The 57,671-nt window shown below is 57.2% G+C and carries 51 protein-coding genes (2 of these 51 only partly in view); 36 read left to right on the forward strand and 15 right to left on the reverse strand.

Going from position 1 to position 57,671, the window contains the following annotated elements; all coding sequences use genetic code 11:
- The 3 genes in view from AWM69_RS02575 to AWM69_RS02585 are tightly spaced (each overlapping or abutting the next) and all read left to right on the forward strand, a layout consistent with a single transcriptional unit that may run on beyond the window.
- Nucleotides 1-290, forward strand: the end of a protein-coding gene (locus AWM69_RS02575) for an efflux RND transporter periplasmic adaptor subunit (protein ID WP_218725694.1). Its footprint begins 802 nt before the window's first position; the window shows 290 of its 1,092 coding nt (coding positions 803-1,092); its start codon lies off the left edge, out of view; its stop codon occupies nucleotides 288-290.
- Entirely contained in the window at nucleotides 287-1,354 is a 1,068-nt protein-coding gene (locus AWM69_RS02580) for an efflux RND transporter periplasmic adaptor subunit (RefSeq protein WP_218725695.1), read from the forward strand. The genes AWM69_RS02575 and AWM69_RS02580 overlap by 4 nt, the downstream gene beginning before the upstream one ends.
- On the forward strand, nucleotides 1,351-4,455 hold the full coding sequence (locus AWM69_RS02585; protein ID WP_218725696.1) for an efflux RND transporter permease subunit: 3,105 nt from the start codon (nucleotides 1,351-1,353) through the stop codon (nucleotides 4,453-4,455). Before AWM69_RS02580 ends, AWM69_RS02585 begins: the two co-directional genes overlap by 4 nt.
- A 116-nt stretch (nucleotides 4,456-4,571) precedes the next feature.
- On the opposite strand, the gene betT is transcribed toward AWM69_RS02585, so the two are convergent.
- The 3 genes from betT to AWM69_RS02600 form a co-directional block, all read right to left on the reverse strand.
- On the reverse strand, nucleotides 4,572-6,569 hold the full coding sequence (gene betT, locus AWM69_RS02590) for a choline transporter BetT (protein ID WP_048381474.1): 1,998 nt from the start codon (nucleotides 6,567-6,569) through the stop codon (nucleotides 4,572-4,574).
- Nucleotides 6,570-6,969: 400 nt separating this feature from the next.
- Entirely contained in the window at nucleotides 6,970-7,296 is a 327-nt protein-coding gene (locus tag AWM69_RS02595; RefSeq protein ID WP_048381476.1) for a DOPA 4,5-dioxygenase family protein, read from the reverse strand.
- 63 nt (nucleotides 7,297-7,359) lie between these two features.
- On the reverse strand, nucleotides 7,360-8,277 hold the full coding sequence (locus tag AWM69_RS02600) for a LysR substrate-binding domain-containing protein (RefSeq protein WP_218725697.1): 918 nt from the start codon (nucleotides 8,275-8,277) through the stop codon (nucleotides 7,360-7,362).
- A gap of 113 nt (nucleotides 8,278-8,390) precedes the next feature.
- On the opposite strand from AWM69_RS02600, the gene betC reads away from it, so the two are divergent.
- Nucleotides 8,391-9,917, forward strand: a complete 1,527-nt coding sequence (betC, locus tag AWM69_RS02605; RefSeq protein ID WP_218725698.1) for a choline-sulfatase — start codon at nucleotides 8,391-8,393, stop codon at nucleotides 9,915-9,917.
- A gap of 41 nt (nucleotides 9,918-9,958) precedes the next feature.
- Nucleotides 9,959-11,527: a SulP family inorganic anion transporter gene (locus AWM69_RS02610; RefSeq protein ID WP_218725699.1), complete on the forward strand. Its 1,569-nt coding sequence runs from the start codon at nucleotides 9,959-9,961 to the stop codon at nucleotides 11,525-11,527.
- Between the two features lie 41 nt (nucleotides 11,528-11,568).
- Here the strand turns inward: AWM69_RS02610 and aroE are convergent, their stop codons facing one another.
- Complete coding sequence (gene aroE / locus AWM69_RS02615; RefSeq protein ID WP_218725700.1) at nucleotides 11,569-12,390, reverse strand: shikimate dehydrogenase; 822 nt, start codon at nucleotides 12,388-12,390, stop codon at nucleotides 11,569-11,571.
- A 22-nt stretch (nucleotides 12,391-12,412) separates the two neighbouring features.
- Nucleotides 12,413-13,327 carry an oxygen-dependent coproporphyrinogen oxidase gene (gene hemF / locus AWM69_RS02620; RefSeq protein ID WP_131654234.1) on the reverse strand — a complete coding sequence of 305 codons (915 nt, stop codon included), beginning with the start codon at nucleotides 13,325-13,327 and terminating at the stop codon, nucleotides 12,413-12,415.
- Nucleotides 13,328-13,488: 161 nt separating this feature from the next.
- On the opposite strand from hemF, the gene AWM69_RS02625 reads away from it, so the two are divergent.
- Nucleotides 13,489-14,466, forward strand: a complete 978-nt coding sequence (locus AWM69_RS02625; RefSeq protein WP_048381492.1) for an NADPH:quinone reductase — start codon at nucleotides 13,489-13,491, stop codon at nucleotides 14,464-14,466.
- A 124-nt stretch (nucleotides 14,467-14,590) separates the two neighbouring features.
- Here AWM69_RS02625 and AWM69_RS02630 read toward each other — a convergent pair whose 3' ends face one another.
- Nucleotides 14,591-15,148 (reverse strand): L-threonylcarbamoyladenylate synthase, encoded by a 558-nt coding sequence (locus tag AWM69_RS02630; RefSeq protein ID WP_048381494.1) that lies wholly within the window; start codon nucleotides 15,146-15,148, stop codon nucleotides 14,591-14,593.
- A 35-nt stretch (nucleotides 15,149-15,183) separates the two neighbouring features.
- Nucleotides 15,184-16,281: a DNA-processing protein DprA gene (dprA, locus tag AWM69_RS02635; RefSeq protein WP_131654232.1), complete on the reverse strand. Its 1,098-nt coding sequence runs from the start codon at nucleotides 16,279-16,281 to the stop codon at nucleotides 15,184-15,186.
- 397 nt (nucleotides 16,282-16,678) lie between these two features.
- On the opposite strand from dprA, the gene def reads away from it, so the two are divergent.
- From def to AWM69_RS02660, 5 genes are all read left to right on the forward strand, one after another.
- Entirely contained in the window at nucleotides 16,679-17,185 is a 507-nt protein-coding gene (gene def / locus AWM69_RS02640; protein WP_131654231.1) for a peptide deformylase, read from the forward strand.
- Between the two features lie 122 nt (nucleotides 17,186-17,307).
- A complete protein-coding gene (gene fmt, locus AWM69_RS02645; RefSeq protein ID WP_218725701.1) occupies nucleotides 17,308-18,267 on the forward strand; it encodes a methionyl-tRNA formyltransferase in 960 nt (319 codons plus the stop codon).
- Entirely contained in the window at nucleotides 18,264-19,574 is a 1,311-nt protein-coding gene (gene rsmB, locus AWM69_RS02650; protein WP_218725702.1) for a 16S rRNA (cytosine(967)-C(5))-methyltransferase RsmB, read from the forward strand. The genes fmt and rsmB overlap by 4 nt, the downstream gene beginning before the upstream one ends.
- Before the next feature lie 29 nt (nucleotides 19,575-19,603).
- Nucleotides 19,604-20,980 carry a Trk system potassium transporter TrkA gene (gene trkA, locus AWM69_RS02655; protein ID WP_048381503.1) on the forward strand — a complete coding sequence of 459 codons (1,377 nt, stop codon included), beginning with the start codon at nucleotides 19,604-19,606 and terminating at the stop codon, nucleotides 20,978-20,980.
- Between the two features lie 19 nt (nucleotides 20,981-20,999).
- Nucleotides 21,000-21,311: a tetratricopeptide repeat protein gene (locus tag AWM69_RS02660; RefSeq protein ID WP_218725703.1), complete on the forward strand. Its 312-nt coding sequence runs from the start codon at nucleotides 21,000-21,002 to the stop codon at nucleotides 21,309-21,311.
- A gap of 100 nt (nucleotides 21,312-21,411) precedes the next feature.
- Here the strand turns inward: AWM69_RS02660 and AWM69_RS02665 are convergent, their stop codons facing one another.
- Entirely contained in the window at nucleotides 21,412-22,299 is an 888-nt protein-coding gene (locus tag AWM69_RS02665; RefSeq protein WP_131654228.1) for a lysophospholipid acyltransferase, read from the reverse strand.
- A 153-nt stretch (nucleotides 22,300-22,452) separates the two neighbouring features.
- Complete coding sequence (locus AWM69_RS02670; protein ID WP_048381509.1) at nucleotides 22,453-23,010, reverse strand: DNA-3-methyladenine glycosylase I; 558 nt, start codon at nucleotides 23,008-23,010, stop codon at nucleotides 22,453-22,455.
- A gap of 81 nt (nucleotides 23,011-23,091) precedes the next feature.
- Here AWM69_RS02670 and glyQ point away from each other — a divergent pair, with 81 nt between their 5' ends.
- From glyQ to AWM69_RS02690, 4 genes are all read left to right on the forward strand, one after another.
- Entirely contained in the window at nucleotides 23,092-24,045 is a 954-nt protein-coding gene (glyQ, locus tag AWM69_RS02675; protein WP_003437964.1) for a glycine--tRNA ligase subunit alpha, read from the forward strand.
- Complete coding sequence (gene glyS, locus AWM69_RS02680; RefSeq protein ID WP_218725704.1) at nucleotides 24,042-26,096, forward strand: glycine--tRNA ligase subunit beta; 2,055 nt, start codon at nucleotides 24,042-24,044, stop codon at nucleotides 26,094-26,096. The genes glyQ and glyS overlap by 4 nt, the downstream gene beginning before the upstream one ends.
- A 4-nt stretch (nucleotides 26,097-26,100) precedes the next feature.
- A complete protein-coding gene (gmhB, locus tag AWM69_RS02685; RefSeq protein WP_218725744.1) occupies nucleotides 26,101-26,640 on the forward strand; it encodes a D-glycero-beta-D-manno-heptose 1,7-bisphosphate 7-phosphatase in 540 nt (179 codons plus the stop codon).
- 78 nt (nucleotides 26,641-26,718) lie between these two features.
- Nucleotides 26,719-27,489: a 1-acyl-sn-glycerol-3-phosphate acyltransferase gene (locus AWM69_RS02690; protein WP_131654225.1), complete on the forward strand. Its 771-nt coding sequence runs from the start codon at nucleotides 26,719-26,721 to the stop codon at nucleotides 27,487-27,489.
- A 200-nt stretch (nucleotides 27,490-27,689) separates the two neighbouring features.
- Here the strand turns inward: AWM69_RS02690 and AWM69_RS02695 are convergent, their stop codons facing one another.
- Both AWM69_RS02695 and AWM69_RS02700 read right to left on the reverse strand, forming a co-directional pair.
- Entirely contained in the window at nucleotides 27,690-29,309 is a 1,620-nt protein-coding gene (locus AWM69_RS02695) for an MFS transporter (protein ID WP_218725705.1), read from the reverse strand.
- A gap of 90 nt (nucleotides 29,310-29,399) precedes the next feature.
- Entirely contained in the window at nucleotides 29,400-31,061 is a 1,662-nt protein-coding gene (locus tag AWM69_RS02700; protein ID WP_218725706.1) for a GMC family oxidoreductase, read from the reverse strand.
- A 139-nt stretch (nucleotides 31,062-31,200) separates the two neighbouring features.
- Here AWM69_RS02700 and AWM69_RS02705 point away from each other — a divergent pair, with 139 nt between their 5' ends.
- A complete protein-coding gene (locus tag AWM69_RS02705; protein ID WP_048381525.1) occupies nucleotides 31,201-32,088 on the forward strand; it encodes a LysR family transcriptional regulator in 888 nt (295 codons plus the stop codon).
- A gap of 90 nt (nucleotides 32,089-32,178) precedes the next feature.
- Here AWM69_RS02705 and gyrB read toward each other — a convergent pair whose 3' ends face one another.
- From gyrB to dnaA, 4 genes are read right to left on the reverse strand one after another with little or no spacing between them, the layout of a single operon-like run.
- Entirely contained in the window at nucleotides 32,179-34,596 is a 2,418-nt protein-coding gene (gene gyrB, locus AWM69_RS02710; protein ID WP_131654221.1) for a DNA topoisomerase (ATP-hydrolyzing) subunit B, read from the reverse strand.
- 5 nt (nucleotides 34,597-34,601) lie between these two features.
- Nucleotides 34,602-35,705: a DNA replication/repair protein RecF gene (recF, locus tag AWM69_RS02715; protein WP_048381530.1), complete on the reverse strand. Its 1,104-nt coding sequence runs from the start codon at nucleotides 35,703-35,705 to the stop codon at nucleotides 34,602-34,604.
- Nucleotides 35,706-35,726: 21 nt separating this feature from the next.
- On the reverse strand, nucleotides 35,727-36,830 hold the full coding sequence (dnaN, locus tag AWM69_RS02720) for a DNA polymerase III subunit beta (protein WP_047278985.1): 1,104 nt from the start codon (nucleotides 36,828-36,830) through the stop codon (nucleotides 35,727-35,729).
- Nucleotides 36,831-36,868: 38 nt separating this feature from the next.
- Nucleotides 36,869-38,377, reverse strand: coding sequence for a chromosomal replication initiator protein DnaA (dnaA, locus tag AWM69_RS02725; protein WP_131654218.1), 1,509 nt, complete (start codon nucleotides 38,375-38,377; stop codon nucleotides 36,869-36,871).
- Nucleotides 38,378-38,941: 564 nt separating this feature from the next.
- Here dnaA and rpmH point away from each other — a divergent pair.
- The 20 genes from rpmH to glmU form a co-directional block, all read left to right on the forward strand.
- The gene (gene rpmH, locus AWM69_RS02730) at nucleotides 38,942-39,076 is read left to right on the forward strand and encodes a 50S ribosomal protein L34 (protein ID WP_003213577.1); all 135 of its coding nucleotides are present in this window, start codon (nucleotides 38,942-38,944) and stop codon (nucleotides 39,074-39,076) included.
- Nucleotides 39,077-39,092: 16 nt separating this feature from the next.
- Nucleotides 39,093-39,494: a ribonuclease P protein component gene (rnpA, locus tag AWM69_RS02735; protein ID WP_197714168.1), complete on the forward strand. Its 402-nt coding sequence runs from the start codon at nucleotides 39,093-39,095 to the stop codon at nucleotides 39,492-39,494.
- Complete coding sequence (gene yidD, locus AWM69_RS02740; RefSeq protein ID WP_019828647.1) at nucleotides 39,487-39,720, forward strand: membrane protein insertion efficiency factor YidD; 234 nt, start codon at nucleotides 39,487-39,489, stop codon at nucleotides 39,718-39,720. Before rnpA ends, yidD begins: the two co-directional genes overlap by 8 nt.
- A gap of 13 nt (nucleotides 39,721-39,733) precedes the next feature.
- Nucleotides 39,734-41,419 carry a membrane protein insertase YidC gene (gene yidC, locus AWM69_RS02745; protein WP_131654217.1) on the forward strand — a complete coding sequence of 562 codons (1,686 nt, stop codon included), beginning with the start codon at nucleotides 39,734-39,736 and terminating at the stop codon, nucleotides 41,417-41,419.
- A gap of 80 nt (nucleotides 41,420-41,499) precedes the next feature.
- Nucleotides 41,500-42,876, forward strand: coding sequence for a tRNA uridine-5-carboxymethylaminomethyl(34) synthesis GTPase MnmE (mnmE, locus tag AWM69_RS02750; protein ID WP_131654216.1), 1,377 nt, complete (start codon nucleotides 41,500-41,502; stop codon nucleotides 42,874-42,876).
- A 230-nt stretch (nucleotides 42,877-43,106) separates the two neighbouring features.
- Nucleotides 43,107-44,753 carry an ABC-F family ATP-binding cassette domain-containing protein gene (locus AWM69_RS02755; protein ID WP_218725707.1) on the forward strand — a complete coding sequence of 549 codons (1,647 nt, stop codon included), beginning with the start codon at nucleotides 43,107-43,109 and terminating at the stop codon, nucleotides 44,751-44,753.
- Between the two features lie 472 nt (nucleotides 44,754-45,225).
- On the forward strand, nucleotides 45,226-47,118 hold the full coding sequence (gene mnmG, locus AWM69_RS02760; RefSeq protein WP_048381541.1) for a tRNA uridine-5-carboxymethylaminomethyl(34) synthesis enzyme MnmG: 1,893 nt from the start codon (nucleotides 45,226-45,228) through the stop codon (nucleotides 47,116-47,118).
- Nucleotides 47,115-47,759 (forward strand): 16S rRNA (guanine(527)-N(7))-methyltransferase RsmG, encoded by a 645-nt coding sequence (rsmG, locus tag AWM69_RS02765; protein ID WP_218725708.1) that lies wholly within the window; start codon nucleotides 47,115-47,117, stop codon nucleotides 47,757-47,759. The genes mnmG and rsmG overlap by 4 nt, the downstream gene beginning before the upstream one ends.
- Before the next feature lie 18 nt (nucleotides 47,760-47,777).
- Complete coding sequence (locus AWM69_RS02770) at nucleotides 47,778-48,569, forward strand: ParA family protein (protein ID WP_048381545.1); 792 nt, start codon at nucleotides 47,778-47,780, stop codon at nucleotides 48,567-48,569.
- Nucleotides 48,570-48,578: 9 nt separating this feature from the next.
- The gene (locus AWM69_RS02775; RefSeq protein WP_048381547.1) at nucleotides 48,579-49,451 is read left to right on the forward strand and encodes a ParB/RepB/Spo0J family partition protein; all 873 of its coding nucleotides are present in this window, start codon (nucleotides 48,579-48,581) and stop codon (nucleotides 49,449-49,451) included.
- A gap of 148 nt (nucleotides 49,452-49,599) precedes the next feature.
- Complete coding sequence (locus AWM69_RS02780) at nucleotides 49,600-50,007, forward strand: F0F1 ATP synthase subunit I (RefSeq protein WP_048381549.1); 408 nt, start codon at nucleotides 49,600-49,602, stop codon at nucleotides 50,005-50,007.
- Between the two features lie 16 nt (nucleotides 50,008-50,023).
- The gene (atpB, locus tag AWM69_RS02785) at nucleotides 50,024-50,893 is read left to right on the forward strand and encodes a F0F1 ATP synthase subunit A (protein WP_048381551.1); all 870 of its coding nucleotides are present in this window, start codon (nucleotides 50,024-50,026) and stop codon (nucleotides 50,891-50,893) included.
- 122 nt (nucleotides 50,894-51,015) lie between these two features.
- A complete protein-coding gene (atpE, locus tag AWM69_RS02790) occupies nucleotides 51,016-51,273 on the forward strand; it encodes a F0F1 ATP synthase subunit C (protein ID WP_002555987.1) in 258 nt (85 codons plus the stop codon).
- 57 nt (nucleotides 51,274-51,330) lie between these two features.
- Entirely contained in the window at nucleotides 51,331-51,801 is a 471-nt protein-coding gene (locus AWM69_RS02795) for a F0F1 ATP synthase subunit B (RefSeq protein WP_131654213.1), read from the forward strand.
- Nucleotides 51,802-51,813: 12 nt separating this feature from the next.
- Nucleotides 51,814-52,350 carry a F0F1 ATP synthase subunit delta gene (locus tag AWM69_RS02800; RefSeq protein WP_048381555.1) on the forward strand — a complete coding sequence of 179 codons (537 nt, stop codon included), beginning with the start codon at nucleotides 51,814-51,816 and terminating at the stop codon, nucleotides 52,348-52,350.
- Nucleotides 52,351-52,371: 21 nt separating this feature from the next.
- Nucleotides 52,372-53,916 carry a F0F1 ATP synthase subunit alpha gene (atpA, locus tag AWM69_RS02805; protein ID WP_017848933.1) on the forward strand — a complete coding sequence of 515 codons (1,545 nt, stop codon included), beginning with the start codon at nucleotides 52,372-52,374 and terminating at the stop codon, nucleotides 53,914-53,916.
- A gap of 50 nt (nucleotides 53,917-53,966) precedes the next feature.
- Nucleotides 53,967-54,827 carry a F0F1 ATP synthase subunit gamma gene (gene atpG, locus AWM69_RS02810; protein WP_048381556.1) on the forward strand — a complete coding sequence of 287 codons (861 nt, stop codon included), beginning with the start codon at nucleotides 53,967-53,969 and terminating at the stop codon, nucleotides 54,825-54,827.
- A 27-nt stretch (nucleotides 54,828-54,854) separates the two neighbouring features.
- On the forward strand, nucleotides 54,855-56,231 hold the full coding sequence (gene atpD, locus AWM69_RS02815; protein ID WP_048381557.1) for a F0F1 ATP synthase subunit beta: 1,377 nt from the start codon (nucleotides 54,855-54,857) through the stop codon (nucleotides 56,229-56,231).
- 44 nt (nucleotides 56,232-56,275) lie between these two features.
- Nucleotides 56,276-56,701, forward strand: coding sequence for a F0F1 ATP synthase subunit epsilon (locus AWM69_RS02820; RefSeq protein ID WP_048381559.1), 426 nt, complete (start codon nucleotides 56,276-56,278; stop codon nucleotides 56,699-56,701).
- Between the two features lie 115 nt (nucleotides 56,702-56,816).
- Nucleotides 56,817-57,671: the 5' portion of a bifunctional UDP-N-acetylglucosamine diphosphorylase/glucosamine-1-phosphate N-acetyltransferase GlmU gene (gene glmU / locus AWM69_RS02825; RefSeq protein ID WP_218725709.1), read on the forward strand. It continues 513 nt past the right edge of the window; only the first 855 of its 1,368 coding nucleotides appear in the window; its start codon is at nucleotides 56,817-56,819; the stop codon falls past the right edge of the window.

Consider the following 57,671-nt stretch of genomic DNA (forward strand, 5'->3'; position numbering starts at 1 on the left):
AACTGGGCGCGGTGGTCAGCGTTATTCTGAATTCTGTGCCGACTCGCAGCATGGAGCTGCCATGGTCGGCGCTGACCAAAGAGGTCAGCGAACCGGCTGTGTGGGTGGCCGACGAACACAACAACGTACGCTTGCAGCGGGTCAGGGTCGGGCGTTACCTGACCGGCAGCGTCATCATCAGTGAAGGGCTCAAGGACGGAGACAAGGTGGTGATCGCAGGCGGGCAACTGTTAAACCCCGGCATGCATGTCGAAATCGCGCCCCTGCCGGCCGAGGGGGCACCGCTATGAGACGGATCTGGATCATGCCCCTAGCGGCCGCGCTGTTGATCGGCTGCTCTGAAGAGAAAATCCCTGAGCCCGCTCGCCCGGCATTGTATGTCGTGGCACAACCCGAACTGGCGCAACACCTCGGGCGCTTTGCCGGCACGATTGAAGCCCGGTATGAAAGCACCTTGGGTTTTCGTGTACCGGGACGGATTGTGCGCCGCTATTACGACGTGGGCGCCGTGGTGAAACAGGGCGATATCCTGGCCAGTCTCGACCCCACCGATCAGCAAAACAACCTGCGTGCCGCCCGGGGTGACCTGGCTAAAGTGCAGGCACAACTGATTAACGCCAAGGCCAATGCCCGGCGCCAGCAGGAGCTGTTCGACCGGGGCGTGGGCGCTCAGGCCCAGCTCGACATTGCCCAGACCGACCTGAAAACCACCCAGGCCTCAATGCAACAAGCCTTGGCGGCGGTCAATCAGGCTCAGGACCAACTCAGCTACTGCACGCTGCGGGCTGACCATGATGCGGTCATCACCGATTGGCAGGCCGAGGCCGGCCAAGTGGTGAGTGTCGGGGAAGAGGTGGTCACGCTGGCCCGCCCCGACATCAAGGAAGCCGTCATCGATTTGCCGGGGCCGCTGGCCGACGCATTGCCCACGGGGATCGAGTTCCGGGTTGCCGGCCAGCTCGACCCGAACGTCAACACCACCGCGCATGTGCGCGAAATCGCGCCCCAGGCCGACAGCGCCACCCGCACTCATCGCACTCGCCTGACACTGAGCCAGACACCCGCAGCATTCCGGCTCGGCAGCTCCGTCAGCGTGACGGTCAGCAGCCCGATTGCCGAGCACTTCAAAATTCCGCTGAGCGCGCTGCAAGAAACCGGCAACCACCGCCAGGTGTGGGTCATCGACCCGACCACCCATGCCGTTAATCCCCGTGACGTGACAGTACTGCGGCGTGATGCACACAACGTGTTGCTCTCGGGTGGCGTGAAAAGTGGCGACAAAATTGTCAGCGCCGGCGTTCACAGCCTAAGCCCCGGACAGAAAGTCAGACTCGATAAGGAAAGCTCACAATGAATGGGAAATTCAACCTGTCCGAGTGGGCCCTGAAACATCAGTCGTTCGTCTGGTATTTGATGTTTATGGCGGTGGTCGCCGGAATTTTTTCGTACATAAATCTGGGACGCGAAGAGGACCCGTCCTTTGCCATTAAAACCATGGTGATCCAGACCCGATGGCCTGGCGCAACCGTCGATGAAACACTGCTGCAAGTCACCGACCGGATTGAGAAAAAGCTGGAAGAGCTCGATTCACTCGACTACGTGCAAAGCTACACCCGACCCGGTGAGTCCACGGTGTTTGTGTTCCTGAAGGACACCACCAACGCCAAGGCCATTCCGGAAATCTGGTACCAGGTTCGCAAGAAAATCGACGATATTCGCGGCGACTTCCCCCAAGGCATCCAAGGCCCGGGTTTCGACGATGAATTCGGGGATGTGTACGGCACCATCTATGCCTTTACCGGTGACGGCTTCAGCATGCGTCAACTGCGCGATTACGTGGAGCAGGTGCGCACCGGCATTCGCGACATTCCTAACCGCGGCAAAATGCTGACCATTGGCGAGCAGGACGAAACCTTCTACCTGAGCTTTTCGACTCGCAAACTGGCGGCATTGGGCCTCGACCAACAGCATGTGCTGCAAAGCCTGCAAGCACAAAATGCGGTTACCCCGGCCGGGGTCATTGAAGCCGGGCCCGAGCGTATGTCTGTGCGCACGTCGGGGCAGTTCGAAAACGTTGCAGACCTGGAAGCCGTGAACCTGCGGGTCAACGATCGGTTCTACCGGCTGGCCGACATTGCCGACATCACACGCGGCTATGTCGATCCGGCCGCGCCGATGTTCCACTACAACGGCAAGCCGGCGGTCGGCCTGGCAATTGCGATGATCCCCGGCGGCAATATCCAGGAATTCGGCAAGCAACTGAGCCAACGCATCGCAGAACTGACTGCCGAACTGCCGGTCGGGGTCGGCGTCCACATGGTCTCTGACCAGGCCCAGGTGGTTGAAGTCGCCGTAGGCGGTTTCACCAGCGCGTTGTTTGAAGCGGTGATCATCGTGTTGGCCGTGAGCTTTATCAGCCTCGGCTTACGCGCCGGCCTGGTGGTGGCCATCTCGATTCCCTTGGTGCTCGCACTGGTCTTCGTCTTTATGGAGTTCACCGGCATCGCCATGCAGCGGGTGTCGCTGGGCGCGCTGATCATTGCGCTAGGTCTGCTGGTGGACGACGCGATGATCACGGTGGAGATCATGATTACGCGCCTCGAACTGGGAGAAACCAAAGAACAGGCGGCAACGTTTGCCTATCACTCCACGGCTTTCCCGATGCTCACCGGGACTCTGGTCACGGTGGCGGGCTTCGTGCCCATTGGCCTCAACAACAGCTCAGCGGGGGAGTACACCTTCACCCTGTTTGCCGTGATCGCCGTAGCGATGCTGGTGTCATGGGTGGTGGCGGTGCTGTTTGCGCCCGTTCTGGGGGTGCATATCCTCAGCGCCAAAGTGAAGCCCAAGCCTGAGAAACCAGGCCGCCTGGCGCAGACATTCGACTCGGCGCTGCTGTGGTGCATGCGTCATCGATGGCTAACCATCGGCGGCACGGTGCTGATGTTTGTACTGTCGATTTTCGGCATGGGCCTGGTGCAAAACCAGTTCTTCCCGTCATCAGACCGCCCCGAAATCCTGGTTGATTTGAACCTGCCGCAAAACGCCTCCATTGCCGAAACCCTGAAAGTCACGCAGCGCTTTGAAGCAACGCTCAAGGACGACCCGGACATCGTGCGCTGGAGCACCTACGTGGGCGAGGGCGCGATCCGTTTCTACCTGCCGCTCGACCAGCAACTGCAGAACCCGTTCTACTCGCAGCTGGTGATCGTCAGCACCGGCCTTGAAGCCCGTGGCCCCTTGATGGAACGCCTGGAAAAACGCCTGCGCGAAGACTTCGTCGGGGTCGGTGGCTTCGTCCATACGCTAGAGCTGGGCCCACCGGTGGGCCGACCGCTGCAATACCGTGTCAGTGGCAAAAACATTGATGAGGTGCGTAAACATGCATTGAATCTGGCCACTGTGCTCGACGCCAATCCCAACGTCGGCGAAACCATCTTCAACTGGAACGAACCGGGCAAGGTACTGCGCATCGATATCGCCCAGGACAAAGCCCGCCAGTTCGGCCTGTCGTCTGAAGACGTGGCACAGGTGATGAACAGCATCGTCAGCGGTGCTGCCATCAGTCAGGTTAAAGATGATATCTACCTGATCAACATCGTAGGCCGCGCCATCGGCAGCGAACGTGGCACACCCGAAACCTTGCTCAATTTACAAATCACCACCCCGAGCGGCACCTCGATTCCGTTGCTGGCCTTTGCTTCAGTGCGCTACGCCCTGGAACAACCGTTGATCTGGAGCCGCGACCGCATCCCGACGGTCACCCTCAAGGCTTCGGTACGTGGCGACATGCAACCGGTCAATCTGGTGGATGAACTCAAACCGGCCATCGATAAATTCGCCGCGGACCTGCCTCAGGGCTACACCGTGAAAACCGGCGGCACGGTCGAGGAGAGCGCCAAAGCCCAAGGCCCGATTGCTCAGGTAGTGCCGTTGATGCTGTTTTTGATGGCCACGTTCCTGATGATCCAGCTGCAAAGCGTCCAGAAGATGTTCCTGGTGGCGAGCGTCGCACCGCTGGGCCTGATCGGCGTGGTGCTGGCGCTGGTTCCGACAGGAACGCCCATGGGCTTTGTCGCGATATTGGGGATTCTGGCGCTGGTGGGGATCATCATTCGCAACTCGGTGATCCTGGTGACGCAGATCGACCAGTATGAACGTGACGGTTACGACCCGTGGCATGCGGTGGTCCAAGCCACCGAGCATCGTCGCCGGCCGATCCTGCTGACCGCTGCGGCGGCCAGCCTGGGGATGATCCCGATTGCACGTGAAGTGTTCTGGGGCCCCATGGCCTACGCCATGATTGGCGGCATCATCTCCGCGACCTTGCTCACGCTCCTGTTCCTGCCCGCGCTGTATGTGGCCTGGTACAAGATCAAAGAGAACAAGGACGGATCGAGCACCCGACAGGCCAACCCGACTGAAGACAGTGCCAGCAGGCCGAGTCCGGGTTGATTCCATCGCGAGCCAGCTCGCTCCTGCAGAGGGTCTGTGGCGTTCACAGACCTGTAGGAACGAGCTGGCTCGCGATGGCCTCTGCACGGTGATTCAGGCCAACCGCGCTGCCTGAATCAACGCACCAAGTGCAAGAACTGCATGTGGCGTTCGTACTGGTCGAGGATGTCGTTGATGATCTGCTCTTTGGTGTAGCCAGTCAGGTCATAGTCCTGGCTGCCTTCCGCCAAATGCACCTCGGCACGGTAGTAACGGCGATTACGCAGTTGCTCTTTTTTGCCGAAACCACCACGGGCGAAGGAGGGCGTGAAGTAACCCCGCATCTGCACCTGGTAGATGAACGGATGCTCTTCGCCGTGGCCGATTTCAAGGCTCACGTTGTCATTGGCCGGGTCCGGCTGGGTGACGACGTTAAGGCCTTTTTCGACAAACACGGCGCTCACTTCTTCAATCGCCGGGCGCACGGTGGTGTCCATGAAGCGGTACACCTCGTCACGCGACGGGAAGTGCACGGCCTGGCTCAAGCGCTGGCGCCAACCGCCACGACGCGAGTGCGAAACCGGTGCCAGAGAGTGCATCTGCGCAATCTGCTTCTGCGACTCGAGGTAGAACGCCTTGTGCAGCCCCCACATCATCAGCAACAGAATCAGCGAGAACGGCAAGGAGGTCAGAACCACCGCCGATTTGAGCGCATCGATGCTGCCCGAGAACAGCAGGGCACTGGTGACCAGCGCAGTCATCGCCCCCCAGAACACACGCAACCATTTAGGCCCGTCTTCATCGGCGTTGTTACCTCGCGCCGAGAGGGTGGACAGCACCACGGTGCCGGAGTCGGCCGAGGTCACGAAGAACACAAAACTGATGAACACCGTCACGGCGATCACGGTTTTGCTCCACGGGTAGGTTTCGAGCAGCAGGTACAGCGTGCGCGACGGATCGTCGATGGCCGACTGGCCAAGGGCGACCATGCCGTGGTTGAGCACCTGATCGATGGCGCTGTTGCCGAAGATCGACATCCACGCCAGGGTGAAACCCAGCGGAATCAGCAACACGCCAAACACGAACTCACGGATGGTCCGGCCACGGGAGATACGCGCAATAAACAGGCCTACGAACGGCGACCATGCAATCCACCAGGCCCAATAAAACACCGTCCAGCCGCCCAGCCAGTCGCTTGGCTTGTCGTAGGCGTAGACATCAAAACTTTTGGTGGGCAGTGCGCCCAGATAGTCGCCGATGTTCTGCACCAGGGTATTGAGCAAATGCTGGGTAGGGCCGGCAAACAACACGAATAGCAGCAGCGCACAGGCCAGCAGCATGTTGATATCGGACATCACCCGCACGCCTTTATCGACGCCCGCGATGGCCACCAGGATCGCGGCCCCCATCATCAAGGTGATCAATCCCACCTGCACCCACTGGGTGTGCGGCAGGCCGAACAGGTAGTCGAGCCCGGAGTTAAGGTGCAGCACCCCAAAGCCCATGTCAGCGCCCAGGCCAAACACGGTGGCGATGATGCCGAAGCCATCCACCGCATAGCCGATGGGACCGTTGATGCGCTTGCCGATCAGCGGGTAGAGCGCTGAACGCAATGCCAGCGGCAGATTATGGCGATAGGCAAAGTACGCCAGCGCCATACCGACAAAAGCAAATACCCCCCAACCATGCAAACCCCAGTGCAAGAACAGCAACTGCATACCCTGGCGCGCAGCCTCGGACGTACCGGCCGGGCCTTGAGGCGGGGCGAGCATGTGGGTCAGGGGTTCGGAAACACAGAAGAAAAATAGCGTGATGCTGATCCCGGCGGCGAAAAGCATGCCCGCCCAGGACAGGTAACTGAACTCAGGTTCGTCGTGGTCGGCACCGAGCTTGATCTTGCCGTAGCCGGACAAGGCGGTGACGACCACGAAGATCAGATACAGGGTCATCGCTAGCATGTAGTACCAGCCGACCGTATTGGCTGCCCAATTCTGCGCAGCTAACAGCCATTCACCAGCGGCCTGTGGCAGGGTGATTACGACCAGGCCAAACGCCAGAATAAAGGCGGCGGCAAAGTAGAAAACGGGCGGGTTCATACGGATCTGAGACGTCTGCGACGTCATGGGTACACTCATTGGATGTGCACCTTATAGAGAAAAAACATGAGCAAAAAGAGCGGGTTCGGCAAAGGTAAGCCTCCTGTTGTGAGCGGGCAGCGGACCACTGATTTAAGTTGAACGAGCATTCAAGTTAAACATGAATGACCCTTCAGCACTAATCGCCACCCTCGGCTTCACGTGTCATACGTTAGCTCATGACCAGCTATGACACATGGCCATGATCAACGTTCAGCCGTTATAGCTTGGGGCTATCAGCGATGTGCTGGCGTCTGGCTTTAAAGGGTATTCATGGACGTGAAAAAAAATTATCCACAGGCCAAAAATCTCCGAAAAACCAAACCCAATCTTGGGTATTGCGCGATCCCGGCTCACCCACCGCTCGTTTCAGGCTCATGCCAACCAGGTGTGCCGTTGTTCAAAAAACAGACACATTCAACGGCCGTATCGCGCCCATCCAGATCGCATGCTCTGTGTGGTCCAACAGGTCATTGCCGGTCTCGGGGTGCAGAAACACCACCAGTCCTTGGCGATGGAGCGCCAACCACGGCACGAGCCTGCCAAACAGTTCGGGGCCAAAGGCCAGTTGGCAGCTCCAGTCCGGGTGCGGGCCAACAGGACGCTCATGAACGCGTCCCATCTTGACGCCAAACAGTTGCGCCGCCTCTTCGCACAAGGCCCGGGCCTGATCAATTGTCGTCGCGTCGAAATAGACGTGGGCGTGGTAGCCCTTGATACGCTGCATGAAAGGTCCTCGAGAAAAAGGGAATCAGGCCCCGCTCACGCCGCCGTTGCCGAGGGCAGCGGCTTAAGCTCCTGTATGGGCATTTTGCTCCGCCAGCATCCAGTCGACAAATACCCGGGCCAGTTGGTTGCGGCGTTTGCGGGGGGGCTGGACGACGTAATAACCGAACGCCGACGCCGCCGATTCGGCAAACGGGCGGCACAACACGCCTTGATCCAGCAAGTTATCCACAAGGTGCTTCCAGCCAATGGCCATGCCTTGGCCCGCAATGGCGGCTTGTATGAGCAAAGTGTAGTTGTCGAAGCGCAGCGGGCCGGGCGCAGGCGGCGGGCCCAGTTTCAGTGCATCGAACAGCCGATACCAGTCAAACCACTGACGGGCATGTTCGCCACGCAATTGCAGCAGCGGAAAATCGCCCAACACCCGGGCTGATAACGGCAGCGCCTGGTCAGCCAGCAGACGCGGGCTGCACACGGGAAAGACTTCTTCATTGAACAGCCATTGGGCATCGCCCTGAATGAATCGCCCCTGACCAAACAACACCGCCACATCACTGTCGCCGTGCAAGGTGTCCTGGCTGCGTTCGCGAGTGACCAGGCTGACATCAATCTGCGGATAGGCCGCATGGAATCGCGCCAGACGTGGCATCAACCAATAGGCCGCAAAGGCAAAGTCGGTGGCGACCTGCAGCACCTCACGGGCCGGTTGCTCGATCAGCGCTTGCAGCCCGGTATTGATCTGCTGCAAGCCCGACTGAACGTGCAAGAACAAACCCAGGCCGGCTTCGGTCAGGGCAATGCCGCGATAAATACGGTCAAACAGGCGAATGCCCAAGTGCAATTCCAGCCGCTTGAGTTGCTGGCTGATCGCCGGCTGTGTCGTACCCAGCTCCAGTGCTGCGGCCGTGAAACTGCGATGGCGCGCCGCCGCTTCAAAGGTGCGCAGCAGGTCGAGGGACACGTCACCCAGGGCTTCATACATTAGCTGTGCTTATCCTAGTCATTGCGGTACATGGGTTTTACCACGCCAGAGGTGAGATCCATGCTGAGCGTCAGCACTTTCGCATAAATTTTCACTCTGAAAGGCCACTGCTCATGTCGCGCAAAAACATTTTATTCATCATGGCCGACCAAATGGCCGCTCCGCTGCTGCCGATCTACGGACCGTCCCCGATCAAACTGCCGCACCTCAGTCGTTTAGCCGCCCGGAGCGTGGTATTTGAGGCCGCCTATTGCAACAGCCCACTGTGCGCACCCTCGCGCTTTACCCTGATGAGCGGGCAGCTCCCGAGCAAAATCGGCGCCTACGACAACGCGGCTGATTTTCCGGGTGATGTGCCCACCTATGCCCATTACTTGCGGCGCTTGGGGTATCGCACGGCGCTGGCGGGCAAAATGCATTTTTGCGGGCCGGACCAGTTGCATGGTTTCGAAGAGCGCCTGACCAGTGACATTTACCCCGCGGATTACGGCTGGTCGGTCAATTGGGATGAGCCGGATGCCCGGCCCAGCTGGTATCACAACATGGCCTCCGTGCTGCAAGCCGGGCCGTGCGTGCGCACCAACCAACTGGATTTCGATGAAGAGGTGGTGTTCAAGGCCCAACAATATTTGTTCGATCATATTCGCCAGGACGGCGATCAACCGTTTTGCCTGACCGTCTCAATGACGCACCCTCACGACCCGTACACCATCCCCAAACCGTTCTGGGACATGTACGACGAGGACGACATTCCTCTGCCCGACACGCCACCACAAGCCACCCTCGACCCACACTCCCAGCGCCTGCTCCATGTGTACGACCTGTGGGACAAACCGCTGCCTGTGGATAAAATTCGCGATGCGCGCCGGGCCTATTTCGGCGCCTGCAGCTACATTGATCAGAATGTCGGCAAACTCCTGCAAACCCTTGAAGACACCGGGCTGGCCAAAGACACGGTGATCGTATTTTCCGGCGATCATGGCGACATGCTCGGCGAACGCGGGCTATGGTACAAAATGCACTGGTTCGACATGGCTGCGCGAGTGCCCTTGCTGGTGTATGCACCGGATCAGTTTGGCCCTGCCCGTGTGGGAGAAGCCGTTTCGACCGCCGACCTGTTGCCGACGTTTGTGGAACTGGCGGGCGGTACGCTGGAAGCTGGTCTTGCGCTGGATGGCCGTTCGCTGGTGCCGCACTTGCGCGGCGAAGGCGGGCACGACGAGGTGTTTGGCGAGTACATGGCTGAAGGCACCCTCAGCCCGCTGATGATGATCCGCCGCGGCGCCTATAAATTCATCTACAGCGAAGACGACCCGTGCCTGCTGTTTGACCTGCACAACGACCCGCACGAACGCGAAGAACTCAGCCAGTCGCCAGACCATCAGCCTGTGTTTGCAGCATTTCTGGCCGAGGCACGGAGCAAATGGGATATTGCACAGATTCACCAACAGGTCCTCGCCAGCCAGCGACGCCGGCGGCTGGTGGCTCAAGCACTGGCTATCGGCAAACTGACCAGTTGGGATCATCAACCCTGGGTCGACGCCAGCCAGCAATACATGCGCAACCACATCGACCTCGATGATCTGGAACGCAAGGCCCGTTATCCACAGCCTGCTTCAGCCTTGCACCCTGAGACCTAAAACGACACTCTGCCCACACACCGATACCTGATGAGGGATACATGGCTCGGCCCAAAAGCCAACGCTGGCTGCCTTTTTTAACCTGGCTGCCCAAACAGACGCGTTTCAGCATCAGTCGCGATGCGCTGGTGGGCCTCAGTGGCGCCGTACTGGCGCTGCCACAGTCCATCGCGTATGCACTGATCGCCGGGCTACCCCCTGAGTACGGGTTATACGCGGCGATTGTGCCCGTCATCATCGCGTGCCTGTGGGGCTCGTCATGGCATTTGATTTGCGGCCCCACAGCGGCGATTTCTATCGTGCTGTATGCCAGTGTCAGCCCGCTGGCGGTGCCCGGCAGTCAGGATTATATCGGCCTGATTTTGCTCCTGACGTTTCTGGCCGGGGTGTTTCAGTGGCTGCTGGGGATGCTGAAATTTGGCGCGCTGGCCAATTTTGTTTCGCACTCGGTGGTGCTCGGCTTCACCTTGGGCGCGGCGGTGGTCATAGCCTTGGGGCAACTGCCCAATGTGCTGGGGATCAATGTACCCAGCCAGGCCACAGCACTCGATAGTCTGCTGAGCTTATTGGCGCATGTACGTGAATGGGATGGCGCCTCGCTGGGGTTGGGGCTCGCCACATTGCTGCTGGGGGTTGCACTCAAACGCTGGCGGCCACGCTGGCCGACCCTGTTGATCACGCTGGTGCTCGCCAGCCTGATTGTATGGCTGTTGCCTCAGGTATTCGGGCATGTACATCGGGTGCAATCGTTTGTCGGCCGTTTGCCACCGTTCAGCCCGCTGAAACTGGATGTTGAAACTGTCCTGCGGCTGCTGCCCAGCGCCGTGGCGGTGGGCATGCTGGGGCTGGTCACCAGTTTGTCGATTGCCCGCTCGTTAGCCGCACGCTCGCAACAGATGCTCGATGCCAATCAGGAGGTACGCGCACAGGGTTTGTCCAACGTGGTGGGCGCCCTGTTCTCGGGCTACCTGTCTTCCGGCTCGTTCACCCGCTCCGGGCTGAGCTACGAAGGGGGCGCGCGTTCACCGCTGGCCGGCGTGTTTTCAGCACTCTGGGTGGCATTATTTGCGGTCACCGGAGCCACCCTGATCGCGCATATTCCAATCCCGGCGATGGCCGCCAGTATTCTGCTGATCAGTTGGGGACTGGTGGACAGCCGGGCAATAGCCGGGTTGTGGCGGGTCAGCCGTGCCGAGTTTGTGGTGATGGCGCTGACCTGTGTTGCGACCTTGCTGCTGGAACTGCAGACGGCGATTTATGCCGGGGTACTGGCCTCGCTGTTTTTCTATCTCAAACGCACGTCACGCCCGCGCATTCAGCAGTGGCACGAAGGTGACGAGGAAATCCTGCGGGTGGGCGGTTCGATTTTTTTCGGCGCCAGCCATTACTTGCAGGTGCGCTTGCAGCGTAGTCAGGGCTCGCTGGTAGTCATCGACGCGCAGCACATCAACTTCATCGATTATTCGGGGGTTGAAATGCTGCATCAGGAAGCGCGACGGCTACGAGGATTGGGCCGCAGTCTGACACTGCGCCGGGCCAGGCCGCAGGTCATTGAAGAGTTGAAGAAACTCGAGGGCCCCGATAAGTGCCCGATACAGTTCGAGACTTGATGACCCACTTTGCAGGAGCGAGCGTGCTCGCTCCTGCAACGTTATTGGGCTAACAACCTGCGCAATTCGGCCAGCGCCGGCCCGGTGTCCGGGCGCACGCCACGCCACAGATAAAACGCTTCGGCGGCCTGTTCGGCCAGCATCCCCAACCCATCCATGACCTGACCCGCACCCTGTGCCGCAGCCCACGCGCAAAAAGGCGTCTGTTCTTTGCCGTACATCATGTCGTAACACAGGGTTTTGCCCGGTTCGATCAAGCTGCCGGCAATCGGCGGCACTTCACCCGCGAGGCTGGCCGAGGTGGCATTGATGATCAAATCCACCGGCTCGTGCAGCCAGTCAAACCCGCTGGCCGCTACTGGCCCCAGGTCACAGAACAGCTCAGCCAGCACTTCGGCCTTCTCAACCGTGCGGTTGGCAATGGTCACAGAAGCAGGGCCCTCGGCCAATAATGGCTCCAGAGCACCGCGCACTGCACCGCCCGCACCCAGGACCAGAATGCGTTTGCCCTTGAGGCTAAAACCCGCATTCACGGTCAGATCACGAACCAGGCCGGCACCGTCGGTATTATCCCCCAGCAAAACGCCATCGGCCTGCTTGCTCAGTGTGTTGACCGCGCCCGCGCGCTGGGCCCGGGCGGTCAGTTGGCTGGCCAGGCGATACGCCTCCTCCTTGAAAGGAACCGTCACATTGGCGCCTCGCCCTTGCTGGAAAAAAGCAGCGGCACAGCCGGCAAAATCCTCCAATGGCGCGAGCAGGGTGTCGTACTGCATGACCTGACCGGTTTGCTCGGCAAACAGGCGGTGCAATACCGGGGATTTGCTGTGGGCAATCGGGTTACCAAAAACGACGTAACGGTCCATCAGGCAGGCTCCTCGGGCGATGTCAGGCGTTGGCTAACCAGTCGCGGTCTTGCAGGAAATAGTCGGTGAGACGTGCCTCTTCGCTACCCGGCTCGGCCTTCCAGTCATAGCCCCAGCGAACCTGCGGCGGCAACGACATCAAGATCGACTCGGTACGCCCCCCCGATTGCAGGCCGAACAAGGTGCCGCGGTCGTAGACCAGGTTGAACTCCACGTAGCGCCCACGGCGGAACTCTTGGAATTCACGCTGCTGAACCGTGTATTCCGTGGCTTTGCGGCGCTGAACAATCGGCAGGTAAGCGTCGATATAGGCGTCGCCAATGGCACGAATAAAGGCGAAGCAGGTGTCGAAATCCCACTCGTTCAGGTCATCAAAGAACAAGCCGCCGATACCACGGGGCTCGTTGCGGTGCTTGATGTGGAAATAGGTGTCGCACCAGGCCTTGTAGCGCGGATACACATCAGCGCCAAACGGTGCGCATGCCTGCTCGGCCACACGATGCCAATGCACGCAGTCCTCTTCAACGGCGTAATACGGTGTGAGGTCAAAACCGCCACCAAACCACCAGACGGGTTCTTCACCTTCTTTTTCTGCGATGAAAAAACGTACGTTGGCGTGGGACGTCGGCACATGCGGGTTGTGCGGGTGGATCACCAGCGACACACCCAGGGCTTCAAAGCCCCGGCCCGCCAGTTCAGGGCGGTGGGCACTGGCGGAGGGAGGCAAACCGCTGCCAAATACGTGAGAAAAGTTAACCCCACCCTTTTCAATCACCGTGCCATTTTCGATCACCCGGGTACGGCCACCGCCGCCCGCCGGGCGTTCCCACGCATCTTCAACAAAATGCGTGCCGCCATCTTCGATTTGCAGAGCGTTGCAAATGCGATCTTGAAGGTCGAGCAGGTAGGCTTTTACGGCCTCGGTGCGGGTAGTCATGACATCACCTTAATCGGGCAAAGCGACGCGGCACTTCGTTTAGAGCGGGGCCGGCGGCAAAGGGCCGCTAGCATAACACCGCACCCCGCCTCATCGCAGTTGACGAAGGTCACGCTTCAGCGTTGGATGGAGCCTTCGTGAAATGAGCGAGGACAGTGCAGATGGCTAAACGTATCCAGTTTCGGGCCCACGGCGGCCCTGAAGTGCTTGAGTATGTCGACTTCCAACCGGCCGAGCCGGGCCCGCAGCAGGTGCAGGTGCGCAATCAGGCCATTGGTCTGAATTTCATCGATACCTATTTCCGTGGTGGACTGTACCCGCTGCCTGAGTTGCCATCGGGCCTGGGCAATGAAGGGGCGGGCATTGTTGAGGCGGTGGGCAGTGAAGTGAACACCTTCAAAGTCGGTGACCGCGTTGCCTATGGCACAGGCCCACTCGGGGCTTACAGCGATGTGCATGTACTGCCTGCCGCGAATCTGGTGAAGCTGCCCGATGATATTTCGTTCGAGCAAGCCGCCGCCGTGATGCTCAAGGGGCTGACGGTGCAGTACTTGCTGCGTCAGACCTATGAACTCAAAGGGGGCGAAACCATCCTGTTTCACGCCGCCGCAGGAGGCGTTGGCTCCCTGGCCTGCCAATGGGCCAAAGCCCTGGGCGTCAAGTTGATCGGCACGGTCAGCTCCGCAGAAAAAGCAGCACACGCCAAAGCGCTGGGCGCGTGGGCGACCATCGATTACAGCCATGAAGATGTGGCCCAACGAGTGCTGGAGCTGACCGATGGCAAAAAATGCCCGGTGGTCTACGACGGTGTTGGCAAGGACACGTGGCTTACCTCCCTCGACTGCGTGGCACCTCGCGGGCTGATGGTCAGCTTTGGCAATGCTTCGGGTGCAGTTACCGGAGTGAACCTGGGAATTTTGTCGCAGAAGGGCTCGCTGTACGTCACCCGCCCGACGCTGGCGAGCTACGCCAATAACGCCGAGAACCTGCAAGCGATGGCCGACGAGTTATTCGCGATGATCCGTAGCGGCAAGGTCAAGGTTGATATCAGCCAGCGCTTTTCGCTGAGCGAAGCGGCCAAGGCACAAACCGAATTGTCGGCACGCCGCACCACAGGGTCGACGATTTTGCTGCCTTGAGAAACTAAACCTGTAGCCGCTGCCGCAGGCTGCGATCGAACCCGAAGGGTTCGCAGACTTCAAAATATTGAAGGTCCTTTTGACCTCATCGCAGCCTGCGGCAGCGGCTACAGATTTGTCGGCCTTACGCCGGGCGCACAACCTTGCCGGTAGCCAGATCACGGATCAGGCTCGGATTTTTACGTCCTCCCAGGTTGCCGCCCAACACGTGGTCGATCTGGCCCCGGAAATACTGCTCAACCTTGAGCCGCGTACGCGCCGCCGGCAAGCCCGCCGGGTTGGCCGAGGTCGACACAAGCGGCCCCACCAGCGAACACAGGTCACGCACCAGCGGGTGATCACTCACGCGCAATGCCACGGTGTCATGAACCCCGGTGATCCACTCGGGCAACAATTGCTGATGAGGTACCAACCAGGTATTCGGCCCCGGCCAGGTGCTGGCCATGCGGTCAATCCAGTCCTGCGGGAAATCCTCAAACAGAAAGTCGAACTGGTGAATGTTGTCAGCCACCAAAATCAGGCCTTTATCCACAGGTCTCGACTTGATCGCCAGCAAACGCTCAACGGCCTCTTCGTTCCAGGGGTCGCAACCCAGTCCCCACACCGCTTCGGTCGGGTAGGCAATTACCGCGCCTGCGCGAATGGCTGTTGCGGCTTGCTGTACGCGCCAGGTGCTGATCATTCAGTGTCTCCAGATATGTCCTGTGTGCAGTGTACTTAGCTGGCGCGGGCAAACCAACGCCCGCCCTCCAGCACCACGTGCCCTTGCAGCTCAAGTTCGGTCAAGGCCGCCAACAATTGCGGTAACTCCCAACCGCTGGCGCTGACCAGCGCTTCAGTGGTGCAGGGCGCAGCCTGCAACAATTGCACTAACGGATGACAACTTGGCGTAAACAGATCAGCAGTGGCTAACGGCATTGAGCGCCAGCCTTGCAAGCCTTCGAGGATGTGTTCAACGGTTTCGACCAAGGTGGCACCTTCACGGATCAACTGGTGGCAGCCCCGTGCGCCGGGGTGATGAATCGACCCCGGGATGGCGTACACCTCGCGACCTTGCTCTGCAGCCAGACGCGCAGTGATCAGTGAACCACTGGCCACACTGGCTTCAACCACCAATACACCCAACGATAAACCGCTGATGATTCGGTTACGCCGCGGGAAATTCCCCGCCAGCGGCCCGGCATCCAGCGGGAACTCCGAAACCACTGCGCTGCCACTGGCAATCATCGCGTCCGCCAAAGCGCGATGGCGCTGTGGATAAAGTTTTTGCAGCCCCGTGCCAAGGACACCCACTGTCTGTCCGCCAACCTCCAGCGCCGCGTGATGGGCAGCACCATCGACGCCGAGCGCGAGGCCGCTGGTAATCACAAAACCGGCCCCCGCCAGGCAACGGGAAAAGGCTGCTGTGGTGTCCAGCCCCGGCCTGGAGGCGCGTCGGCTACCCACCATTGCCAGTTGCGGCTTCTCCAGAATCGAAGGCTCGCCCGCGACGAATAACAACGGCGGAGCATCGCTAAGTTGACTCAACAAGGCCGGGTAATCGGGCTGGTCGTGTAACAACAGATGTTGGCTGGAGCCCTCAAGCCAGCGCAATGCAGCGCTGGCGCCGTCACGAACCTGCGGACTGCGGCGCGCTTCGGCACAGACCGCCGGCAGCCCCAGGGCCCGCCATGCACTGGCCGGTGCACAGAGCGCCGAACTGGCCGAACCAAAGGCACTGAACAGAGTGTAGTAGCGACGCGGGCCCACCTCGGGCAAACGCTGCAAACGCAAGCGGGCTTCCAGCTCGGCGGGTGAAATTTCAGACAGCGACATGGGATCATCCTTGATCGGTTACGGCGCTTCTGCCAATGGAACAAGCTGTGGATAAGTCTGTTAACAAGTTGTTCGGAAAATGCTCGCAAACGTCAGCTTGAGCGCTTGAGCAGTTCTTGAAATAGCGCCTGGAAACCCAACCTTAGTTGAACGTCTAAAATGGACTGCGATCGTTGGTTTCAAATTGCGACACCCGACAACCTCATGCGCACGCCACGTGCAGCCCGGCGACTAGTCGTTTCATCCGCGGGTGAATCCCTTTATTATGTGTGCTCGCGTGAAACGCCTGAATCCGATCGGATTCTCTCTGAAAGAGACGTTTTGCACAGGTTGCCCGAGTCCTCAGGACCACCTGACAACCGTTTTCAATCTTTCATACAGTGCAGCTATAACGCCTATGGCCATTTTAAACATCCTCGAATTCCCAGACTCGCGACTGCGCACTATCGCCAAACCCGTGGCGGTTGTGGACGACGAAGTCCGTCAGTTGATCGAAGACATGTTTGAAACCATGTACGAGGCGCCAGGCATCGGCCTGGCAGCGACTCAGGTCAACGTCCATAAACGCATCGTGGTCATGGACCTGAGCGAAGACCGCAGCGAACCGATGGTTTTCATCAACCCCGAGTTCGAAACCCTGACCGACGAGATGGGCCAGTACCAGGAAGGCTGCCTTTCGGTACCGGGCTACTACGAAAACGTTGACCGTCCACAGCGCGTGAAAATCAACGCGCTGGACCGTGACGGAAAACCGTTCGAAATGATCGCCGAAGGCCTGCTGGCGGTGTGCATTCAACATGAATGCGACCACCTCAACGGCAAGCTCTTCGTCGATTATCTGTCTACGCTCAAGCGTGACCGCATCAAGAAGAAGCTGGAAAAACTGCACCGCCAGAACGCTTGATCGACCTTTACATGGCACATCGCGGGCAAGCCCGCTTCTGCACCGGTTGCAGGAGCGGGCTTGCCCGCGATGGTTTCCAGGCCGGGATTGTTCCCGCGCACTTCATTCCAAGTGAGTAATTCATGACTGAGCCACTGCGCATCGTCTTTGCTGGCACCCCAGAATTCGCCGCCGAACACCTCAAGGCGCTGCTCGACAGCCCGTACGAGATCGTCGCGGTCTACACCCAACCGGATCGTCCGGCCGGGCGCGGGCAAAAGCTGATGCCAAGCCCGGTCAAACAACTGGCGCTTGAACACAATATTGTCGTGATGCAGCCGCCAACGCTGCGTGCGCCAGAGGCCCAGGCCGACCTGGCCGCGCTGCAACCCGACTTGCTGGTGGTGGTCGCTTACGGCCTGATCCTGCCGCAAGTGGTGCTCGATATTCCTCGCCTGGGCTGCATCAACAGCCATGCATCGTTGCTGCCACGCTGGCGCGGTGCCGCCCCGATCCAGCGCGCCATTGAAGCCGGCGACCGCGAGAGCGGCGTGACGGTGATGCGCATGGAGGCAGGCCTGGACACCGGCCCGATGCTGCTCAAATCCGTCACTGCGATCAGTGCCCATGACACGGGCGGCAGCTTGCATGACCGCCTGGCCGAACTGGGCCCGCCTGCCGTGATCCAGGCCATTGCCGGTCTGGCCGCCGGCACGCTGCAGGGAGAAGTGCAGGACGACAGCCTGGCCACTTATGCCCACAAGCTGAACAAAGACGAAGCCCGTATCGACTGGAGCCGTCCGGCCATCGAACTGGAGCGTCTGATTCGCGCCTTTAACCCGTGGCCGATTTGCCACAGCACCCTCAATGGCGAAGCCCTGAAAGTGCTCGGCGCCACATTGGCGGAGGCGAACGGCGCCCCTGGGCAAATTCTGGCGGCAAGCAAAGACGGCCTGATCGTCGGCTGTGGTGAAGGTGCCTTGTGCCTGACCCGCCTGCAATTGCCCGGCGGCAAAGCACTGAGCTTCAGTGATTTCTTCAACAGTCGCCGTGAGAAGTTCGCCGTCGGCATCACCCTCGGTCACACGGAAAGCGCCCAATGAATCCTCGTCTGGCCGCCGCCAAGGCACTGACCGCTGTATTGAACGGTAAAGCCTCGCTTAACAGCTCGTTGCCGCTGCAACTGGACAAGGTTGAGGTGCGTGATCGCGGCCTGACCCAAGACCTGGCTTTCGGCACGGCCCGCTGGCAGCCGCGCTTGTCGGCGTTGGCCAACAAGCTGCTGCAAAAACCATTCAAAGCGGCGGATGCTGACGTTGAAGCGCTGCTGCTGGTCGGCCTCTATCAACTGCTCTACACCCGTATACCTGCGCACGCGGCCATTGGCGAAACCGTGGGGTGTGCCGACAAGCTGAAAAAGCCGTGGGCCAAAGGCCTGCTCAATGCCGTGTTGCGCAATGCACAGCGCGAAAGCGAAGCGTTGCTGGTCGAGCTGGAGCACGACCCGGTCGTGCGCACCGCGCACCCGCGCTGGCTGCAAAAATCCCTGAAGGCCTTTTGGCCTGAGCAATGGGAAGCCATTTGCGCCGCCAACAACGCTCACCCGCCCATGATTCTGCGGGTCAATCGCCGTCATCACACTCGCGATGCTTACCTGCAGTTGCTGACCGGGGCGGGCATCGAAGCACAGCCGTGCACCTACAGTCAGGATGGCATTGTCCTCGCCGAGGCGTGCGATGTGCGTAATCTGCCAGGCTTTGCCGAAGGCTGGATCAGCGTGCAGGATGAAGCCGCGCAATTGGCCGCCGACCTGCTGGATCTGGCACCGGGCCAGCGTGTGCTTGACGCCTGCTGCGCACCCGGCGGCAAGACATGCCACATTCTTGAAGTCGAGCCCGCACTGGCGGGTGTGGTGGCCGTCGATCTGGAAGCCAAACGCCTGGTGCGCGTACGCGAAAACCTTGAGCGCCTGGGCCTGAGCGCCGAACTGATTGCTGCCGATGGCCGCGATACCGCAACCTGGTGGGACGGCAAGCCGTTCCAGCGCATTTTGCTCGATGCTCCCTGCTCGGCAACCGGGGTGATTCGTCGCCATCCGGACATCAAGCTGACTCGCCAGCCAGATGACATTGCTGCGCTCGCAACCCTGCAAGGCGAGCTGCTGGACGCCATGTGGCCTACGCTGGAAGTCGGTGGCATCTTGCTCTATGCCACTTGCTCGACCTTGCCGACCGAAAACACCGAAGTGATTGAAGCCTTTCTCGCTCGCACGCCGGGCTCCCGGGAACTGGATATCGCCGGCCAGTTCGGCATCAAGCAACCTCATGGACGCCAGTTGCTGGCACAAGAGGGCGGGCATGACGGCTTCTATTACGCCAAATTGATCAAAATTGCTGCCGCGCGCAGCTGACCGAACCGGTTTGATTAGGGAATGACGGCATGAAAATCATCATCCTCGGCGCAGGACAAGTCGGCGGTTCGCTGGCAGAACATTTGGCCAGTGAGGCCAATGACATTACGGTGGTCGATACCGATGGCGACCGCTTGCGTGACCTCGGCGATCGCCTGGATATCCGCACGATTCAGGGCCGCGCTTCGCTGCCCAATGTACTGCGCCAGGCAGGTGCGGATGACGCCGACATGCTGGTCGCGGTGACCAACAGCGATGAAACCAACATGGTTGCATGCCAGGTGGCCTACACGCTGTTTCACACCCCGACCAAAATTGCCCGGGTACGCGAGTCGGCGTACCTGACCCGCGGCGAAGAGCTGTTCGACAACGACGCGATCCCGGTGGACGTGTTGATCAGCCCTGAACAAGTGGTGACCAACTACATCAAGCGCCTGATCGAGCATCCGGGCGCGCTGCAGGTGATCGACTTTGCCGGAGGCAAGGCGCAGCTGGTAGCGGTCAAGGCCTACTACGGCGGCCCGTTGATCGGCCAGCAACTGCGCCAGCTGCGCGAGCACATGCCGAATGTAGATACACGGGTTGCAGCCATTTTCCGACGCGACAGGCCAATCACACCTCGGGGCGACACGGTCATTGAGGCTGACGATGAAGTGTTTTTCATCGCAGCCAAGGACAATATTCGTGCAGTCATGAGCGAAATGCGCCGCCTGGATGAAAGCTACAAGCGCATCGTAATTGCCGGTGGCGGCCAGATCGGCGAGCGCTTGGCCGAGGCCATCGAAAGCCGCTATCAGGTCAAGATCATCGAGATGAGCCCAGCTCGCTGTCGCTACTTGTCCGACACCCTTGATAGCACTGTGGTGCTGCAGGGCAGTGCTTCGGACCGCGACCTGATGCTCGAAGAAAACATCGCTGATGCCGACCTGTTTTTGGCCCTGACCAACGATGACGAAGCCAACATCATGTCGTCGCTGCTGGCCAAGCGTTTGGGCGCAAAGAAAGTAATGACCATCATCAACAACCCGGCCTACGTGGATTTAATCCAGGGTGGGGAAATCGACATTGCAATCAGCCCACAGCTGGCGACCATCGGCACCTTGCTGGCCCACGTGCGTCGAGGCGATATCGTCAGCGTTCACTCCCTGCGCCGGGGGGCAGCCGAGGCCATTGAAGCCATTGCCCACGGGGACTCGAAGTCGAGCAAGGTCATCGGCCGCAGCATTGGTGCTATTCACTTGCCGCCGGGCACCACGATTGGCGCCATCATCCGCGACGAAGAAGTATTGATTGCCCACGACGCCACAGTGATCAACGCTGGTGACCACGTGATCTTGTTCCTTGTGGATAAAAAGCACATTCGCGACGTTGAGAAGCTGTTCCACGTAGGATTGAGCTTTTTCTAAGCATTCGCCGGAGACTCACATGCTCGACTCACTGGAAAAAATGCTGGCCAAGGGTGTGGATAACTCACTGCTGCGCTTTGGTTTGGGCAAGGGTTACCTCGACCTTGGGGATAACCTCAAGGCAGCGGAGCATCTGCAACGTTGCGTGGAGTTTGACCCCAAGTATTCGGCGGCCTGGAAGCTGCTGGGCAAGGCACATCTGGCCTCAGGTGATCGAGCGGCGGCCCGTACGGCGTGGGAACAGGGGATTGCAGCGGCACAGGCCCACGGCGATAAACAGGCCGAAAAAGAAATGACGGTGTTTTTGAAAAAGCTGGATAAGCAGCCGTAATTAATACCCGCAGGAGCGAGCTTGCTCGCGATGCAGACCGGGGTGTGACCGGGGTGATGCCATCGCGAGCAAGCTTGCTCCTACAGGGGTTTGTGGGGTATCAGTACCAGCGCGCTTCGCCGGCAGGACGCTTTTTAAAGCGTTTCATGCTCCACATGTACTGGCTCGGGTAAGCCCGCACGTATTTCTCGACCACTTGGCTCATCGCTGCGCAGGACGTTTCGGTGTCCGTGCTGTACATGGCTTCGGGCGCGGCCTCGAGGATCACTTTGAAACCCGAGCCGTCCGGCAGGCGCAAGGCGTGCAGGAAAACACCCACCGCTTTGCCACCCGCCAGCATGTTCGGCACAAATTTGCTGGTCAGCGCCATGGTCCCCAGAAACGGCACGAAAATACCGGCCGACTCTGCCGGTTCCGGGTCGGCCGGAATACCGACCTGGCCACCTTTGCGCACTTCCTTGATGACACTCAAAATGCCTTCTTTGGTCGACGCCGCCACACGGTTGCCCAGTTGTACCCGTTGCTTGCGCAGTAATTCGTCCACCGCCTTGAGCTTGGGTGGACGGTAGAAAATGATCGGTTTGCACTGGCTGCAATAGAAGTGGTTGAGCACTTCCCAATTGCCCAGGTGGCTGGTGATACCGACCACGCCCTTGCCCGAAGCCAACGCTTCTTTGAGCACGTCCAGGCCTTCGACTTCACGTACCAGATCAATCGAACGCTGGGCTGGCCAGATCCAGGCGCAAGCGCTCTCGGTCAGGCTTTTCCCAATGTCCTTGAGGCTCTGGCCAACCAGTTGTTCGCGGGCCACGGGGTCCATCTCGGGGAAGCATTTGGCCAGGTTGATGCGCACCACATCCCGTGAGCGGTTGGGCAGTTTCCACATCAGCCAGCCGATGGCCGACCCCACACGTTGCACCGCACCCCACGGGAGCATGGCAAATAATCGCAAAGCCCCGACCAGCAAGGCGCCTTTAAACTTTTCCACAGGGTTTTCCCATTAAAAAACAATACGGCTTATGTAGCCGCTGACGAGGAACGAGGCTGCGATAGATTTCGCAGCAGCCTCGCTGTTAAAGGTTCTACGAACCTTATCGCAGCCTTCAGCAGCGGCTACAGGGGTTCACATCAGGCCAACATTCTAACCGCCGTTGGCCAGTTCGGCGTAGCGGTCACAGGTGGTGGCGTGGTCCATGACCATGCCGCTGGCCTGCATAAAGGCGTAGCAAATGGTCGGCCCGACGAACGTAAATCCGGCTTTTTTCAGTGCTTTGCTCATGGCCTCGGCCTCGGGGGTGACGGCCGGGAACTCGTGACGCTCAGTGAAGCGATTAATCTTGGGTTGGCCTCCTACAAACGACCATAAAAACCCGACCGGGTCCTGCAACGCCAGCCAGGCCTGGGCATTGCGGCGTGCGCCCGTGATTTTAAGGCGGTTACGAATGATCCCCGGATCGAGCATCAGTGCTTCTATTTCGGCATCGCTCATGACGGCCAAACGCTGTACGTCAAAGCCGAACATGACCTTGCGATAGTGCTCGCGTTTCTTTAATACCGTGATCCAGGACAACCCGGCCTGGAACCCTTCAAGCAATAACAACTCGAAGAGCTGATGCGCATCGCGCAACGGCACGCCCCACTCTTGATCGTGATAAGCCGCATACAGCGGGTCATCTGAACACCAGAAACAACGTGCCATGTAGGCTCCAAGAGGTGGAGGCGCGACCGAATCGGGTATACTCCCGCTCTTTAAATCGCAGCCCAAGAAACAGGTGAATTTGTGAGCCAGCCTACGCCAGCAGTGCGTACCTTCCAAGACTTGATCCTCGCCCTCCAGCAATACTGGGCCGAGCAAGGTTGTGTGGTGCTTCAGCCCTACGATATGGAAGTAGGCGCCGGCACTTTCCATACCGCCACGTTTTTGCGCTCTCTGGGCCCAGAAACCTGGAACGCCGCTTATGTGCAGCCCAGTCGCCGCCCGACTGACGGCCGCTACGGCGAAAACCCGAACCGTCTACAGCACTACTACCAGTTCCAGGTGGTATTGAAGCCCAATCCGCCTAACTTTCAAGAGCTGTACCTGGGCTCGCTGAAGCACATCGGCCTTGACCCGCTGGTGCACGACATTCGCTTCGTGGAAGACAACTGGGAATCGCCAACACTGGGCGCCTGGGGTCTGGGCTGGGAAATCTGGCTCAACGGTATGGAAGTCACGCAGTTCACCTACTTCCAGCAAGTAGGCGGCATCGAGTGCTATCCGGTTACAGGTGAAATCACCTACGGCCTGGAGCGTCTGGCGATGTACCTGCAGGGTGTGGACTCGGTCTACGACCTGGTCTGGACTGACGGCCCGTTCGGCAAAGTCACCTACGGCGATGTGTTCCATCAGAACGAAGTCGAGCAGTCGACTTACAACTTCGAACACGCCAACGTCGACAAGCTGTTCGAGCTGTTCGATTTCTATGAAAGTGAAGCCAAGCGCCTGATCGAACTCGACCAGCCGCTGCCGTTGCCAAGCTACGAGATGGTGCTCAAGGCGTCCCACACCTTCAACTTGCTGGATGCACGCCGGGCCATTTCCGTGACCGCGCGTCAACAGTACATCCTGCGTGTGCGTACCTTGGCCCGTTCGGTGGCTCAGGCGTATCTCGAAGCTCGCGCCAAGCTCGGCTTCCCGATGGCTCCACCTGATTTGCGTGATGAAGTGTTGGCTAAGTTGGAGGCTGCACAATGAGTGCTCAAGATTTTCTGGTTGAACTTGGCACTGAAGAACTGCCGCCAAAAGCCCTCAATACCCTGGCTGATGCATTCCTGGCCGGCATTGAAAAAGGCCTGCAAGCCGCGGGTCTGAACTTCAGCGCGAAAAAAGTTTACGCCGCGCCACGCCGCCTGGCTGTGCTGCTGACCCAGCTCGAAACCCAGCAGCCGGACCGCAGCATCAACATCGACGGACCGCCGCGTCAGGCCGCATTCGATGCTGAAGGCAACCCGACCCAGGCAGCCCTTGGCTTTGCCAAAAAGTGCGGTGTTGACCTGAGCGAAATCGACCAAAGCGGTCCAAAACTGCGTTTCAGCCAGGTCATCGTCGGCAAGCCGACGGCCAGCCTGCTGCCGACCATTGTTGAAGACTCGCTCAATGACCTGCCGATTCCCAAGCGCATGCGCTGGGGTGCCCGCAAGGTCGAGTTCGTGCGTCCGACCCAATGGCTGGTCATGCTGTTGGGCGATGAAGTCATCGACTGCACGATCCTTGCGCAAAAAGCGGGTCGCGACTCCCGTGGTCACCGCTTCCATCACCCGGAAAGCGTACGCATCAGCGCTCCGGCCAACTACCTCGAAGACCTGCGCAAAGCGCACGTACTGGCAGACTTCAGCGAGCGCCGCGAGCTGATCTCCAAGCGCGTGGCCGAATTGGCCACGATGCAGGAAGGAACTGCAATCGTACCGCCAAGCCTGCTCGACGAAGTGACCGCGCTGGTGGAATGGCCGGTGCCGCTGGTGTGCTCGTTTGAAGAGCGCTTCCTGGATGTACCGCAAGAAGCCCTGATCACTACCATGCAGGACAACCAGAAGTATTTCTGCCTGCTGGACGTAGATGGCAAGTTGTTGCCGCGCTTCATTACAGTGGCCAACATCGACAGCAAAGATCCGCAGCAAATCATCTCGGGTAACGAGAAAGTGGTTCGCCCACGTCTGACTGATGCTGAGTTCTTCTTCAAGCAAGACAAGAAGCAAAAGCTCGAAACCTTCAACTTGCGCCTGCAAAACGTCGTGTTCCAGGCTCAACTGGGTAGTGTTTTCGACAAGGCCGAGCGTGTTTCCAGACTCGCCGCTTTCATCGCCCCGCTTATCGGTGGCGATGCGCAGCGCGCAGCACGTGCCGGCTTGTTGTCCAAGTGCGACCTGGCCACCGAGATGGTGGGTGAGTTCCCGGAGATGCAAGGTATCGCCGGTTACTACTACGCCCTCAACGATGGCGAGCCGGAAGATGTCGCCCTGGCACTGAACGAGCAGTACATGCCGCGTGGCGCTGGCGCAGAATTGCCTGCCACCCTGACCGGTGCTGCAGTGGCCATTGCTGACAAGCTCGACACACTGGTCGGTATTTTCGGTATCGGCATGCTGCCTACCGGCAGCAAAGACCCGTACGCATTGCGTCGTGCAGCGTTGGGCATCTTGCGGATCCTGATCGACAAAAAGCTCGACCTCGACCTGACGGAAGCCGTGAACTTCGCGGTTTCCGGGTTCGGTACCAAGATCAAGCCGGCCGGTTTGGCTGATCAGGTGCTGGAGTTCATCTTCGACCGTCTGCGTGCTCGCTACGAAGACGAAGGTGTCGACGTCGCCACTTACCTGTCGGTACGTGCCTTGCAGCCGACTTCGGCGCTGGACTTCGATCAGCGCGTGCAGGCCGTGCAAGCGTTCCGTCAATTGCCGGAAGCGGCTGCACTGGCTGCCGTCAACAAGCGTGTATCGAACCTGCTGAGCAAGGTTGAAGGCAAAGTTTCGACTCAGGTTGAAGCCAAGTTCTTTGATAACGCCAGCGAATTCTCCTTGTACTCAGCCATCCAGAAGGCTGACGAAGCGGTACAGCCAATGGCTGCAGCCCGTCAGTACAACGAAGCACTGACCCGTCTGGCCGCATTGCGCGAGCCAGTGGACGCGTTCTTCGATGCGGTGATGATCAACGCTGAAGACGCCAACGTACGGGCTAACCGTTACGCGCTGTTGGCGCGTTTGCGCGGTCTGTTCCTCGGCGTTGCCGATATTTCACTGCTGGGCTAAGGGGCTGCTGTTGAAACTGCTGATTCTCGATCGGGACGGAGTGATCAATTTCGACTCCGACGCTTACATCAAGTCTGTCGAGGAGTGGATTCCACTTCCCGGCTCGATTGAGGCCATCGCGCAGTTGAGCAAAGCGGGCTGGACGGTCGCCGTCGCGACCAACCAGTCCGGCATTGCCCGCGGTTACTACGATGTCGCCACCCTGGAGGCCATGCACGAGCGTTTACGCTCGCTGGTGGCCGGGCAGGGGGGCGAGCTTGGCCTGGTGGTGTATTGCCCGCACGGCCCCGATGAAGGCTGCGCATGCCGCAAGCCAAAGCCGGGCATGTTGCAGACTATTGCCGCGCATTACGGCGCTGATTTGGCCGAATGTTGGTTTGTCGGCGACAGTTTGGGTGACTTGCAGGCTGCGCAAGCCGTCGATGCTCAGCCAGTTTTGGTAAAAACCGGTAAAGGCCTACAAACGTTGGCTAAAGATTTGCCGGTTAATACCCTAATATTTGACGATCTGGCGGCAATTGCCGCAGACCTTATCCACAAATAAAACAGGCTTGAACGCTCGTTGGCACATCGTGCGCGGGCCAGTTCAGGCGTGTCTTATTACGCAACGGTAAAAGCCGCTATGTCGATCCTGCAGGCCATCAGAACCTTCTTCTTTTACCTGCTGCTGGGCACCAGTTCTCTGCTGTGGTGCTCGCTGAGCTTTTTTATCGCTCCTTTCCTGCCTTTTCGTGCGCGCTATCGGTTCATTAACGTGTACTGGTGCCGCTGTGCACTTTGGCTGACGCGGGTGTTTCTGAACATTCACGTTGAGGTAAAGGGTGCTGAAAATATTCCGCAGCAACCTTGCGTGATTCTGGCCAACCACCAAAGTACCTGGGAGACATTCTTTCTCTCGGCCTACTTTCAGCCGTTAAGCCAGGTACTCAAGCGCGAACTGCTGTATGTGCCGTTCTTTGGCTGGGCGATGGCCATGCTGCGGCCGATTGCCATTGACCGTGACAACCCCAAGGCGGCGCTCAAGCACATCGCCAAGAAGGGTGATGAGCTGCTCAAGGACAACATCTGGGTACTGATCTTTCCGGAGGGTACCCGCGTGCCATTTGGCCAGGTGGGCAAGTTCTCCCGAGGGGGGACGGCACTGGCAGTCAACGCCGAGTTGCCGGTATTGCCGATTGCTCACAACGCGGGCAAATTCTGGCCCAAGACTGGCTGGGCTAAAAAACCCGGCACGATCGAGCTGGTGATTGGCGAGCCAATGTACGCCAACGGCACCGGTCCACGGGCGATTGCCGAGTTGAACGACCGGGTCCAGGCCTGGAACGAACAGACCCAACGCGACATGGGTTCACTCCCGCCTTTAGCGGCTCCCGCAGACACAACAGCGAGCTAAGACGTTTTGTGGATAACTTGTGCACAAGTTTTGGATTTCTTTCTAATTAACGCCGTAAGTTAATGATTTAAATACTTATTTCTAGACAATGGCTTTTGATGGAAAACGTGCATAAGTTTTTCTAAGCACAAAAAAACCGGCTGATATGCCGGTTTTTTTGTGTCGTGCAGCCCTTCTCCTCAATCACTCCTGATCATGTGTCAGACCTTGTCGATATTTACGTCCTTGGTTTCCTTGAGACACATCATCCCGACGACCAGGCTGACCCCGGTGATCACCACCGGGTACCACAATCCGTAGAAGATATCCCCGGTGTAAACCACCAACGCAAATGACACGGTTGGCAGGAAGCCACCGAACCAACCGTTACCGATGTGGTAGGGCAGGGACATCGAGGTGTAGCGGATACGGGTCGGGAACAGCTCAACCATCACCGCTGCCAGCGGCCCATAGGTCATGGTTGCGATAAGGGTCAGCAGCACCATCACCAATACCACCATAGGCTGGTTCACCGCGCTCGGATCCGCCTTGGCCGGGTAGCCCGCCTCTGTGATTGCCGCGCGCATCGCCGCTTCGTCAAACCCTGTGATCTGTTGCTCACCCACCGACACCTGCACGTCGGTACCCGGCTCGGCAGATTCCGAGGTATACGGCAGGCCTTGTTTGACCAGGAAGGTTTTGACCTTGTCGCAAGGGCTGTCAAAACGCGCCTTGCCCACCGGGTCGAACTGGAAGGTACAGGTCGACGGATCAGCCATCACCACAATGGGCGACTGCCGGCTCGCCGTATCAATCTGCGGGTTGGCGTAATAACTCAGGGCTTTGAACAACGGGAAGTACAGCACCGTAGCCAATAGCAGGCCGAGCATCAAAATCGGCTTGCGCCCTACACGGTCCGACAACCAGCCGAAAAAGATAAAGAACGGGGCACCGATCACCACGCTGATAATTAGCAAGGTGTTAGCTTGGGCCGGGTCCATCTTGAGCATCTGTGTCAGAAAGAACAGCACATAGAATTGCGCGGTGTAGAAGGTCACGGCTTGACCGGCATTAATGCCGAACAGGGCGATCAGAACAATCTTGAGGTTTTCCCATTTACCGAACGATTCACGAATGGGCGCTTTACTGGTTTTACCTTCGGCCTTCATTTTCACGAACGCGGGCGACTCGTGCATGCTCATGCGGATCCAGGTCGAGATGCACAGCAGCACAATGGACAGCAGGAACGGAAGGCGCCAGCCCCAGACTTCAAACTGATCACCGGTCAGGTAGCGGCAGCTCAGGACCACCACCAACGACAGGAGCAAGCCCAAGGTGGCCGTGGATTGAATCCAGCTGGTATTAAACCCGCGCTTGCCGGGGGCTGCGTGCTCCGCCACGTAAGTGGCAGCACCGCCGTACTCGCCGCCCAGCGCCAGCCCCTGCAGCATGCGCAGCAGCACGAGCATGATGGGCGCCGCAATGCCTATGCTGGCGTAAGTGGGGAGCAAGCCGACGGCAAAGGTGGAGAGGCCCATCAGAACGATGGTCATGAGGAAGGTGTACTTTCGCCCGATCATGTCACCCAATCGGCCAAAAACCAGGGCCCCGAAAGGCCGCACCAAAAAACCTGCGGCAAAAGCCATCAAGGCAAAGATGAACGCCGTGGTGTCGTTAACGCCTGCAAAGAATTGCTTGCTGAGAACGGTCGCCAATGCGCCATACAAGAAAAAGTCATACCACTCGAAAACAGTCCCGAGGGATGACGCAAAAATGATCTTTCGTTCTTCACGGCTGGTCGCCTTGGCGGGGACAGCCTCTTGTGCAATTGAGTCCGACATATTCAATGTCCTCAGCCCTTAGGGCCACAGTGATTATTGTTGTTGTCCACTGTCGGTTTCGGATGACTGCGACCGAAACCACGATCACATTCATGCGACCGGTGTTGCTGGTGCACGGCTTACGCCGGCTTCTTGCTCTTGTGTATGAAAGGGCGTTGCCAATATCAACTGCGCGGCTTTTTCACCAATCATCAATGTAGGTGAACAGGTATTGCCCGACACAATGTCAGGCATGATCGATGCGTCCGCCACTCTCAGTCCCGCCACACCGTGCACACGTAACTCAGCATCGACGACTGCGTGAGCGTCCTGCCCCATACGGCACGTGCCCACCGGGTGAAAAATCGTCGTACCAATACGCGAAGCTGCTTCGTACAGCTCTTGCTCGGTTTGCAGAGTTTTACCCGGGAGGTATTCCTCTGGGCTGAACACTTGCAGGGCAGGGCTGGCCACAATGCGCCGGGTCAGGCGAATGGCATCTGCTGCGACCTTTAAATCGTCAGGATGGCTCAGGTAATTAGGGTCAATCAGAGGCGCGTCATCCGGATTGGCTGAGCGAATATCTACCCGGCCTCGACTCTTGGGCCGCAAATTACACACAGAGGCTGTGAACGCCGGGAAGGTGTGCAGTGGCTCGCCAAAGCGCTCAAGCGACAGCGGCTGAACGTGGTACTGCAAATTGGCAGAAGGTTGATCGGGATCGGATTTAACAAACGCGCCCAACTGACTCGGAGCCATCGCCAGCGGGCCACTGCGGTCATAGGCGTATCGCAGGCCCATACCGACTTTTCCCCACAGGCTGTTGGCCACCTGGTTCAGCGTCCGGGCATGGGTCAGCTTGAAGATCAGCCGTAATTGCAGATGGTCCTGCAAATTGCCACCGACACCCGGTAGCTCATGCTGAACAGTTATCCCCAGGCTTTCGAGTAGAGGGCGAGGGCCGATGCCCGAGCGCTGCAAAATACCCGGGGAGCCGATGGCACCTGCACACAGGATAATCTCTCTGCGCGCCGTGAACGCATGATCAACGCCCTGCCAGCGGGCCTTGACGTGGGTCGCTCGCCCTTGGCTGAGCAAGACCTTATCCACCTGAACATCGGTCAATACGGTGAGATTAGGGCGTTTGAGCACAGGCCGTAAAAAAGCCTTGGACGCGTTCCAACGGACACCGCGGCTCTGATTGACCTGAAAATATCCACAGCCCTGGTTGTCGCCAGTGTTGAAGTCGCTGACGCTCTCAATTGCGCTTTGCGCGGCGGCCTCACGAAAGGCATCCAGTATTGGCCAGCTATAACGTTGTTGTTCAACCCGCCATTCGCCATCGCTGCCGTGTACGTCGCTATTACCCGCGAAGTGTTTCTGGCTGCGCTTGAAGAGGGGGAGCACATCGTTCCAGGCCCAGCCCGTATTCCCTTGAGCGGCCCAACGGTCGTAGTCACTCGCTTGGCCACGCATGTAAATCATGCCGTTGATCGAGGAGCTACCACCCAGCACCTTGCCCCTTGGATAACTCAGGCTGCGGCCTTGCAGGCCTGCCTGTGCCTCGGTTTTGAAGCACCAGTCAGTGCGCGGATTACCGATGCAATACAGATAACCCACCGGGATGTGGATCCAGGGGTAATTATCTTTTCCGCCAGCTTCGAGCAGCAGAACGTTATGCCGAGGATCAGCAGACAGCCGATTCGCCAGCACTGAGCCAGCCGGCCCTGCACCTACAATGATGTAGTCGAACACTTGATTGGCTGATGGCATGGAGTACCTCGCGCCTTATATTTATTGTTCTTGTCCTCAGCCATCCTATTGATTAATTTCAAGTTGAAAACGCGCGATTTCACCCATGGCTTGTGCGTTTTTGCACAGCTCGCAGATGACGGGCATTGAGGGGATGACAATGTTCGACTGGAATGACCTGCGGTATTTTCTGGAACTGCAGCGCAGCGGCCGCCTGCTGACGGCAGCCAAACGCCTCAATACCACCCACAGCACTGTGGCACGGCATATTGAAAGTATCGAACAGCACCTCGGCGCAGCACTGTTTGTGCAGCACGCCCAAGGGTATGAACTGACCCCCGCCGGGCAAGCCTTACTCAAACATGCCGAAGCCATGGAGAACGTGGCACTGCTGGCCCAGGAAGAAATAACCCAGGCCATTGCTCCCTTGGGCAAAATTCGCCTCGGCGTCACTGAAGGGATCGGGATCATGTTCATCACGTCCCGTCTGCGCGGTCTGTTCGAAAGCTATCCGGGACTCGAAGTAGAGCTGGTAGCGGTCCCTCGTTTCGTCAGCATCCTCAACCGCGAAGCGGAGATCAGTATTCACCTTGACCGGCCTAATGCCGACCTGTTGATAACCCGTAAGCTCACTGACTACAGCCTTGCGCTATACGCCAGCCGTGACTACCTCGAGCGGTCACCTCCCTTGAAAAGCCGGGATGACCTGAGCAATCACTATTGGATCGGCTATGTCGATGACTTGCTGTTCAGCCAGGAGCTACTTTTTCTCAACAATTTTTGTCGCACTCCCACCGTGACCTTTCGCAGCACCAGTGTCATCGCCCAGCAACAAGCCGCCCGCGCCGGGCTAGGCATTGCTGTACTGCCCAACTACATGGCTCGCCAGGACCCTGAGCTGGTACGCGTCCTGCCCGCTGAATCAGTGCAACGAAGCTACTGGATCAGCACCCGGCGTGAACTGCACAAGTCGGTAAGGCTGCGGGTGGTATGGGATTTCCTGCTGGCCTTGTGTGCACAAGAGCAAGATTTGTTGTTGGCACCGTAATCTGTAGCGTTGATAAACGCCGTCTTCCTGTCCGCGCAATAAAAAAGGCCAACGCAAGCGTTGGCCTTTTTTATTTGTATTACACCCGCATTAGAAGTCCAGGTTGGACACAGCCAATGCGTTGCTTTCGATGAACTCACGACGCGGTTCTACGGCATCGCCCATCAAGGTGTTGAAGATCTGGTCAGCGCCAATAGCGTCTTCAATCGTCACCTTGAGCATGCGGCGCACGCTTGGGTCCATCGTGGTTTCCCAGAGCTGATCCGGGTTCATCTCACCCAGACCTTTGTAGCGCTGGATGGTGTGGCGCTTGGTGCTTTCGGCCATCAACCAGTCCAGAGCTTCCTTGAACTCGGTCACGGCTTTTTTACGTTCGCCACGCTGAATGTAAGCGCCTTCGTCCAACAAGGTGCTCAGTTGAGCGCCCAGGGTCACAACGGTCTTGTAGTCGTTGCTGCCGAAGAAGTCACGGTTAAAGGTGATGAAGGTCGAGTGACCATGGGAGATCAGTTCGACCTCTGGCAACCAGACATTACGCTCATGGTCTTCACGCAGGCTGGCTTTGTAGACCAGGCCCGACTTCTCGACCAGACGCAGGCGTTCTTCATACTTGGCCATCCAGTCTTGCATGGCCGCGTGATCACCCAGTTGCTCCAGCGAAACGGCTGGCAGGTAGATGAAGTGCTCGGTCAGCTCCTGAGGGTACAGGCGCGACAAACGCTTGAGGGTCTTCATGACCATGCGGAAGTCGTACACCAGGCGCTCCAGGGCCTCACCGGAGATCCCTGGGGCCTCTTCGTTCAGGTGCAGGCTGGCATCTTCCAGTGCCGACTGGGTCATGTACTCTTCCATGGCCTCGTCGTCTTTGATGTATTGCTCTTGCTTGCCCTTTTTCACTTTATATAGCGGTGGCTGAGCGATGTAGATGTAGCCACGCTCGATCAGCTCAGGCAACTGACGGAAGAAGAAGGTCAGCAGCAGGGTACGGATGTGCGAACCGTCGACGTCAGCATCGGTCATGATGATGATGTTGTGATAACGCAGTTTGTCGATGTTGTACTCTTCGCGACCAATGCCACAGCCCAGCGCAGTGATCAAGGTGCCGACCTCTTGCGAGGAAATCATCTTGTCGAAGCGGGCTTTCTCAACGTTGAGGATCTTGCCTTTCAACGGCAGGATGGCTTGGGTACGGCGGTTACGTCCCTGCTTGGCGGAGCCGCCAGCAGAGTCACCTTCCACGAGGTACAGTTCGGACAGCGCCGGGTCTTTTTCCTGGCAGTCGGCCAGTTTGCCCGGCAAGCCTGCGATGTCCAGCGCGCCTTTACGGCGGGTCATCTCGCGGGCTTTACGTGCGGCTTCACGCGCACGAGCCGCATCGATCATCTTGCCAACAATCAACTTGGCTTCGTTCGGACGCTCAAGCAGGAAGTCGGAGAAGAACTTGCCCATTTCCTGTTCAACAGCGGTCTTCACTTCTGAAGACACCAGCTTGTCTTTGGTCTGGGAGCTGAACTTAGGATCCGGTACTTTCACCGAAATAATTGCGGTCAGACCTTCACGGGCGTCATCGCCGGTGGTGGCAACCTTGTGCTTCTTGGCCAGGCCTTCAGCTTCGATGTAGGTGTTGAGGTTACGCGTCAGGGCAGAGCGGAAGCCCACCAAGTGCGTACCACCATCGCGCTGCGGAATGTTGTTGGTGAAGCACAACAGGTTCTCGTTAAAGCTGTCGTTCCACTGCAGGGCGATTTCTACACCGATGCCATCTTCACGCTGAACGCTGAAATGGAACACTTCGTTGACCGGAGTCTTGTTGGTGTTCAGGTAATCAACGAACGCACGCAGACCGCCTTCGTACTTGAACAGTTCTTCTTTGCCGCTGCGCTCATCCTTGAGGACGATCCCAACACCGGAGTTCAAGAAGGACAGCTCACGAATCCGCTTGGCCAGGATGTCCCAGCTGAAGTGGATGTTCTTGAAGGTTTCAGCCGAAGGCTTGAAGTGAATCTGGGTACCGGTGGTTTCGCTCTCGCCAACAATGGCCATCGGCGCTTGAGGCACACCATGAACGTAGGTCTGTTCCCAGATCTTGCCGCTGCGACGCACGGTCAGAACCAGCAACTCGGACAAGGCGTTAACTACCGAAACACCTACACCGTGCAGACCACCGGATACTTTGTACGAGTTGTCATCAAACTTACCACCGGCGTGCAGCACGGTCATGATGACCTCAGCGGCCGAAACGCCTTCTTCTTTGTGCACATCTACCGGAATACCGCGGCCGTTGTCGCGCACGGTGATGGACTCATCCGGATGGATGGTGATGGTAATGTCGTCGCAATGACCAGCCAGTGCTTCGTCGATGGAGTTATCGACCACCTCGAACACCATGTGATGCAGACCGCTGCCATCGTCGGTGTCACCAATGTACATACCGGGACGTTTGCGTACGGCATCCAGGCCTTTCAGCACTTTAATGCTCGTTGAGTCGTACGTATTTTCTTCGCTCAAAGCCTTCACTCCCGATGGACGTGGGTCTGGGTGATACAGCCCTGTTCCACGTGGAACAGGGCAACCGGCGTTTCCGTCTGCCAGCCTTCCCTCAATAATTCGTGATCTACACAGGTGATAAACACCTGGCAGCGTAAGTCTTCCAACAAGCGACATAATGCGTGGCGATGCTGCTCATCCAGTTCGGACGGCAAATCATCCACCAGATAAATACACTGGCCGCGCCGGGCCTGACTGACCAAATGCCCTTGAGCAATGCGCAATGCACAAACCACCAACTTCTGCTGCCCCCGCGACAAAATCTCGGCGGCGTTATTCGCGCCTATCTTGAGTCGCAAATCAGCACGTTGCGGTCCGGCCTGGGTGTGCCCCATTTGCTGGTCCCGGTGAACAGACCCGGCGAGTACATCACTCAGCTCTCGGTCTTTGTCCCATCCCCGGTAATAACTCAGCGTCAATCCTTCGAGCTCTAGCAGCTCGCTCAAGGTTTGCTCAAAGACTGGTTTCAAGGCTTTGATGTAAGCGCGGCGGTATTCATCAATTTCAGCACTGGCCAAGCATAGTTCCCGGTCCCAGGCCGCTTGTGAAACGGCGTCGAGTGTACCATGCCGCAGCCATGAGTTTCGCTGCCGCAGGGCCTTCTGTAGCCGCTGCCACGTCGACATGAAGCGTGGTTCGACGTGGAACACCCCCCAGTCGAGAAACTGCCTGCGTATCTTGGGGGCGCCTTCCAGTAGGCGGAAGCTGTCCGGGTTGATCAGTTGCAGCGGCAATATCTCGGCCAATTGCGCAGCGCTGCGCGCGTTTTGGCCATCGATGCGAATCTGGAAATCCCCGTGCCGGTCCCGCGAAATCCCCAGCGCACTGTGCCCGCCTTCAGCCAGTTCGACCTGACCAAAAACTGTACAGCTCGTCTGTTCGTGCGCAATCACCGGATTGAGCCGTACGCTACGAAACGAACGCGCCAGCCCCAGCAAGTGAATAGCTTCAAGCACGCTGGTTTTGCCGCTGCCGTTGGCGCCGTAAAGGATATTGATGCGGGGGGAGGGGGAGAGGGTCACCGGGTGCAGGTTACGCACCGCGGTGACTGTGACACGACTGAGGGACATTTAGCGTGGGCTGTCCATGGGTTACAGGCGCATCGGCATGACAACGTAGGCTGAGTCATCGTTATCCGACTCTTGCACCAGGGCGCTGCTGTTGGAGTCCGACAGGATCAGGCGCACTTGTTCAGTGGTCATCACACCCAGCACGTCCAGCAGATAGCTCACGTTGAAGCCAATTTCCAGTGAGCCGCCGTTGTAATCAACGCCCACTTCTTCTTCCGCCTCTTCCTGTTCCGGGTTGTTGGCCTGGATTTTCAGCTGGCCATTAGCCAGTTGCAGACGGATACCACGGTATTTCTCGTTGGACAGGATCGCCGTGCGGCTGAAGGCCTCACGCAGTGCCTGACGGTCACCGATAACGGTCTTGTCGCCACCCTTGGGCAGCACTCGCTCGTAGTCCGGGAACTTGCCGTCTACCAGCTTGGACGTGAAGGTGAACTCGCCGGTAGTGGCGCGGATGTGGTGCGCGCCCAGAACGATACTGACTTCACCGTCCGGCTCGGTCAGCAAACGCGCCAGCTCCAGGATGCCCTTGCGTGGCACGATGACCTGGTGGCGGTCTGGCTGACCGATATCGGCCTTCATCGAGCACATGGCCAGACGGTGACCGTCGGTGGCCACGGCACGAATGATCCCGGCGGACACTTCCAGCAGCATGCCGTTGAGGTAGTAGCGAACGTCCTGCTGTGCCATTGCAAAGCTTGTGCGCTCGATCAGGCGGCGCAATTTGCTTTGCTGCAGATTGCAGGTCAACGAGCCCGGGCCTTCTTCAACGGTCGGGAAATCATTGGCTGGCAATGTGGACAAGGTGAAACGGCTACGACCTGCCTTGACCACCAGTTTCTGGTCATCGAGCTTGATGTCGATCAGGGCATCGTTGGGCAGGCTTTTGCAGATATCCATCAGCTTGCGTGCAGGTACCGTGATTTCGCCGGGTTCTGCCGGCTCTTCCAGCTGAACCCGTCCTACCAGTTCGACTTCAAGGTCGGTACCGGTCAGCGACAGTTGCTGGCCTTCGACAACCAACAGCACGTTGGACAATACCGGCAAGGTCTGGCGGCGTTCAACGACGCCTGCGACCAGTTGCAGGGGTTTCAACAGGGCTTCGCGTTGAATGGTGAAATGCATGGTCTAGTCCCTTGCCTTAATAAGCTGCGCTGGTGTCATCAGGTTGTCAGTGTACGCAGCAGGTTCTTGTAGTCCTCGCGGATGTCCGCGTCGGATTCCTTGAGTTCGTTGATTTTTCGGCACGCGTGCAGGACCGTAGTATGGTCGCGACCGCCAAATACATCGCCGATTTCCGGCAAGCTGTGGTTGGTCAGCTCTTTGGACAGCGCCATGGCGACCTGACGAGGCCGGGCTACCGAGCGCGAACGGCGCTTGGACAGCAAATCCGATATTTTGATCTTGTAGTACTCAGCCACGGTGCGCTGGATGTTATCCACACTCACCAGCTTGTCCTGCAAGGCCAGTAGGTCCTTGAGCGACTCACGAATCAGCTCGATCGTGATGTCACGCCCCATGAAGTGCGAGTGAGCGATTACGCGTTTGAGAGCGCCTTCGAGCTCACGCACGTTGGAGCGAATCCGTTGCGCGATAAAGAAAGCCGCGTCGTGCGGAAGGTCGACCTTGGCCTGATCGGCCTTTTTCATCAGGATCGCCACCCGGGTTTCGAGCTCCGGCGGCTCGACGGCAACCGTCAACCCCCAGCCAAAACGCGATTTTAGACGCTCTTCAAGACCTTCGATTTCTTTCGGGTAACGGTCACTGGTCAGAATCACTTGCTGACCACCTTCAAGCAGAGCGTTAAAGGTGTGGAAGAACTCTTCCTGGGACCGTTCCTTGCGGGCGAAGAATTGAATGTCATCGATGAGCAAGGCGTCGACCGATCGGTAGAAGCGCTTGAACTCATTGATTGCGTTGAGCTGCAAGGCCTTGACCATGTCAGCTACAAAACGCTCGGAATGCAGGTACACGACCTTGGCATTCGGATTCTTCTTCAAGAGGTGGTTACCCACCGCGTGCATCAAGTGCGTTTTACCCAGACCTACGCCGCCATAAAGGAAGAGCGGGTTGTACCCGTGCTTGGGGTTATCCGCGACTTGCCATGCCGCAGCACGGGCCAGTTGGTTGGATTTACCCTCAACAAAGTTTTCGAAGGTAAAGGTACGGTTCAGGTAACTGGTGTGCTTTAGCGCACCTTCTACTTGAACGGTGCGCTGCTCGGCACGTACAGGAGCCTGTTGCGAGCTGGCACCGGCCATCGGATCAAAGCTCGCCCGTGAAGGCTCCTGGCTGGCTTGCTCGGTCTGTTTGGACACAGGAGCAGACGCAGCCGGGAGGCTTGGCGGTGGGCTGGTCGGGGCGGGGGCTTGTTGAGAAGCCGCAGCCGCCAATGGCGCATTGGGTGCCGCACGAGGTGCCGAGCTGCGTTTGCTGCCTATTAATAAGGACAACGCCGGCGCCATGCCATTGCTGTGCTCGTTCAACAGTTCAAGCAAACGGCTCAGGTACTTCTCGTTGACCCAGTCGAGAACAAATCGATTAGGCGCATACACACGCAACTCGTCGCCTTCGGCTTCGACCTGTAGTGGACGGATCCAGGTGTTGAATTGCTGGGCAGGCAGCTCGTCGCGCAAAAGCTCTACGCACTGCTGCCAAAGTTCCACTGACACGGATATCCCCTAAGTTGAAAGCCGGTGAGGCAAAAACAGGCGCCATTGTAGCGACCACTCGCGCACTTATCCACATGTAGGTTGCCTGCTTATAAGGAGAGATCCGGCGCGGGACTGTGAACAAAGCGACAAATGGTATGTGCATAAGCCCTGTGGATAAGCGCCCCTAAGGTCGTTGCACAAGTGGGGTCGAAACTCTGTGCATAACTGGCCTGTGGATAAATAGCCCTTTCGTACACAGCTTATCCGAGGGTGCAGCACAGGCAGAGCACGGCTTCTCGACACACTTGTCATCCTCTGCATGCCTTGCTTTATAAGGGCTAGGATGAGTTATCCACAGATAATGGCGCCCTTAAGTTTAATAAGCTTTATAAAAGAGCTTTAAATACTTCGTTTCTTTATTTTTATAGTTGGTCAGGGGAAACGCTTGCGCAAAAGGGCAAACATCTATTTAGCAGTAAACGCTGGTTGGAAATTGACCTATCGGCTTGCATTCTCTAGAATCGCCGGTCTCTTAAAACGGGGGCCATTCCGGCCCGTTGTGGACGAACCAGGTAGCACGACATGAAACGTACTTTCCAACCAAGCACTATCAAACGCGCCCGCACTCACGGTTTCCGTGCTCGCATGGCTACTAAAAACGGCCGTGCAGTCCTGTCGCGTCGCCGCGCCAAAGGCCGTGCACGTCTGGCAGTTTGATAATCAGACAATGGTGGTGAGTCAGGACTTCAGTCGGGAAAAGCGGTTACTCACTCCCCGACATTTCAAGGCAGTCTTTGACTCCCCCACCGGCAAGGTTCCGGGGAAAAATCTCCTGCTCCTTGCGCGTAGCAACGAACTTGATCACCCCCGCCTGGGGTTAGTGATCGGTAAAAAGAGCGTAAAGCTCTCCGTTGAGCGCAATCGCCTTAAGCGTTTGATGCGTGAATCGTTTCGCCTCCACCAGGATTTACTGGTTGGTTGGGATATCGTTATCGTCGCGCGCAAAGGTTTGGGTGACGTAGAGAACCCCGAATTGATTCAGCATTTCGGCAAACTCTGGAAGCGTCTGGCCCGTAATACGCCAGTTCCAGCTGTTAAAACCGAAACTGTAGGGGTAGGCAGTCCTGATGCGTAAACTGGCGCTCGTTCCGATCCAGTTTTATCGTTATGCCATTAGTCCTTTGATGGCCAGCCACTGCCGTTTCTACCCCAGTTGTTCCTGCTACGCGTTGGAAGCCATTGAAAATCATGGCCTTCTGCGCGGCGGCTGGCTGACCTTTCGTCGTTTAGGTCGCTGTCACCCGTGGAATCCCGGTGGTTACGACCCGGTTCCACCTATCCCTACCTCCCGTTCTTCTTGATGGCCGAGTAATCATGGATATTAAACGCACGATCCTGATCGTCGCACTCGCAGTCGTGTCCTACGTTATGGTTCTGAAATGGAACCAGGACTACGGCCAAGCTGCCCTGCCGACTCAGAATGTTGCCGCCAGCAGCACCACCGCGCCGGCTTTGCCCGACACGGTTTCAGGTAACAACGCTTCGAACAGTGCCGATGTACCCAGCGCCAATACTGATACCAGCCAACCGACTGAAACCCCGGTTGCTGCCAGCAAAGACCTCATCCGTGTAAAAACGGATGTCCTGGATATCGCAATTGATCCACAGGGTGGTGATATCGCCCAGTTGCGTCTGCCGCTTTATCCTCGTCGCCAAGACCACCCGGATGTTCCTTTCCAGTTGTTCGATAACGGCAACGAACGCACCTATTTGGCACAAAGTGGCCTGACAGGGGTTGATGGCCCGGACGCACGTCCTGCCGGCCGGCCTGTTTTCAGCACCGAGAAAAAGACTTATGAACTGGCTCCAGGCCAGGATCAGTTGGTCGTTGACCTGAAATTCAGCGAAAACGGCGTCAACTACATCAAGCGCTTCACGCTCAAGCGTGGCCTTTACGATGTGCAAGTCAGCTATCTGATCGATAACGAGAGCGGCAAGCCGTGGAACGGCAACCTGTTCGCGCAATTGAAACGTGACGCCAGCTCGGACCCATCTTCCAGCACCGCCACTGGCACAGCGACTTACCTGGGCGCAGCCCTGTGGACAAGTTCTGAGCCGTACAAAAAAGTGTCGATGAAAGATATCGACAAGGGCCAGCTGAAAGAAACCGTTGAAGGTGGCTGGGTTGCCTGGCTGCAACACTACTTTGTAACCGCGTGGATCCCTCAGAAGGGCGATACCCACGTCGTTCAGACCCGTAAAGACAGCCAAGGCAACTACATCATCGGTTTCACTGGCCCAACCATGACCGTTGAGCCAGGCAAAACCGCTGAAACCAGCGCTACGTTGTATGCCGGTCCAAAAAGCCAGGGTGTACTCAAAGAGTTATCCCCAGGTCTGGAACTGACTGTCGACTACGGCTTCCTGTGGTTCATTGCCCAGCCAATCTTCTGGCTGCTGCAACAAATCCACAGCCTGGTAGGTAACTGGGGCTGGTCGATTATCTTCCTGACCATGCTGATCAAAGGGCTTTTCTTCCCTCTGTCGGCAGCCAGCTACAAGTCGATGGCCCGCATGCGCGCTGTGGCACCAAAACTGGCCGCTCTGAAAGAGCAGTTCGGTGATGATCGCCAGAAAATGTCGCAAGCGATGATGGAGCTGTACAAGAAAGAAAAGATCAATCCACTGGGCGGCTGCTTGCCGATTCTGGTTCAGATGCCGGTCTTCCTGTCCTTGTACTGGGTACTTCTGGAAAGTGTTGAAATGCGCCAAGCGCCTTTCATGCTCTGGATTACCGACCTGTCGATCAAAGACCCGTTCTTCATTCTGCCGATCATCATGGGCGCAACCATGTTCATCCAGCAGCGTCTGAACCCGACTCCTCCGGATCCGATGCAGGCCAAGGTGATGAAGCTGATGCCAATCATCTTCACCTTCTTCTTCCTGTGGTTCCCTGCAGGTCTGGTGCTGTACTGGGTTGTGAACAACTGTCTGTCCATCGCTCAACAGTGGTACATCACGCGTAAGGTTGAAGCCGCTACCAAAAAAGCAGCTGAGTAACTTACTCTGGTGATCACCACTCAAAACGCCCCCTAGTGGGGCGTTTTGCTTTCCGTAACTTTTGTTTTGAGGCCTGTTTTATGAGTGTTCCGGCTGAAACCATTGCCGCAGTGGCAACTGCCCAGGGGCGCGGTGGTGTGGGTATCGTGCGTATTTCCGGTCCGCTCGCGAGCCTCGCAGCGAAAGCGTTCAGCGAGCGCGAATTAAAACCGCGCTATGCCCATTACGGCCCTTTTTACGGTGAAAACCGTGAAGTGCTCGATGAAGGTATTGCCCTTTATTTCCCGGGGCCCAATTCCTTTACGGGCGAAGATGTACTGGAACTGCAAGGCCACGGTGGCCCTGTAGTGCTTGATATGCTGCTGCAACGCTGCATTGCCCTGGGGTGCCGACTGGCTCGACCGGGCGAATTCAGTGAGCGGGCATTTTTGAATGACAAACTCGATCTGGCGCAAGCCGAAGCAATCGCCGACCTGATCGAAGCAAGTTCTGCACAGGCAGCACGCAATGCCTTGCGCTCCTTGCAAGGAGCATTCTCTGAGCGTGTGCATAACTTGACCGAGCAACTCATCGGTTTGCGGATCTATGTCGAGGCGGCGATAGATTTTCCGGAAGAAGAAATCGACTTCTTGGCTGATGGCCATGTTCTCAACATGCTGGATAAGGTTCGCGAAGAGTTATCCACCGTTTTGCGCGAAGCCGGCCAAGGTGCCTTGTTGCGCGATGGCATGACCGTGGTCATTGCCGGTCGGCCCAATGCGGGCAAATCCAGCCTGCTGAATGCGCTGGCCGGCCGCGAAGCTGCCATCGTGACCGAGATCGCCGGTACTACCCGGGACGTGCTGCGCGAACATATCCACATCGATGGCATGCCCTTGCATGTGGTGGATACGGCCGGGCTGCGTGATACCGATGATCAGGTCGAAAAAATTGGCGTGCAACGAGCGCTCAAGGCCATTGGTGAAGCAGACCGGGTGTTGCTGGTGGTGGATGCCACTGCACCTGAAGCGGATGACCCGTTCGCACTGTGGCCTGAGTTTCTGGAACAACGACCGGATCCAGCCAAGGTGACGCTGATTCGCAACAAGGCCGACCTGACCGGTGAAGCCATTCGACTGGAAGTTTGCGAGGATGGCCACGTCACCATCAGCCTCAGCGCCCGATCGACCGATGCCAATGATGGCCTTGAATTGCTGCGTGAACACTTGAAGGCGTGCATGGGCTACGAGCAGACGTCAGAAAGCAGTTTCAGCGCACGTCGCCGTCACCTTGAAGCGTTACGCCATGCCAGTGCCGCCCTTGAGCATGGCAGGGCCCAATTGACCCTGGCAGGCGCTGGGGAGCTGCTGGCGGAAGATTTACGCCAGGCGCAGCATTCACTCGGCGAGATTACCGGTGCTTTTAGCTCGGATGATCTGCTGGGTCGGATTTTCTCCAGTTTTTGCATCGGAAAATAATCCTCGGATGATAGGATCCTGAGCGCGCCGGATCAGCCAAGGCTGTTCCGGCGCGAGCCGGGTCATCGGTCTGTCAAGGTTTGCATCCCCCTGCGCTCGTCCTATACTTTCTCCCACCTCCATTCCTTCAAAGGTGTTAGTCCAATGCGTCATTGATGCCGCCGCGACTCTTGCGGCCAGTTCTTATCCCCCTGACAGCAGGGGCAGTTCTGGGCATCTTTGGAGCACCTATGACTCACTCCACCTGTGTGACGCTGGAAGGCGTTTCTTATCATCTGCCAAATGGCAATTCACTGTTCTTGCACCTTGATCTTCATCTCGATCAACGCCGCACAGGCCTGATCGGGCGAAATGGCGCGGGCAAAAGTGTATTGGCACGCCTTATCGCCGGAGATATAACGCCCTCAACCGGTCGCTGTCTGCGCCATGGGACTGTGCACTACCTTGCACAGACGATCAGCCAGGAACCCGGCCTTACCGTCACCGATTTGGCCGGTGTACGGTCCGTCATTTGTGCTCTGGAACGCATAGAACGAGGCAGTAGCGAGCAGGCTGACTTTGATTGCGTTGGCGAGCGCTGGAACCTTCGTCAACAATTGCTCGATCAGTTGAGCCAACACCAACTGACGCACATTACCCTCCAGACGCCGGTTACTGCCCTCAGCGGTGGCGAAGCCATGCGGGTGGCGCTAATGGGTGCTTTTTTGTCTAACGCGGACCTATTGATTCTGGATGAACCCACCAATCATCTGGATCATGACAACCGTCTTGCACTCCATGAACAGCTCAAAGAGTGGCCTAACGGGTTGCTGGTGATCAGCCATGATCGTGATCTTCTGGAGCACATGGAGCGCATTGTTGAGCTGTCATCCCTGGGGCTGACCAGCTACGGCGGCGGCTACTCGTTTTATGCACAGGCTCATGCACGGCATCAGCAAGCGGCTCAGCAGCAACTCCAATCTGTCCGTCACGAACGCAAACGCGAAGAGCGCTCCTTGCGCGAGCAAAGGGAACGTCTTGAACGCCGACAAGCGCGTGGCCATAAGCAGGCCAGTGACACGAATCAGGCAAAAATCCTGCTGGACCGTCAAAAAGAGCGAAGCCAGACCAGTAGCGGCAAGTTGCTGCGCCAACAAGACATTGCCCGAGAAGCCTTGTCGGCACGTGTCAGAGAAGTGGCAAGCCTGGTCGAAACGCAAAACACGATTTTTGTGTATCCACCCGAACCCCGACACAACACGTCCCTGAAAGTTGCCGAACTGATCGATGCCCGACTCCCGCAAGGGGATTCTTCTTTACGCACGGTCAATCTCACCCTGACACGCGGTCAGCGAATAGCCCTGTTGGGCGCAAATGGCTGCGGTAAATCAACCTTGCTCAAGCTTTTGGCCGGGCAGATTCCCGCAGAGTCCGGACATGTACAGACCTACGTACAAGCGGCATACCTCGACCAGCATTTATCTATACTAAGTGCCGAGCATTCCGTGTTTGAACAGTTGCGGTCGCTCAATCGACGACTGGACGAAAGTGAACTGCGTACCCGCCTGGCTCAATTGGGGCTGTGCGCAGACCGGATAAACCTGCCCTGTTCACAACTCAGTGGCGGCGAGCGCTTGAAGGGGGCTATGGCCTGTGTGCTCTACGCTCAGCAGCCGACGCAATTGTTGTTGCTCGATGAGCCGGCCAACCACCTCGACTTACCCTCGATTCACGCTTTGGAGACCATGCTCAACGCCTACACGGGGACCTTCGTGGTGACCTCTCACGACCAGAGGTTTTTAGCGGCTATCGGGATTACCGACAGGCTTGAGGCTTCACCTTCTGGATGGCTAAGCACGACTGTCCACCCGCCCGAACACAACCGTTCATCACTTTAATCCCTGGCGAGAGTCAGCCCGTTTGCTGAATTCGTCTTTCCAGCGGGCTTTCGGCTGCCTGTCCTTTAGCCAAAACACCCTGATCAAGAGGAATAAGCTCTGTGTATAAGTGCCCCTCAGGTCAGTGGGTAAGTAGGCCTGAAAACTGAAGATAATCCCCCCTGTGGATAAGCTGCTACTTTACCCACAGGCTTAAAGCACTTATCCAACCCTCTCATTGGCACATGACCACAGACTTTTGAATCTCTGTACAGTACGTAAAATAAGGGCTACATGAATCTATCCACAGAAAAGCGCCTCAATAGAAATAAACATAAAAACAAAGCTTTATAAATTTCTTCTCTATTTATTTATCTATCTTGCCCTTATCCACAGCTGGTTAAATTTTGTGCAAAGGGTTCTTTAAGGAGGGCGAAGTCCCTATACTTCGCGGTCTATCCAAAAAACCCTAGAAACAGGCACGAGGTGCGTGGTGAATTTCCCTTCCCGTTTTGCAGTGATCGTCATCGGTGGCGGTCACGCCGGAACCGAGGCTGCACTTGCTTCAGCACGCATGGGCGTAAAAACCCTGCTGTTGACCCACAACGTGGAAACCCTCGGGCAAATGAGCTGCAATCCTGCGATTGGCGGGATTGGTAAAAGCCATCTGGTTAAAGAAATCGACGCCCTGGGTGGCGCGATGGCAATAGCCACCGATAAAGGCGGTATCCAGTTCCGCGTACTCAATGGACGCAAGGGTCCCGCTGTACGCGCTACTCGCGCGCAAGCTGACCGCATTCTGTACAAGGCAGCCGTACGCGAAATCTTGGAAAACCAGCCCAACCTGTGGATATTTCAGCAGGCGGCGGATGACCTGATCGTTGAACAGGATCAAGTGCGTGGCGTTGTGACCCAAATGGGCCTGCGCTTCATGGCTGATGCCGTTGTCTTGACGACCGGTACCTTCCTCGGTGGACTTATCCACATCGGAATGCAGAATTACTCGGGTGGCCGAGCCGGTGATCCCCCTTCGATCGCCCTGGCTCACCGCCTGCGTGAATTGCCTTTGCGTGTAGGTCGTCTGAAAACCGGTACGCCTCCGCGCATTGATGGTCGCTCAGTCGATTTTTCGGTGATGACCGAACAGCCTGGTGATACTCCGATACCCGTCATGTCGTTCATGGGTTCAAAAGAACAGCATCCGGCTCAAGTCAGTTGCTGGATTACGCATACCAATGCGCGTACCCATGAAATCATCGCCTCCAACCTCGACCGTTCGCCGATGTATTCAGGCGTGATCGAAGGCATCGGCCCGCGTTATTGCCCCTCCATCGAAGACAAGATTCATCGCTTTGCTGACAAGGAAAGCCATCAGGTGTTTATCGAGCCGGAAGGTTTGAACACCCATGAGCTGTATCCGAACGGCATTTCGACTTCGTTGCCATTCGACGTGCAGTTGCAAATCGTGCAATCGATTCGCGGTATGGAAAATGCACATATCGTGCGTCCCGGGTATGCGATCGAATACGACTATTTCGATCCCCGAGACCTGAAGTACAGCCTCGAAACCAAAGTGATCGGCGGTTTGTTCTTTGCAGGGCAAATCAATGGCACCACCGGTTACGAAGAAGCCGGTGCTCAAGGTTTGCTTGCCGGTGCCAACGCAGCCTTGCTTGCACAGGGCAAAGACAGCTGGTGTCCGCGTCGCGATGAGGCGTATATCGGTGTATTGGTCGACGACCTGATTACTCTGGGTACCCAGGAACCGTACCGGATGTTCACATCCCGGGCCGAGTACCGATTGATTCTTCGAGAAGACAACGCCGATTTGCGCCTGACCGAAAAAGGTCGCGAGCTGGGGCTGGTCGATGACGCGCGCTGGGCTGCGTTCTGCACCAAGCGCGAAAGCATTGCTCAAGAAGAACAACGTTTGAAATCGACATGGGTTCGCCCGGGCACAGAGCAGGGCGATGCGATTGCGGCCAAATTTGGCACGCCGTTGACCCATGAGTACAACTTGTTGAATCTGCTGACTCGCCCCGAAATTGATTACGCAGGCCTGGTCGAAGTGACAGGTCAGGGCGCAATTGATCCACAGGTGGCGGAGCAGGTTGAGATCAAAACCAAGTACGCCGGTTATATCGATCGTCAACAGGACGAAATTGCCCGTCTGCGGGCCAGTGAAAATACCAAACTGCCTGTGGATATCGATTACACGAACATCTCCGGGCTGTCGAAAGAGATCCAGAGCAAGCTCGGGATGACACGTCCTGAGACACTGGGTCAGGCTTCGCGTATTCCCGGTGTGACGCCGGCAGCCATTTCCCTGTTGATGATCCACCTGAAAAAACGCGGCGCAGGCCGCACGTTGGAGCAAAACGCTTGAGTTCGCTGGTCACTGCACAACACGCCGAAGAGTTATCCACAGGTGCGCGCCAATTGGGCGTCAACCTGACCGAAAGCCAGCACCAGCAACTGCTGGCTTATCTCGCTCTGTTGATCAAATGGAACAAGGCCTACAACCTCACGGCTGTGCGTAACCCGGACGAAATGGTGTCGCGGCATTTGCTCGACAGCCTGAGCGTAATGTCTTTCATCGAAGACGGCCGTTGGCTGGATGTTGGCAGTGGCGGCGGTATGCCGGGTATACCTCTGGCAATCCTGTTTCCGGAGTCGAAAGTCACCTGCCTGGACAGTAACGGCAAGAAGACCCGCTTTCTGACTCAAGTGAAACTTGAGCTCAAACTGGACAACCTTCAAGTTATCCACAGCCGGGTCGAGGCATATCAGCCCGAGTTGCCGTTCACTGGAATTGTTTCCAGGGCTTTCAGCAGCATGGAAAACTTCAGTAACTGGACACGCCACCTGGGCAACAGTGAAACGCGCTGGTTAGCAATGAAGGGCGTTCATCCGGCTGATGAGCTGGTAGCATTGCCGTCTGATTTTCGTCTAGATAGCGAACACGCCTTGACCGTTCCAGGTTGCCAAGGCCAACGCCATCTGCTGATACTGCGCCGCACGGCATGATTGGGAACGCAAGCAAGAATGGCTAAGGTATTCGCAATAGCGAACCAAAAGGGTGGTGTGGGTAAGACCACCACCTGTATCAACCTCGCAGCATCTCTGGTGGCCACCAAGCGCCGGGTGCTGTTGATCGACCTCGATCCACAAGGCAACGCCACCATGGGTAGCGGTGTGGATAAGCACGGTCTTGAGAATTCGGTTTATGACCTGTTGATCGGAGAATGCGACCTGGCTCAGGCCATGCACTACTCCGAACACGGTGGTTACCAGTTGTTGCCGGCTAACCGCGACCTGACCGCAGCTGAAGTCGTACTGCTTGAAATGCAGATGAAGGAAAGCCGTCTGCGCACGGCGCTGGCGCCGGTTCGTGAAAGCTACGATTTCATTCTGATCGATTGCCCGCCTTCACTGTCGATGCTGACCTTGAACGCCCTGGTTGCAGCCGATGGGGTCATTATCCCCATGCAGTGCGAGTACTTCGCGCTTGAAGGCTTGAGCGACCTTGTGGATAACATCAAGCGAATCGCCGAGTTGCTGAATCCCAACCTGAAGGTTGAAGGCCTGTTGAGAACCATGTTCGATCCGCGCCTGAGCCTGATGAATGATGTTTCTGGCCAGCTCAAGGAACACTTCGGCGAACAACTCTACGACACCGTAATTCCGCGCAATATTCGTCTGGCTGAAGCTCCAAGCTATGGCATGCCGGCGCTGGCGTATGACAAAAATTCCCGTGGCGCGATTGCTTACCTGGCCCTGGCGGGTGAAGTGGTTCGTCGTCAACGTCGCTCCCCTCGCACTCCTCAGCCAACTTAAGGAAATCCCATGGCCGTCAAGAAACGAGGTCTCGGACGCGGACTGGACGCACTCCTGAGTGGTCCAACGGTCAGCTCGCTGGAAGAACAAGCGGTCAAGGTTGATCAAAGCGAACTGCAACATTTGCCACTGGATCTGATTCAGCGCGGTAAATACCAGCCTCGTCGCGACATGGACCCGCAAGCGCTCGAAGAACTGGCGAACTCGATCAAGACCCAGGGTGTGATGCAGCCGATTGTGGTTCGTCCTATCGCGGGCAATCGCTTTGAGATCATTGCCGGTGAACGCCGCTGGCGCGCTAGCCAGCAGGCGGGCAAGGACACCATTCCGGCAATGGTTCGTGATGTGCCGGATGAAACCGCCATTGCGATGGCGCTGATCGAAAACATTCAGCGTGAAGACCTTAACCCGATTGAAGAAGCGGTGGCTTTGCAGCGTTTGCAGCAAGAGTTTCAGCTGACTCAACAACAAGTGGCCGACGCTGTGGGTAAGTCACGGGTCTCTGTGGCTAACTTGTTGCGATTGATTTCACTGCCTGAAGTCATCAAGACCATGCTTTCCCATGGTGACCTTGAAATGGGTCATGCACGAGCATTGCTGGGTTTGCCTGAAACTCAACAGGTAGAAGGGGCGCGACATGTTGTCGCACGCGGGCTGACAGTACGCCAGACCGAAGCCCTGGTTCGTCAGTGGTTGAGCGGTAAACAAGAGCCTGCTGAACCGGTTAAACCGGATCCGGATATCGCCAGGCTGGAACAGCGTTTGGCCGAGCGCCTTGGCTCTGCGGTGCAGATCCGCCATGGTAAGAAGGGAAAAGGCCAGTTAGTAATTGGTTATAACTCTCTTGATGAGCTTCAAGGGGTGCTTGCTCACATCCGCTGAAACAATTCCTTATGTAGCGCGTAGTCGGAAATCACTACCTGACAGTTGAATAGGGGCTTAAGCGCCCCTATACTCTGCGCGCATTTTGTCGGCACAAATTATGCCAAGTTTTTTGTTTTTGGTAGCCGACCTTTGAGGAGCAGTTGTGATGGAAACACGCACGCCAAACCGCTTGCCGTTCCATCGCTTGGCGGTATTTCCGGTGTTACTGGCTCAATTTGTCGTTTTATTGCTGGCTGCTCTGGGGCTCTGGCAATGGCAAGGAGTCGTCGCGGGATATTCGGGACTCTGCGGAGGCCTGATAGCTTTGCTACCAAATGTGTATTTTGCTCACAGGGCTTTCCGGTTTTCCGGTGCTCGAGCAGCGCAAGCCATCGTCCGGTCGTTTTACGCTGGCGAGGCAGGCAAATTAATTTTGACGGCAGTGCTGTTCGCGCTGACGTTTGCAGGTGTGAAGCCATTGGCGCCGTTAGCAGTATTCGGTGTCTTCGTGCTGACCCAACTGGTCAGCTGGTTCGCTCCCCTGCTAATGAGAACAACACTTTCGAGACCTTAGGGCGTTTGAGGCAACCATGGCAGAAACAACCGCTTCGGGCTATATCCAGCACCACTTACAGAACCTGACCTTCGGGCAGCTACCTGATGGCGGCTGGGGCTTTGCTCACACCGTTGCAGAAGCCAAAGAGATGGGCTTTTGGGCATTCCACGTCGATACTCTCGGCTGGTCGCTGTTTGTAGGTTTGATCTTCATCCTCGTATTCCGCATGGCGGCCAAGAAGGCAACTTCCGGTCAACCAGGCGCATTGCAGAACTTCGTAGAAGTACTGGTTGAATTCGTGGACGGCAGTGTCAAGGACAGCTTCCATGGCCGCAGTGCAGTTATTGCACCGCTGGCGCTGACCATTTTCGTCTGGGTGTTCCTGATGAACGCCATCGACTTGATCCCGGTTGACTGGATTCCTCAGTTGGCGATCATGATCACTGGCGATGAACACTTCCCGTTCCGTGCCGTACCGACGACCGATCCTAACGCTACCCTGGGCATGGCCCTGTCGGTATTCGCGCTGATCATCTTCTACAGCATCAAAATCAAGGGCATTGGCGGCTTTATTGGCGAATTGACCCTGCATCCGTTCGGCAGCAAGAACATCTTTGTTCAAGCGCTGCTGATTCCGGTGAACTTCCTGCTCGAATTCGTAACGCTGATTGCCAAGCCAATCTCGCTGGCACTGCGTCTATTCGGCAACATGTACGCTGGCGAACTGGTATTTATCCTGATCGCCGTAATGTTCGGCAGCGGCCTGCTTTGGCTTAGCGGTCTGGGCGTGGTGCTGCAATGGGCGTGGGCTGTATTCCACATCCTGATCATCACCTTGCAAGCGTTCATCTTCATGATGTTGACCATCGTTTACCTGTCGATGGCGCACGAAGAGAACCACTAAGACCCGCTTCGGCGAGTCTGGTGCCCCTCTTGCTTCGGCGAGAGGGCGTCGCAAAATGATTTTTTGTTTTACCGCTTTAATCTAAAAACCTAAACCATACGACGTAAAAGTCGGGAGGAAAGATGGAAACTGTAGTTGGTCTAACCGCTATCGCTGTTGCACTGTTGATCGGCCTGGGCGCACTGGGTACCGCAATTGGTTTCGGCCTGTTGGGTGGCAAGTTCCTGGAAGGCGCAGCGCGTCAACCAGAAATGGTTCCAATGCTGCAAGTTAAAATGTTCATCGTTGCCGGTCTGCTCGACGCCGTAACCATGATCGGTGTTGGTATCGCACTGTTCTTCACCTTCGCTAATCCCTTCGTTGGTCAACTCGCTGGCTAATCACTCGAATTTTCGAGTTGATTAGAGTGATGGACAACGAACGAGCGAGGTGTTGGCGTGAACATTAATGCAACCCTGATTGGCCAGTCCGTTGCGTTCTTCATTTTTGTACTGTTTTGCATGAAGTTCGTGTGGCCTCCGGTCATCGCGGCATTGCAAGAACGTCAGAAGAAGATTGCGGCTGGACTGGACGCTGCTAACCGAGCAGCTCGCGACCTGGAGTTGGCCCAAGATAAAGTGGGTCAGCAACTGCGTGAAGCTAAGGCTCAAGCAGCTGAAATCATTGAGCAAGCCAAGAAACGCGGTACTCAGATTGTAGACGAAGCCCGTGAACAGGCTCGCGTTGAAGCTGACCGTGTGAAGGCTCAGGCTCAGGCCGAGATCGAACAGGAACTCAACAGTGTCAAAGACGCGCTGCGTGCCCAATTGGGTGGCCTGGCCGTTGAAGGCGCTGAAAAGATCCTGGGTGCCACAATCGATCAAAACGCGCACGCGGAGCTGGTTAACAAACTGGCTGCTGAAATTTAAGCGAGGGCGATCATGGCAGAATTGACCACGTTGGCCCGACCTTACGCTAAGGCAGCCTTCGAGCACGCCCAGGCCCACCAGCAACTGGCCTCTTGGTCAGCCATGCTCGGCCTGGCTGCAGCAGTGTCGCAAGACGACACTATGCAGCGCGTGCTCAAGGCCCCGCGACTGACGAGCGCACAAAAGGCCGCCACGTTTATTGACGTGTGTGGCGACAAGTTCGATGCAAAAGTGCAGAACTTCATCCACGTCGTTGCCGAAAACGACCGTCTCCCGCTATTGCCGGAGATCGCCGCTCTGTTTGACCTGTACAAGGCTGAACAAGAGAAGTCGGTAGACGTAGAAGTGATCAGTGCTTTTGCATTGGACCAAGAACAGCAAGACAAACTCGCCAAGGTTCTCAGTGCACGACTCAACCGGGAAGTGCGCCTGCAAGTTGCGGAAGATTCATCCCTCATTGGGGGTGTTGTCATTCGCGCCGGCGACCTGGTTATCGATGGCTCGATCCGCGGGAAACTCGCGAATCTTGCCGAAGCATTGAAATCTTGAGTTTGAAGGGGCAGCAGAGCAATGCAGCAACTCAATCCTTCCGAAATAAGTGAAATTATCAAGGGCCGCATCGACAAACTCGATGTGACCTCCCAAGCCCGTAACGAAGGCACTGTCGTCAGCGTATCTGACGGCATCGTGCGGATTCACGGTCTGGCCGACGTAATGTACGGCGAGATGATCGAGTTTCCGGGCGGCGTCTACGGTATGGCCCTCAACCTGGAGCAAGACTCTGTAGGTGCCGTTGTATTGGGCGCGTACACCTCTCTTGCTGAAGGCATGAGCGCCAAGTGCACAGGCCGCATCCTGGAAGTTCCGGTTGGTAAGGAACTGCTGGGTCGCGTAGTCGATGCACTGGGTAACCCAGTTGACGGCAAAGGTCCGCTGAACAACACCGAGACTGATGCAGTCGAGAAAGTTGCTCCAGGCGTGATCTGGCGTAAGTCGGTAGACCAGCCTGTACAGACTGGCTACAAGGCTGTCGATGCCATGATTCCTGTCGGCCGTGGCCAGCGTGAGCTGATCATCGGTGACCGTCAGATCGGTAAAACCGCTCTGGCGATCGACGCGATCATCAACCAGAAGAACAGCGGCATTTTCTGCGTCTACGTAGCTATTGGTCAGAAGCAATCGACCATCGCCAACGTTGTTCGCAAGCTGGAAGAAAACGGCGCCCTGGCCAACACGATCATCGTGGCTGCCAGTGCTTCGGAATCTCCTGCGCTGCAATTCCTGGCACCGTACTCCGGTTGCACCATGGGTGAATTCTTCCGCGACCGCGGTGAAGACGCGCTGATCGTTTATGACGATCTGTCCAAGCAAGCAGTGGCTTATCGTCAGATTTCCCTGTTGCTGCGCCGTCCACCAGGCCGTGAAGCTTACCCAGGCGACGTGTTCTATCTCCACTCCCGTCTGCTGGAGCGCGCATCCCGCGTTTCGGAAGAGTACGTAGAGAAGTTCACCAATGGCGCAGTGACCGGCAAAACCGGTTCCCTGACCGCATTGCCGATCATCGAAACCCAGGCTGGCGACGTTTCCGCGTTCGTTCCGACCAACGTGATTTCCATCACTGACGGTCAGATCTTCCTGGAATCGGCCATGTTCAACTCCGGGATCCGTCCTGCTGTGAACGCCGGTGTTTCGGTATCCCGTGTGGGTGGTGCCGCTCAGACCAAGATCATCAAGAAGCTCTCCGGTGGTATCCGTACCGCTCTGGCTCAGTACCGTGAACTGGCGGCATTCGCCCAGTTTGCTTCTGACCTGGACGAAGCGACCCGTAAGCAACTTGAGCATGGTCAGCGCGTTACCGAGCTGATGAAGCAGAAGCAATACGCCCCAATGTCGATCGCTGACATGGCGTTGTCGCTGTATGCCGCTGAGCGTGGGTTCCTGACTGACGTCGAAATCGCCAAGGTCGGCAGCTTTGAACAAGCGCTGATTGCTTACTTCAACCGCGATCACGCCGAATTGATGGCGAAGATCAACGTTAAAGGTGACTTCAATGACGACATCGATGCTGGCATGAAAGCCGGTATCGAGAAGTTCAAGGCCACCCAAACCTGGTAAGCCGCAGCGGGAGCCGCAAGGCTCCCGCTTGCTAACCTGATAGGTGTTACATGGCAGGCGCAAAAGAGATTCGCAGTAAGATTGCGAGCATCAAAAGCACGCAAAAAATTACCAGCGCCATGGAAAAAGTGGCGGTCAGCAAAATGCGCAAGGCACAAATGCGCATGGCTGCTAGCCGTCCTTATGCGGAGCGTATTCGCCAGGTTATTGGGCATTTGGCCAACGCCAACCCGGAGTACCGCCACCCATTCATGATCGACCGCGAAGTTAAGCGTGCTGGTTATGTGGTTGTGAGCAGTGACCGTGGTTTGTGTGGTGGTTTGAATACCAACCTGTTCAAGGCCCTGGTCAAGGACATGGCGGTAAACCGCGATAACGGCGTCGAGATTGATCTGTGCGTTGTTGGTAGCAAGGGTGCGGCCTTTTTCCGCAACTTCGGCGGTAACGTCGTTGCAGCTATCAGCCACCTGGGTGAAGAACCGTCGATCAATGACTTGATCGGCAGCGTCAAGGTGATGCTGGATGCTTACCTGGAAGGCCGTATTGACCGCCTGTCCGTGGTATCCAACAAGTTCATCAACACCATGACGCAACAGCCTACCGTGGAGCAGTTGATTCCATTGGTGGCGACCGCGGATCAAGAACTCAAGCACCACTGGGACTACCTCTACGAACCAGACGCCAAAGAGCTGCTTGACGGCTTGATGGTGCGCTACGTGGAGTCGCAGGTGTACCAGGCGGTGGTCGAGAACAACGCGGCTGAACAAGCTGCGCGGATGATCGCAATGAAGAACGCTACCGACAACGCCGGTGATTTGATCAGCGATTTGCAGCTGATCTACAACAAGGCGCGTCAGGCTGCGATCACCCAAGAGATCTCGGAAATCGTCGGCGGCGCTGCCGCGGTTTAACGGTTCAAATATTCAGAGGATCCAGCTATGAGTAGCGGACGTATCGTTCAAATCATCGGCGCCGTGATCGACGTGGAATTTCCACGCGACAGCGTACCGAGCATCTACAACGCGCTTAAAGTACAAGGCGCGGAAACTACTCTGGAAGTTCAGCAACAGCTGGGCGACGGCGTAGTTCGTACCATTGCGATGGGTTCTACCGAAGGCTTGAAGCGCGGTCTGGACGTACTCGACACGGGTGCTGCCATCTCCGTACCAGTCGGTAAAGCGACCCTGGGCCGGATCATGGACGTTCTGGGCAACCCGATCGACGAAGCTGGTCCGATCGACACTGACGAGCGTTGGGGTATTCACCGCGCTGCGCCATCGTTCGCAGACCAGGCAGGCGGCAACGACCTGCTGGAAACCGGCATCAAGGTTATCGACCTGGTTTGCCCGTTTGCCAAGGGTGGTAAAGTAGGTCTGTTCGGTGGTGCCGGTGTAGGCAAAACCGTAAACATGATGGAACTGATCCGTAACATCGCCATCGAGCACAGCGGTTATTCCGTGTTCGCGGGTGTGGGCGAGCGTACCCGTGAGGGTAACGACTTCTACCACGAGATGAAGGACTCCAACGTTCTGGACAAAGTGGCACTGGTTTACGGTCAGATGAACGAGCCGCCGGGTAACCGTCTGCGCGTGGCACTGACTGGTCTGACCATGGCCGAGAAGTTCCGTGACGAAGGTAACGACGTTCTGTTGTTCGTTGACAACATCTACCGTTACACCTTGGCCGGTACTGAAGTATCCGCACTGCTGGGCCGTATGCCTTCCGCAGTAGGTTACCAGCCTACCCTGGCTGAAGAGATGGGCGTTCTGCAAGAACGTATCACTTCGACCAAGGAAGGTTCGATCACTTCGATCCAAGCGGTATACGTACCTGCGGATGACTTGACCGACCCGTCGCCAGCGACCACCTTCGCCCACTTGGACGCCACCGTTGTACTGTCTCGTGACATCGCCTCCCTGGGTATCTATCCAGCGGTCGATCCACTGGACTCGACTTCGCGCCAGCTGGACCCGAACGTAATCGGCCAGGAACACTACGACACCGCTCGCGGCGTTCAGTACGTGTTGCAGCGTTACAAAGAACTGAAGGACATCATTGCGATCCTGGGTATGGACGAGCTGTCGGAAACCGACAAGCAGTTGGTATCCCGCGCTCGTAAGATCCAGCGTTTCTTGTCTCAGCCGTTCTTCGTGGCTGAAGTCTTCACTGGCGCTTCGGGTAAATACGTTTCCCTGAAAGACACCATTGCTGGCTTCAAAGGCATCCTCAACGGTGACTACGACCACCTGCCAGAACAAGCGTTCTACATGGTCGGCGGCATCGAAGAAGCGATCGAGAAAGCCAAAAAACTGTAATCCCGGCGCCCGGTAACGGGCGCTAATCAGGTTGAGGCAAGCAGATGGCTATGACAGTCCATTGCGATATCGTCAGCGCGGAAGGAGAAATTTTCTCCGGTCTGGTTGAGATGGTGATTGCACACGGCAGCCTGGGTGATCTTGGTATCGCTCTGGGTCACGCTCCGCTGATCACTGAACTCAAGCCAGGTCCAATCCGCCTGATCAAACAGGGTGGGGAAGCCGAGGTGTTTTACATCTCCGGTGGTTACCTCGAGGTTCAGCCGAACATGGTCAAGGTTCTTGCCGACACTGTGCAACGTGCTGCCGACCTGGATGAAGCCTCCGCTCAGGAAGCCGTTAAGGCTGCTGAGAAGGCCCTGAATGAAAAAGGCGCAGATTTCGATTACGGATCTGCTGCTGCACGTCTGGCCGAGGCCGCAGCTCAGCTGCGCACCGTCCAGCAAATCCGCAAGAAGTTCGGCGGCTAAGCTGTCTGCTTCATTGTGTGATTGATTAAAAAGGGTAGCCTCGGCTACCCTTTTTCTTTTTCCGCGAAATACTTTTTGGTCACAGTCGCTGACCACCCAGGATTGGTAGCCAGTCATGTCTCTCGATATTGTTATTCTCGCCGCAGGTCAGGGCACCCGGATGCGTTCGGCGCTGCCCAAGGTTCTGCACCCCGTTGCAGGCAACTCCATGCTTGGCCATGTTATCCAGAGCGCCCGGAAGCTCAAGCCAACCGGTATTCACGTGGTGATCGGTCACGGTGCCGAATTGGTTCGTGAACGCCTTGCGGCGGATGATCTGAACTTCGTCCTGCAAGACAAGCAATTGGGCACAGGGCATGCCGTTGCACAGGCACTGCCATTTTTGACGGCTCAGAACGTACTGATCTTGTACGGCGATGTACCTCTGATCGAAGTCGAGACGCTGCATCGTCTGCTCAAGCAAGTCGGCCCGGAGCAATTGGGGCTGCTGACGGTCAACCTGGAAGATCCAACGGGTTACGGTCGAATTGTGCGAGATGCCAATGGCAAGGTGTGCGCAATCGTTGAGCATAAGGATGCGAGTGAGGCCGAGCGGGCTATCACCGAAGGCAACACTGGCATCCTCGCGTTACCGGCCAGCCGTCTGGGGGACTGGATGGGCCGGTTGTCGAATAACAATGCCCAAGGCGAGTATTACCTGACAGACGTCATCGCCATGGCGGTCAGCGATGGCCTGGTGGTTGCGACTGAACATCCGCACGATGCAATGGAAGTGCAGGGCGCCAACGACCGCAAACAGCTCTCTGAGCTGGAGCGTCACTACCAGCAACGTGAAGCCCGTCGACTGATGGAGCTGGGTGTGACCTTGCGTGATCCGGCGCGTTTCGATGTTCGCGGCGAGGTTACGGTTGGTCGCGATGTGCTGATCGATATCAACGTGATCCTTGAAGGTCGAGTGGTTATCGAGGAT

The sequence above is a fragment of the Pseudomonas sp. D1HM genome, from assembly GCF_019266105.1.
Classification (GTDB): domain Bacteria; phylum Pseudomonadota; class Gammaproteobacteria; order Pseudomonadales; family Pseudomonadaceae; genus Aquipseudomonas; species Aquipseudomonas taetrolens.

What these genes read in the sequence shown, in the direction of transcription:
- AWM69_RS02580 (WP_218725695.1), top strand. Translation starts at nt 287, where the DNA reads ATGAGACGGATCTGGATCATGCCCCTAGCGGCCGCGCTGTTGATCGGC.
- AWM69_RS02585 (WP_218725696.1), top strand. Translation starts at nt 1,351, where the DNA reads ATGAATGGGAAATTCAACCTGTCCGAGTGGGCCCTGAAACATCAGTCG.
- betT (WP_048381474.1), bottom strand. Translation starts at nt 6,569, where the DNA reads ATGAGTGTACCCATGACGTCGCAGACGTCTCAGATCCGTATGAACCCG.
- AWM69_RS02595 (WP_048381476.1), bottom strand. Translation starts at nt 7,296, where the DNA reads ATGCAGCGTATCAAGGGCTACCACGCCCACGTCTATTTCGACGCGACG.
- AWM69_RS02600 (WP_218725697.1), bottom strand. Translation starts at nt 8,277, where the DNA reads ATGTATGAAGCCCTGGGTGACGTGTCCCTCGACCTGCTGCGCACCTTT.
- betC (WP_218725698.1), top strand. Translation starts at nt 8,391, where the DNA reads ATGTCGCGCAAAAACATTTTATTCATCATGGCCGACCAAATGGCCGCT.
- AWM69_RS02610 (WP_218725699.1), top strand. Translation starts at nt 9,959, where the DNA reads ATGGCTCGGCCCAAAAGCCAACGCTGGCTGCCTTTTTTAACCTGGCTG.
- aroE (WP_218725700.1), bottom strand. Translation starts at nt 12,390, where the DNA reads ATGGACCGTTACGTCGTTTTTGGTAACCCGATTGCCCACAGCAAATCC.
- hemF (WP_131654234.1), bottom strand. Translation starts at nt 13,327, where the DNA reads ATGACTACCCGCACCGAGGCCGTAAAAGCCTACCTGCTCGACCTTCAA.
- AWM69_RS02625 (WP_048381492.1), top strand. Translation starts at nt 13,489, where the DNA reads ATGGCTAAACGTATCCAGTTTCGGGCCCACGGCGGCCCTGAAGTGCTT.
- AWM69_RS02630 (WP_048381494.1), bottom strand. Translation starts at nt 15,148, where the DNA reads ATGATCAGCACCTGGCGCGTACAGCAAGCCGCAACAGCCATTCGCGCA.
- dprA (WP_131654232.1), bottom strand. Translation starts at nt 16,281, where the DNA reads ATGTCGCTGTCTGAAATTTCACCCGCCGAGCTGGAAGCCCGCTTGCGT.
- def (WP_131654231.1), top strand. Translation starts at nt 16,679, where the DNA reads ATGGCCATTTTAAACATCCTCGAATTCCCAGACTCGCGACTGCGCACT.
- fmt (WP_218725701.1), top strand. Translation starts at nt 17,308, where the DNA reads ATGACTGAGCCACTGCGCATCGTCTTTGCTGGCACCCCAGAATTCGCC.
- rsmB (WP_218725702.1), top strand. Translation starts at nt 18,264, where the DNA reads ATGAATCCTCGTCTGGCCGCCGCCAAGGCACTGACCGCTGTATTGAAC.
- trkA (WP_048381503.1), top strand. Translation starts at nt 19,604, where the DNA reads ATGAAAATCATCATCCTCGGCGCAGGACAAGTCGGCGGTTCGCTGGCA.
- AWM69_RS02660 (WP_218725703.1), top strand. Translation starts at nt 21,000, where the DNA reads ATGCTCGACTCACTGGAAAAAATGCTGGCCAAGGGTGTGGATAACTCA.
- AWM69_RS02670 (WP_048381509.1), bottom strand. Translation starts at nt 23,010, where the DNA reads ATGGCACGTTGTTTCTGGTGTTCAGATGACCCGCTGTATGCGGCTTAT.
- glyS (WP_218725704.1), top strand. Translation starts at nt 24,042, where the DNA reads ATGAGTGCTCAAGATTTTCTGGTTGAACTTGGCACTGAAGAACTGCCG.
- AWM69_RS02690 (WP_131654225.1), top strand. Translation starts at nt 26,719, where the DNA reads ATGTCGATCCTGCAGGCCATCAGAACCTTCTTCTTTTACCTGCTGCTG.
- AWM69_RS02695 (WP_218725705.1), bottom strand. Translation starts at nt 29,309, where the DNA reads ATGTCGGACTCAATTGCACAAGAGGCTGTCCCCGCCAAGGCGACCAGC.
- AWM69_RS02700 (WP_218725706.1), bottom strand. Translation starts at nt 31,061, where the DNA reads ATGCCATCAGCCAATCAAGTGTTCGACTACATCATTGTAGGTGCAGGG.
- AWM69_RS02705 (WP_048381525.1), top strand. Translation starts at nt 31,201, where the DNA reads ATGTTCGACTGGAATGACCTGCGGTATTTTCTGGAACTGCAGCGCAGC.
- recF (WP_048381530.1), bottom strand. Translation starts at nt 35,705, where the DNA reads ATGTCCCTCAGTCGTGTCACAGTCACCGCGGTGCGTAACCTGCACCCG.
- dnaN (WP_047278985.1), bottom strand. Translation starts at nt 36,830, where the DNA reads ATGCATTTCACCATTCAACGCGAAGCCCTGTTGAAACCCCTGCAACTG.
- rpmH (WP_003213577.1), top strand. Translation starts at nt 38,942, where the DNA reads ATGAAACGTACTTTCCAACCAAGCACTATCAAACGCGCCCGCACTCAC.
- yidD (WP_019828647.1), top strand. Translation starts at nt 39,487, where the DNA reads ATGCGTAAACTGGCGCTCGTTCCGATCCAGTTTTATCGTTATGCCATT.
- yidC (WP_131654217.1), top strand. Translation starts at nt 39,734, where the DNA reads ATGGATATTAAACGCACGATCCTGATCGTCGCACTCGCAGTCGTGTCC.
- mnmE (WP_131654216.1), top strand. Translation starts at nt 41,500, where the DNA reads ATGAGTGTTCCGGCTGAAACCATTGCCGCAGTGGCAACTGCCCAGGGG.
- AWM69_RS02755 (WP_218725707.1), top strand. Translation starts at nt 43,107, where the DNA reads ATGACTCACTCCACCTGTGTGACGCTGGAAGGCGTTTCTTATCATCTG.
- AWM69_RS02770 (WP_048381545.1), top strand. Translation starts at nt 47,778, where the DNA reads ATGGCTAAGGTATTCGCAATAGCGAACCAAAAGGGTGGTGTGGGTAAG.
- AWM69_RS02775 (WP_048381547.1), top strand. Translation starts at nt 48,579, where the DNA reads ATGGCCGTCAAGAAACGAGGTCTCGGACGCGGACTGGACGCACTCCTG.
- AWM69_RS02780 (WP_048381549.1), top strand. Translation starts at nt 49,600, where the DNA reads ATGGAAACACGCACGCCAAACCGCTTGCCGTTCCATCGCTTGGCGGTA.
- atpB (WP_048381551.1), top strand. Translation starts at nt 50,024, where the DNA reads ATGGCAGAAACAACCGCTTCGGGCTATATCCAGCACCACTTACAGAAC.
- atpE (WP_002555987.1), top strand. Translation starts at nt 51,016, where the DNA reads ATGGAAACTGTAGTTGGTCTAACCGCTATCGCTGTTGCACTGTTGATC.
- AWM69_RS02800 (WP_048381555.1), top strand. Translation starts at nt 51,814, where the DNA reads ATGGCAGAATTGACCACGTTGGCCCGACCTTACGCTAAGGCAGCCTTC.
- atpA (WP_017848933.1), top strand. Translation starts at nt 52,372, where the DNA reads ATGCAGCAACTCAATCCTTCCGAAATAAGTGAAATTATCAAGGGCCGC.
- atpG (WP_048381556.1), top strand. Translation starts at nt 53,967, where the DNA reads ATGGCAGGCGCAAAAGAGATTCGCAGTAAGATTGCGAGCATCAAAAGC.
- atpD (WP_048381557.1), top strand. Translation starts at nt 54,855, where the DNA reads ATGAGTAGCGGACGTATCGTTCAAATCATCGGCGCCGTGATCGACGTG.
- AWM69_RS02820 (WP_048381559.1), top strand. Translation starts at nt 56,276, where the DNA reads ATGGCTATGACAGTCCATTGCGATATCGTCAGCGCGGAAGGAGAAATT.